The sequence below is a fragment of the Cupriavidus sp. MPR-AND1C genome, from assembly GCF_058809705.1.
Window position 1 is genome coordinate 36,210 of sequence record NZ_JBXASU010000006.1, and the last position, 55,016, is coordinate 91,225.

Genomic DNA, 55,016 nt, shown 5'->3' on the forward strand with positions numbered 1-55,016 from the left:
CCGCCCCCCCCCCCGCCAGGATGTCGTCCTTGTCCTTGAAGTAGCGGTAGGGCGTCATCGGGCTGCAGCCCAGTTCCTCGGCGAGCTGGCGCATGCTTACGCTGGCTACGCCGCCTTCGGCGAAGCGCCGCTCCGCTACCGCGCACAGGCGGGCCTTGAACGCGTCGATCTCTTCCTGGGTGAGGTTTTTTGCCATGTCTGTTGGGGTGGGGCGATCCGTGTGTGTGCCGATTGAAGCATGTCGCCTTCTGCTGCGATGCTGCTTTGGCAACAATAATTTACAGTGTATATTTACGATGTAAATAGTCAAGGAAAGAATGGAAGGCAACGCTGCCCGCGCGTCATTGTTCGCCGCATGGGACAATCCCCCACATTGACGCGCACGACTCGCGATGCGCGCCATGTGGCACGGGGATGGCGAATGAAGACGATCGAATGGAAGGACTGGGAGATTTTCTGCCGGGTGGTGGAGGGTGCCAGCTTCACCAAGGGGGCGGATCTGGCCGACGTGCCGAAGTCATCCGCCAGCGCGGCGGTGTCGCGGCTGGAAGTGCAGCTGGGCGTGCGCCTGTTCGAGCGCACCACGCGCCGCGTGCGGGTGACCGAGCGGGGCCAGCAACTCTACGACCGGGTCGCGCCCCTTTTTAACGAGCTGCGCGAAATCAGCGCCGAGGCAGTGTCGGTCAGCGAGCAAGTCAGTGGAACCCTGCGCATTTCCACACCCTATGAGGTTGGCTCCCTGCACATCTCGCCCATCCTTACACAGTTGCTGCGGCTGCATCCCGAGTTGCGCGTGCAGGTCGATGTGAGCTGGGAGCAGCCCGACCTGGTCGAGCAAGGCTACGACCTGGCCTTTGTGATGACGACCACCGGCCTGCACGACAGCTCCTTTGCCAGCAAGCGGGTGGTGCGCATCGAGCGCGGCTTTTTTGCCGCGCCATCGCTGATCCGCGCGCGGGGCTTGCCGCGCACGCCACAGGAGCTGGCCGGCTGGCCCCTGCTGGGCGACGCCGAGGACCGGCGCTGGGAGTTCCTGCGCGACGGTGTGGAGGTGGCCAACATGGCGGTGGAGCCGCGCATGCGCACGCAGAGCGCGGAGATCCGCCTGAAAGCCGCCACCGATGGCCTTGGCGTGGCCCGGCTCTCGCCACGCTACGCGCAGGATGAGCTGGATCAGGGGCGCCTTGTGCGGGTGCTGCCGGCGTATTCGTCGTCGCCGCTGAAGGTGTTTGTGCTGATGCCCGCGCGCAAGCTGATGCCGGCCAGCGTCAGGGCATTTCTCGATGTGCTGGAGCGCACCCTGGGCACCACGGATCGGCAGGGCGCGGTTGACGTCGGGATCACCGGCTGAGGCCGCGAGGCCGCGGTGAGGCCGGGGCCAGGGCCAGCTCCGCAGCCTCAATACGGCTGGTCGCCGGTCCTGATCTCCAGCCCCAGTGTCTCGGCCACGGTCGTCATTTCTTCATCATCCTCGCCGCGGGCGATCCAGCCTGCATAGGCATCGCCATCGGTGTTCCAGTTCCAGAGCGTGATGCCGGCCAGCCGCAACTGCTCATGAGCCAGTTCCATCAGCTCCGGCACGCTGGCCTTCTCCAGGAACTCCTCGTCCTGCGGATCCTCCACGCCCCAGTCCAGCTCGATATCGAGCCTGGCGCACAGCTCATCCATGCAACTGATGAAGGACGCGGCGTCTTTCCAGTCCACATAGAAGCCCGCTTCCCAGTCGATCACGTCCTTCAGGATCCAGAGCAGTTCCTGGCCTTCGACCGCATCCGCGTCGTCCGAGTTGGCGAGGGCTTCGTCGAACAGCATCCGGTGCTTCTCCACCATGGCTGCGTCGTCGAAGTTGATCAGCTCAATCAGGCGCCAGAGCGCCTCGCGCACCTCGTTGCTCAGTTCGTCGCTCATTGCATCAGCCCTCCATCGGTGCGGCGCCGGCTCGGCGCATTGAAAACGGAAATGGTGTCGTCCACGGATGAGCCTGTGCTCAGCCGGCAATGCGCAGGATCTCGCGTTGCCCGCGCGGCGTCACGCGCAGCGCGCGCGATGTGGTGGTGGGCTCGATCCAGCGGTTGGTCATCATGTTATCGAGCAGCGCCGCGCCAAGCGCGCCGCCGAGGTGCGGCTTGCGCTCGCTCCAGTCGGGGCAGGTGCAGGCAAACTGCCGCCGCTTGCGGCGCGCGAGATCCAGGTCCACGCCAAGCTGCACCATGCCCGCACTGCCGCTGTCGGTGAGGTCCACTGCCGTGCCGTGCACCACGATCCAGTTGGCATGCGACATACGTTCGAACAGGGAAACCGCAAGCTCGCCCGCCAGGTGGTCATAGCAGGTGCGCGCCTGGCGCAAGGCCGCCGGCGCGGTACGCGACGCGGGCACCGCGCGCACGCGCGGCGCCTGGCTGGCCAGCGACGCACTGGCGAGCGCCTCGATGGCTACGCCGATCTCCGGCGTGGCGAGCCGGTAGTATCGATTGCGCCCGCGCGTCTGCACGGCGAGCAGGCCGCCCTCACTCAGCCGGGCCAGATGACCGCTGGTGGACGATGCCGACAAGCCGGCAATGGCCGCAAGCTCGCCAGCCGGGCGGGCGCTGCCGTCCATCAGCGCCCACAACATGGCGGCGCGTCCCGGGTCGGCAAGCAGGCCGGCCATCTGGCTGATGCTGGGAGCGTATTCCATAGTTCATTCCGCAATGAAGCAACGAATGCAGTATAGACGCTCGGTGGAGGATTTGATGGGTAGTGCGAATTAAGTTCTTACAAGCGAATTAAGTTCTTACTAGCAAATTAAGTTCTTACTAATCGGTCTCTGGTGTTCCACGTTGTATGACAAGTCCTTCGCGTTGCCAGGCCGGTTAGGACTCGCCTCCGAGGCGCGCGTGCGTGTTACCCAGCTTGTGTTCGGTCCGTACTCGCCGTTCCCGGTAGCCTACCGCGTGACCGGCCCAGATGCGGAGACCTTGCGCCGTATCGCTGCCGATGTCCAACAAGTGATGGACGCAAGCCCCATGATGCGCACGGTCAACACCGATTGGGGGATGCGCGTACCGCATTGAACAAGCGGGTTCCATCGAGGAATCGGCCAAGGCAACGAAGGCCATGCTGCCGCTGTTCCCAATCATGCTGGCGCTCACCCTGCTGATTCTCATCTTCCAGGTGCGGTCCATCCCGGCGATGGTCATGGTGTTCCTGACGAGCCCGCTGGGCTTGATTGGCGTGGTGCCGACCTTGATCCTGTTTGGGCAGCCATTCGGCATCAACGCGTTGGTCGGTTTGATTGCGTTGTCGGGCATCCTGATGCGCAACACCTTGATCCTGATCGGGCAGATTCACCACAACAAAGAGGAAGGGCTGGACCCGTTCAAGGCCGTTGTGGAAGCTACTGTTCAGCGCGCACGCCCAGTGATTCTCACTGCGTTGGCCGCTATCCTGGCCTTCATTCCGCTGACCCATTCGGTGTTCTGGGGCGCGCTGGCTTACACGCTCATCGGCGGGACGTTCGCCGGGACGATTCTGACACTTGTGTTTTTGCCGGCCATGTACGCGATATGGTTCCGGATACTTCCGAGTTCCACGGCAGAAATCCACAAAGATCTGGAAGCGAGCGAGCGAGCGCGCTGCACGGCAACTTATGCCAGAGTAAGTCTTCATAAAGCTATTCGTACGTTAATTCGGACGGGCCCTCTTCAAAGGATTTGGTTAGTCTTCGAGACCTTGATGCGGTCGCCGCTACAGTCGGACCCCAGCCCCAGGCCGGGGTCGTCGAACTGGGTCACTCATGGTTCGAACGGCCAGACTGGCATCAAGGAGTCTTTGGACTCAGTTGCTCAATTTCGAAGCGAATGGAAGGCACCGTATGGTTCCACCGAATACTTGAGAACGCAGGGCAATGCGAACGCGATCGCAAACATCAGTGCGGGGGCCAGCTTCGCATCGTCCAAAAGACACTCACAGAGTGCCTACCGAGTAGCCGGCTGTTTTGCACCCTGCCTCAGCTGTCTCGCTGTTACAGCAAATTGTTGCCATTGGTCGACCGCCGTCCACCATCGTGCTCTGTTTCGAGGCTTCGCTCCAGCAGCGTCAAGTCATCTCGAAGCAACTGAAGAATCGCCGAAGGGCCTGGTGCACTCAGTTTCCGGTTGGCCGGTTGTTCGACGGAACTCAGCGCCATGTCTGCGATCTGTGCGGCCACATCCTGCATCGACGCCTGGCCTTCGGGGTTAAACCACCACGCCGTCCAGTTGCACATCCCGATGATCGAAAAAGCGGCAACCCGCGCGTCGACGACGCGGAACTTTCCCTGGTCAATGCCGTGCTCGATGGCCTGCCGAAACTGGTCGAGCACAGAGCGTCGGGATTGTTCTGCAATTTTCCGCTGCTCTGGAGGCAAGTTCTGTTCATTACGCTCGACAACCCGGAATTGCAGGGGGTGCGTCAGTATCAACATGGCGTGACGCAAGACCAAATGTCGAAGCACCCCAGAAGGCGTACGCATTTGCTCAGGAATGGCCTCTGTCGCAAGCTGGGCTGCGGCACGCGTCACCGTCGCAGTGAGCTCCTCCAGAATGGCTTCCTTGGACTTGAAGTAGTAGTAAAGCGCCGGCCGACTCAGTCCCAACGCATCTGCGATGTCATTGAATCCTGTGCCATCGAATCCGCGTTCAATGAACAGGCGCGTTGCTGCCTCAAGGATGGAGTCTCGTTGTGCATCGCTCTTGCTTTGTGACTTCGCCATGATTGTTTCGTTTTTGACGCCTGCGTCGAGAAGCTTTACACGATAAAGCATAGGGTGGGTGGTACGCCATTCGCCTAAGCCATATTTGCCCGAACTTCCCGTGAAAGATACTCATACGACTCTTTTTGATGCTTGTCAAAAAATTTACTCAAGCGTAGAAAAATGGACTATGCTGTAAAAAACGGAGTAGATGATGACAAGTTCCCAGACGCCCCGGCCTGAGGCCAATGCCGCTTCGGGGCCCATTGCAGGTTTCCTGAACACGGATTGGAATCCGCGTGATGTTCCGCCGGGCACAACGACTCGTAACGTCGTGCTGCGAACCGAGGATGGCGCGGCTACGGGGGGATCGCTCTATGCGATCGGCCAACCCGACACAGTCGTGTGCATCATGCATCCGCGGGAATTTATGGCCTGCCATTACCTGATCCCCGACATCGTTGAAGCGGGGTATGCAGCGTGGTCGCAGTCACCGCGCTCGGTCGGCAACGACCAGCGTCTCGAACATGAGTTCGCGCTCTACGATGTGGCGGCTAGCGCGCGGTTTCTGCGCGAGGCAGGCTTCCGGCGGATTGTGCTGCTGGGCAACTCGGGTGGTAGCGGCCTGTACGCACTCTATGTGCAGCAATCCAATGCCGCGCCAGAGTCCCGCATCGCGCGAACCCCCGGCGGTCGAGCGACAAAGCTCACTTCGGCATTGCTGCCAGCCGTAGACGGCGTGGTCTTTGTTGCGCCTCATCCTGGGCAGGGAGTACTCCTTCAAGGCTGCATCGACCCGGCCGTCACTGACGAGCTGGATCCGCTGTCGGTCGACCCGAAACTTGACGCCTTTGCCGCGGTCAACGGCTTCGCGCCAGCTCCTCAGTCGTCGACATATCAGTCTGAGTTTGTCACGCGGTACCGAGCTGGCCAGCTTGCACGCGTACAGCGGCTCGACGAAGTTGCCAAAGCAATGATCGCCGAACGCATGGATGCCCGTGACCAGGTGAAGCGGAACCCCGCGACGGTCAGTGACGCGGTGAAACGGCGCGCAGCCCACACGCAACTGTTCACGGTTTGGCGCACCGATGCGGATCTGCGCTGCTTCGACCTGTCGCTTGACCCGTCCGATCGCAAATATGGCTCGCTGTGGGGGGCTGACCCCTTTGTCTCGAACTACGGCTCTGTCGGCTTTGGTCGGGTCTGCTCGCCAGAGGCATGGCTCTCGACGTGGTCCGGTCAATCCTCCAATGCTGCACTGTCTCTGACCGCGCCGTCGATTTCCCAGCCGACATTGCTGATCGAATACACCGCGGACCAGGCGTGCTTCCCGACGGTGATTGCCAGCATCTTCGACAGCATTGGCACGACACAAAAGCAACATCAATGCGTACGCGGCGATCACCATGGTCGCGCGCTGGCAAAGGGGGAAGAGCCAGGCCGCTATGCCGCCGGGCGTCTCTTGCAGGAATGGCTGCGCGAGACCTTCCCGCAATAACGTATTCGACTTTGTTTGATCTGGAGACAGAATAATGCATGCAAGTACTTCCCCGTACGACGCGACGCAACTGCGTTTGCACGGTGTAGACCACACCGCGCGGCCAACATGGCGCCTGAAGGAAACCGTGACGTTCTATCGGGATGTAGTTGGCCTTCCGTTGATTCACACCATTTCGGCACGCGGCTGGGGTCCTGCCACCCACCCAGATTTCCTGCATTTCTTCTTTGATAGTGGAAATGGCAGCACCATTGCGTTCTTCTACTATCTGGGCGCGGAAGAACCCACTAGCCTCGAAGGTCGCGCTGCCCACGCCCCCTTTCCAGATGATCACGTCTTCGATGCTACGCACACGGCATGGCTCGTCGACACGCAGGAAGAGCTGCTGGCGTGGAAAGCTCGGCTGGAGGAGCGCGGCGTGGTTGTGTCGGCAGAAACAGCCCACGAAGTCATCGAGTCGATCTACTTCCGCGATCCCAACGGATACTTTATCGAGATCACACGCAAGCTGCGTGCCCTTGAGCCGCTGGACGCCCGTGATGCAAACGCGACGTTGACCGCCGCAATCGAACTCGAGGATGAAGCACGTGCCGCGCAATCGCGCGTGACCTCAATCGATGACATTTGGGTGAGAAAAGCCGAGATTCTCAGCCGCAGCCTGGAGATTGCACAGGAGGCGTGTCAAGCATGAGAAAGTCCATCCTGCGCATCTTTGTACTCAACGTCCCGGAGTTTGCGTCGCTGACGGAAGCTGCTCGCGGCATGCCTGAATGTCAGCTCAGCACGGCGGGTGACTATACGGTGATCTCTGCCAGTGAGCCGATCGAATTCGGACGACGCGCGCTGGGCCTGAAGCCCGCCGTATGGTACGGGCTCTTTACTGGTGGCCTTGACGGCATGATTGAAGAGTTTGGTCGGGACACAGTTCGCGTCGCACCACGTCGTCAAGCAGCGTGACGGCAGGGGTGATTATGAAACTCAGGAATTTCCCCATCGAAGGCGTTGCGTATTGCAGCGACGCTGACGCGCAGAAGTATCTTGCGAGCGGCGCGTGGATTGATAACACGCTGGGCAATGCGTTGCGCGAGTCGGCGTCGCGTACCCCCGACCGCATGGCGTTTATCAGTGATGAGCGGTCGATCACGTTCAAGGAGCTCGAAGAGCAAAGCGAGCGGCTCGGTGCGGCATTGCATCTGTTGGGTCTGAATCCCGGGGATCGGGCGATCTTTCAGATGGGTACAACGATCGAGACCGTCATTGCATTGATGGGCAGCTACAAGGCAGGCGTTGTTCCGGTTTGCGCCGTCCCACAGTATCGGGAAGTTGAGATTGGTCATCTGTCGAACCAATCCGAGCCGCGTGCCTACTTTGTTCAGACCGATTTCAGTGCTTTCGACTTGCGTGAGTTTGCGCGGACGATGGCGCAACGTCATCCATCCCTGCAGCACCTGATCGTGGCCCGCGGGGAACCTGGTTCGGAGAGCCGCGGGCTCCAGGAAGCAGGCATGGACGCCTTAATTGCATCGGTGTCCTATGAGTATGCCCGTAAGGTTTTGGCCAACGTCTGCATTGGAAGCGGAGATGTTCTCAGCTTCCAGCTCTCAGGCGGAACAACTGGTGTGCCCAAGATCATTCCGCGATTCCACGGCGAGTATCTTGGACATGCTGTTGCCTGTATGCGCCTGCTTGGCCAAACCGAGAACAGTCGGGTCATCTGGTCGCTTCCGCTTCTGCACAATGCTGGCCAACTGTACGTGCTGGTGCCGGTTATCGCTGGCGGTATGTCGGCGGTGCTTATGCCGCGGGTTGACATCCCCAGGATGCTCGATCTGATTGAACAGCATCGTGTGAGTCATGGCATGTCCATTGGACCCGTTGCGCCGCAGATGATTGCCTATGCGGAAGTTCGCAAGCACGATCTATCGTCGCTCGAGCTGTTCGGCACGATGACACGATCCGATGCCCTAGAGGACCATCTTGGCGTTCCGTGTTTCAACTTGTATGGCACGACAGAAGGTCTATTGCTGGGGGCGGGGGCCAAGTTTTCCGCTGCCGTACGACACCACACCCAGGGCTTCTCTGGCTGTCCGGACGACGAGATTCGTGTGCTGATTCCGGGAACGGATGACGCGCAAACGCCTGGCACGCCGGGTGAACTGTGTTTCCGGGGACCATCGACGCTGCGAGGCTACTACAAGGCACCTGAAGCGACTGCGCAGACAGTCAATGAAGATGGCTTTGTGCGATCAGGGGATCTGGTCTCCGAACACTTCATCGAAGGCGTGCGCTGTTTTGCCTTCGAAGGTCGGCTTCGCGACAACGTCAACCGCGGCGGCGAGAAGATCGGCTCCGAGGAAGTCGAAGCCTTCGTGAGTCGGCACCCCGCAGTGGCCGATGCCAAGCTCGTTCCAATGCCCGACCCGGTGTACGGCGAGAAGGGATGTATCTACCTCATCCTGCGTGCGGATCAGGCAGCACCCACCGTTCCCGAACTTGCCAAGTTTCTGGTCGAGCAAGGTCTGGCGAAATTCAAATGCCCGGAGCGCATCGAGATCGTTGGCGAGTTTCCGGTGACACGTGTGGGCAAAGTCGACAAGAGTGCGCTCAGGACGATGGTCGCCCGCAAGCTTGAACAGGAAGTCCAGCCTGGGGAAAGGACGTCGGCATGACAAGCACCGAATTCGTACTGGACGGTGTTCCTTTCAAGGTGCGTCGTCGCATCAAATGGGGGGAATGCGACCCGGCTGGGGTGGTCTATACCCCGAGCTTTTCCGAGTACGCGATTTCTGCAGCCGAACTTTTCTATGAATACCTGTTCGACGGTCGCCCACAACGGACGAAAGATGAGCTGGGATTCGGAACACCTACGCGCGCACTTGAGTTCGACTTTCGTCGCTCGTTGTGGCCCGACGAATCGATCGACATTGAGGTATCCGTTGAATCGATCAGCTCTCGGACCTACACGCTTGTGATCACGGCGTGCATGAGCGAAGGCGGACAGACGGCGTTCGTCGCTCGGTTGACCCCTATCTGCGTGCTCCGTGGAACACGTGATGCAATCGCGCTCCCTGCGGCACTGCGGCTGGCATTGCAGGACTACCAGCAAATGTGCCAGAGCACGCCCTCCACTGAACAATACTTCAAGGTTTAAGTATGAGTCACCGTACCTACCGCATCGGGCAAATCGTGCCCAGTTCCAACACCACGATGGAAACGGAGATTCCCGCCATGCTTCGCGCGCGGGAAGAGATCCTCCCAGAACGATTCACGTTTCACTCCAGCCGGATGCGCATGCATCGTGTGGTTAAGGAGGAGCTCGAAGCGATGAATCGCGAAGGCCTGCGATGTGCCGCCGAACTGGCGGATGCCCGTGTGGATGTGATGAGCACCGCCTGCCTGGTGGCAATCATGGCGATGGGCCCGGGCTATCACCGTCAGGTCGAGCAGGATCTGCTGCGGATCGCCCGCGAGAACCACTGCGATGCGCCTGTCATGACCTCTGCCGGCGCGTTGGTGGCAGGCCTGAAGGCCATCGGCGCGCGTCGCATTGCCCTGATGGCACCGTACATGAAGCCGTTGACGGACGCTGTCATCAGCTATATCGAACACGAGGGCATCGAGGTCCTTGACGCCATTTCTTTCGAAATTCCGGACAACCTGGAAGTCGGCCGTCGTGATCCGTTGGCGTTGCTCGATGACGTGAAACGCTTGAACACTGCAAATGCTGACGCGGTTGTTCTTTCGGCATGCGTACAGATGCCTTCCCTACCTGCCATTCAGGCTGCGCAGGACATGATCGGTTTGCCGGTGACTTCGACCGCTGTTTGTACCGTCCAACAGATGCTAACCCATCTGGGTCTGCCGACGCTGGTTCCGAATGCCGGTGCGCTGTTGTCGCCCGATGTGGCACTGTCGGCGCGTTTTGCCTGATCTTGTATTGCAGAGGAATACCATGAAAGTCGTTGTTATCGGAGGCGGGCCCGCCGGTCTCTTCTTCTCCTTGCTGCTTAAGCAACGTCATCCCGAAGACCATATCGTTGTGCATGAGCGCAATCAAGCCGGTGCCACTTATGGCTGGGGTGTTGTGTTTTCTGACATTGCACTTTCCTTCCTGAAGGATGCGGACCCTGCGTTCTTCGAGAAATTCACGGCGCATCACCACCGCTGCGACCATATGGAGGTCGTGCACAAGGGCGTGTCGGTTCAACTTCGCAACAATCACTTTTCTCGCACGTCGCGCATTGACTTGCTGCGCGTTCTGCAGGACGCCTGTGCCGAAGCTGGCGTCGAGATCGTCTATGGCAGCAATGTCACGGATCCCGAGGCGTTCCCGGATGCCGATGTTGTGGTTGCATCAGATGGCATCAACAGCGAGGTGAGGACGCGTCTCGCGGAGCACTTCAAGCCGAGTTTTGAAGTCCGGCGCAACAAGTTCGCGTGGTACGGTACGCATCACCTGTTCCGCCCGGTATCGCTGATCTTCCGGGAGACAGAGTATGGCGTTTTCATTGCCCACGCCTATCAATATAGCGAGTCGCTGTCGACATTCCTCGTCGAAGTGGATCCCGATACATGGCAGCGAGCGGGTCTGGATAAGGCGACGGAGGACGAGAGTCGCGCGTTCTGCGAGCGGGTGTTTGCCGACGACCTGGGTGGCCAGTCCTTGCTGGGAAATCGATCGAACTGGTTCCAGGCGAGTGTCGTACGCAACGAGCACTGGTCGTACGGCAACGTGGTGCTGCTAGGTGATGCGCTTCGCAGCGTGCATTTTTCACTTGGGTCCGGCACACGCATGGCCATGCAAGACGCGATAGCTCTTTGCGATGCGGTTTGCGAGCACCGCGACGACGTGCCCGCGGCACTTCAGGCGTTTGAGGAAAGCCGACGCGACGCCTCCACGAAATTCCAGGATGCTGCACGCAGGAGTCTTGATTGGTACGAGTCGGTGGACCAGAAGATGGATATGGATCCTGTGGCTTTTGCTTACGACTATATGCGACGTACGGACAGGGTTTCACACGAAGATCTGCGTCAACGAGATCCGGAATTCATCGCGCAGGTGGAGGCAGGTGGATTTGAGATGCCTCTCGCGAGTTCGGAAGCTGCGTAACGATCCAAACGATTGGTCTGCACAAGCCGCAGCATGGCGGCTGTGCATTGATAAAAAGTAGGAGACAACATGAGCGCCCCTCACAGCCCCCGCGATGCGGCGGGCTCTGGTTTGTCACGCACATCCATCAATGTCCGAGAGTTCATTGATGCGTCCCCCCTTTCTCGCCTGCAGATCCGCATCATCATCCTGTGCTTCGCGATCGTTGCGTTAGACGGATTTGACATTGCGATCATTGGATTTCTGGCGCCCCATATTCGCAATGAATGGTCGCTATCCATGGTCACGTTGGGCCCACTGTTCTCTTCTGGGCTCCTTGGGCTGATGACTGGTGCGTTTGCCTGCGGGCCACTAGCGGATCGTATCGGGCGACGGAAGGTGCTAATTCTCTCGGTCGCGTGGTTTGGCGCAGCGTGTATGGCCTCGGCCGTGGCGCCGGGCATTGGCACTCTGATCGCGCTTCGGTTCCTCACGGGACTCGGATTGGGCGGGGCGATGCCGAACGCTATTACGTTGACGGCCGAATTCAGCCCAGCTCATCGGCGAGGCACGCTACTGACCCTGATGTTCTGCGGCTTTTCACTAGGTTCCGCAATTGGTGGCATTGTCACGGCGCATCTGATTGACCAGATCGGCTGGCGAGGCGTGCTGGCCTTAGGCGGCGTTCTACCGCTGACGCTGGTACCGGTTCTTGTCCTGGCGCTGCCGGAGTCGGTGCGCTATCTCGCGATGCGCGACGGGATGCAGTCGCGTATCACAGCGATCATGAAGCGTATTAATCGGCGCGGCGTCGAAGAGGGGCATCACTATGTCGCCGACGAGCCGGACGGGCCGGGTTCTCCTGTGGCGCAATTGTTCCAACCGCGCTACCGGGACGGTACGTTGTGGCTCTGGCTATCGTTCTTTTGCAGCTTGCTCCTGCTTTACCTGATGATCAACTGGCTGCCTATTCTGGTGCAGCGCAGCGGCCTCTCCCTCAAGGTGGCATCCATGCTGGCGGGTCTGCTCCAAGGTGGGGGCGTTGTGGGCGCGATTGCACTGGGAGTGCTGCTCGATCGGTTCAATCCCTATGTGGTCGTGGCAATTGCATTCACTTTGGGTGGTGTAGCAGTTTCCTGTCTGGCCTCGGTGACCACGCCGGTCGCGATGGCCATTGCCATCTTCGGCACGGGATTCTGCGTTAGCGGCTCGCAGGTATGCGCTAACGTCCTGGCCTCCGCGTTCTACCCGACTTCCAGTCGCGCGACGGGAGTTGCCTGGGCACTCGGCATCGGACGTGTTGGCGCGATTACTGGATCGCTGGGTGGCGCTTTCATGCTGTCGGCAGGTTGGAGCAACAGTGCGCTTTACCTTCTGCTGGCGATCCCGGCGGTTGTGGCAGCAATTGGCATCTTCCAGACGGGGCGCAGACAGCACGCCAACAAGGTGACAGAAAAGAACGCTCCGGAAGAAGGAACTGCAATGGGCATCCCGACCGCAGAGAGCCGATAGACAACATTTGAAGTTCCCAATCGAACTGAGGGAAACGCCCGCGTCTGTAAGTTCATCACTGCTGGCACCCCTCGTGTACCCATTGTCGAAAATTTACATGGAGTTGCTATGAAAACTTCTATCGCGCTGCGTCCAAAAAAGGACAGTCAGCCAGGATATGAGACCACTCCGGAGGAGTGGCGGGTTCGGGTGGACCTCGCTGCTGCATACCGTCTGGCACGCCTCGAGGGCTGGGATGACCTCATTTACACCCATATTACGGTGCGTGTGCCTGGTAAAGATGAGCACTTCCTGATCAATCCGTTTGGGCTCGCGTTTGAGGAGATTACTGCCTCCAGCTTGGTGAAGGTCGATCTGGATGGCGCCATTGTTGGCGAGGCAACCGCGGATGTGAATGGGGGAGGGTTCACCATTCACAGCGCCGTTCACGCTGCACGGCATGATCTCAATTGCGTGATGCATTTGCATACGAATGCTGGCATTTCCGTATCCATGCTCGAATGCGGATTGCTGCCATTGTCGCAGCATGCGATGTTGTTCCACGATCGCCTTGGCTATCACGAGTATGAAGGACCGGCGCTCAGTCTGGCTGAACGCGAGCGCTTGATTGGCGATCTTGGCAGACACAGCGCCATGATTCTCCATAACCATGGGCTCCTGACAGCAGGGCAGACAATCGCCGAAGCATTCGTCCGTATGTCCTATCTGCAACGAGCTTGCGTCACGCAGCTTGATGCCATGGCCACTCAGGTCAAACTTAAGCAGCCAAGCGCAGCGCTGGCTGAAGTGACAGCCCGCATTCACTCAGAAGACGTTGTACCGCTTGGTCTTCGCGAGTGGCCGGCGATGCTCCGTCGTTTGAACCGCGAACTGCCTGGCTATGACGAGTGATCGACATTTAGTTGTCGTCCGGGACCCGATCCTGGGGTGCATACCCGAGGACGTGGCACAGCTACTGGTGCTTCGTGGACACGCTCCGCTGGTGGTCAGCCCGGAGGAGTTTTCCCTCGCCCCGGATGAACTGCTGTCGGCGGCCGAGGTGGTTGTCTGCGGGGTATCGGTGCGCTTTGACGGGAACCTGATGGATCGGATGCCCAAGCTTAAGGCCATTGTGTCTGCCGTCATCGGGACAGATGCCATTGCCCTGGAGGAAGCAAAGGCCCGGGGGATCGAGGTTGCGCATAGCCCTGCGATGGAGACGTCGGAAAGCATGGCCGAGGCAACCGTGCTTCTGATCCTGGCCTGCTCCTTTGACTTGCGCTCGCGCATGCGGGAGTTCGAGGCCGGATGGGCGAGACCGGAGAGGCCCACCGGTCGCACGTTAACGGGGAAGACCGTCGGTCTTATCGGATTTGGTCGAACTGCCCGTGGCGTTGCACGACGCCTCACGTCGTGGGGTGTCGCCATCCTGGCATTCGACCGCGGGAGGCAATACGACGAGGGTAGCGTGAAGTGTGTCTCACTCGAAGCACTGCTTCGCGCTAGCAACGTTGTCAGCATCCATCTGCCGCTTACGCCGGAAACAGAGATGTTTTTGGATCGGGAGCATCTCTCCATGCTTCCCGCTGGCGCAATCGTCGTAAACACCGCGCGAGGCAAGTTGATCGATGAGATAGCACTGGCAGAGGCGGTGAAATCCGGGCGCATCAAGGCCGTGGGACTGGATGTGTTTGCCTGCGAGCCGCCACCCGAAAACACCGTCAGCGAGTTGGGTGTGGCATCGGTTTTCACGCCTCATGCGCTGGGGCACACCCAAGAGTCGTTCTATGCGCTATCGAGGATGGCGGCCGAGAACGCCGACTGTGCTTGCAAAGGACTGCGAATACCGTATCTGGCTATTTAGGGGAACTACCAGACCGCAAGAGTTCTGGCCCGCATTCTCAAGGAGACATTCAAGTGCTTTTCATCAAGCGAGTATCACTCGTGCTGGTGTCGCTCACCCTCGCCATCCCGGCGTGCGTCCTTGCACAGAAGACTGACTATCCCACGAAGCCGCTGACTTGGATTGTTGGGTATCCACCCGGGGGAGGTATCGACTTTCTAGCACGCACCGTCGGAAGAAAGATGGCCGATCGGCTTGGCCAGCCTGTGGTGGTGGAGAACCGTGCGGGGGCTGCGGGGATTGTTGGGGCCAGCGCCATCGCTCGAGCGACTCCCGACGGCTACACGTTTGGCAGTCTCGGTAACGGCGAGCTCATCTTCAATCAGATGCTCTACAAGAAGTTGATCTACAACCCGCAGAGTGACTTTGTTTCTGTGGGGCCGGTGGCGAAGATCCCATTTCTACTTGCTGTCAACTCGTCGCTCCCTGTGAAGTCGGTGAAGGAACTGGTGTCCTACGCGAAGAAGAACCAACTGCAGTATGCATCTGGGGGAATCGGACATCCCAACCATCTGATGATGGAGCTATTCAAGGAGAAGGGTAACTTCGAGATCGGCAACATTCCTTACAAGGGGATGGCCCCTGCTTTGCAGGACTTTTTATCAGGGCAAGTGCCTGTCATGTTCATTGACTTGGCCACGGCCATTGCTCAAGTAAATACAGGACGCTTCCGTATCCTCGCGGCCACCACGAAGGAGCGCCTCGAAGCGCTGCCGGATGTTCCTACGATGATCGAAGCCGGTGTACCGGACTTCGATATCTATGCTTGGCAAGCCTTGGCGGTACCGACTGGCACACCGCGCGCAACGGTGGATCGGCTCAACCGCGCGCTCCAGGCCTCGCTGCGAGCCCCGGAAGTGCAGGCGGCCTTCAAGAAAGCAGGTATGCAGCCCATGTCCGGGGATGGTGGCTTCCTGGACCGACTGATCACGAGCGATCGCAAGTACTGGGCGCCCGTCGTCAAATCGCTGCACATCCAGCTCGATTAGGGTTTTTGTCGTTGGTTTTGGCTTTACCTCGCGTGTCTTTATACGAGTATTTATTTTCGAAATATAAGAAGTCTTTTGGAGGAGACACAGATGTACGTGAAGAGAATATTTGCGATCTCAGCCGCCGTCTTGACGCTGGCAACTATACCCTCGATTTCCCATGCGCAGAGTAGTGTCACGCTCTACGGTGTGGTGGACTCGGGTGTCGCCTGGGTGAACGGTGTCGGTGCCAACCGCAACTCGGCAGCCTTCGTCCCAAACCTTACCGGCGCCGTGCCGTCGCGGTGGGGCATGCGGGGTAGCGAAGACCTCGGTGGTGGCAACAAGGCAATCTTCTGGCTGGAGTCGGGCTTTGGCACCGACACGGGTGTCGCGGGTCAGGGCGGGCGTATGTTCGGTCGCCAGGCGATGGTCGGGATGTCGGGGAAATGGGGGCAGATCGGTTTTGGACGTCAGTACACCATGCTCTTCTGGGCAATGGCGGAGCCGGACATGCTGGGACCGAATATTTTCGGTTCATCGTCATTCGATGCGGGTATTCCGAACGCGCGCTCGGATAACACGGTGTCGTACAAGGGAACCTTTGGCGGCTTGACCGTGGGAGGAACCTATAGCTTCGGTCGGGATGCAGTGAATGCCGGTCCAAGTCCGGCCGGCACCAACTGTGCCGGAGAGTCTCCTATCGACTCGCGTGCATGTCGGGAATGGTCTACGCTCCTGAAGTATGACGCGGCCACCTGGAGCGTGGGCGTAGCCTACGACTCGCAACGAGGAGGCCCCGGTGCATTTGGCGGACTTACCAATAGCTCTCTCACAGACAACCGTTTGTCGGTGAACGGATACTTCATGCTGGGACAGGCGAAAATCGGTGGCGGTTGGCTTCGGCGTGACAATGAAGGCATTCCTACACCGGTTAGCGACCTCTATTACTTCGGGGCGTCTTACCCGGTAACGCCGGCGTTCAACGTCGACGGGGAGGCCTTCTATCAGAAATACCATAACAGTTCGAATAAGGCATGGATGTTGGCTGCACGCGGTACGTACCTGTTTTCTAAGCGCACGTCCGTATATGGGACTGTGGGTTATATCGTGAACAGCGGGCAGTCGGCGCTGCCGGTGAATATCGGCCAGCAGGGGTATAACCCTGCACCCGGCAGCAATCAGTTTGGTGCAATGGTGGGGTTGAAGCAGGTTTTCTGATTTTTGGGCTGAAGATAATCTGCATTTTAAACAGGGTGCTCGGTTGGTGGTGGCCGAGCATCCTAATATATTGAAGGGCACAGTACGGATTGCAGGAGGCCTCCGTGGATCTCGCATATCTCCAGTATTTTCTGCGGGTCGCTGAACTTGGCAGCATCAACCGAGCTGCAGCCGATCTCGGTTTGTCGCAACCGGCACTTTCTCGCAACATCGCTGCGCTTGAGCATCAGATAGGCAGCTCCTTATTTACCCGGCGGCGGGATGGCGTAACGCTCACTGAAGCGGGTCGGCTGTTGGCGGACCGCTCCCGCCCCTTATTGGGGCAGTTCGCCCTTATCAAGGAAGAAGTGGGGCAAAAGGCGGCGGGTCACCTCACTATCGGTTTGCCCCAGGCCTGGAAGAACGTATTCACCATCTCTTTCATCAAGCAGTTCGTCAAACAGTATCCCGGCGTGGCCCTGAAGGTGCATGACGGTGTCAGCAATACCCTTCGTGAATATCTTGTTTCCGGCACTTTTGACTTGTGTGTCATGCCGTTTGAACCCCTTGGGCTGGAGGGGTGCGCTCAGACCGCGCTTGTGCGCGAACCGATGATCGCAATCGGAGATGCAGCCGCGGGGTTCCAGTCTTCGGAGGAACTGTCGTTGACTGCATTGGGGGACACTGCGCTGATCATGCCAGGACGTGCGAATGTTCTACGCCAGCACGCCGAACAGGCGTTCCTGCGGAAAGGCATGCGGATGCGGATGCTGTTCGAGCCATTCACCCAGGACCTATGTATTGAATGTGCCAGAGGCGGCCTTGGGGTTGCGATCACGCCCGCGTCGTCCGTGCAGGGCTATGCCAATCCGGAGAGCATAAGTTGGGCTCCCCTTAAGGGACTGTACGCCACCTGGTCTCTGTACGAAAACGAAGCGCGGGCCCATTCCGAAGCGGTCCGTGCCGCCCGGCACTTGATTACGGCGATGTTCAGCGATGAAAAAACCCTGTGGTTCGGTGCCGAGCTCGTCGGCAGGACTGCTGCGGCGGCTTCCACGCCGGATGAGGTTAGCCAGTTGCGGTCCCGCCATGAAATCTCGCTTTCGTAAAAGTGCGATGTTCACATTATGCTGCGACGCGGCATTATCCAATGGCGGTATCTCCTCACTTTTCGAGTGATTTAGGAGTAAAACCTATGGTTAATGGCAATAGGGTTAATCCTTATTGGCATTGGTTAATTTGATGTTGCGATGTATATCGTTATCCGATTTGCGGATAACGGTCATGTTGATGTGGCAGTATTCCGGTGGATGTTCGTCCGCTATCATTATCTCGTGATTTGAATGAATTAACCGGCAGTCAAAATCGCGTCGGAATAATCGTCAATATCGCTGCACATAAATCCCTGCGTTCGCATAGATATCCCCGTTCTTGCGATGGATTTCCAGAAAAGCCGTAGCCCTGTAGGAGTATAAAATGCTCACTTTTGAGTCCAAAATGTCGTCCGCCGCCATTGTGCCGGCATTTATCAAGCAGCTTCAGTACTGCAAGCTCAAGCCGACCGAGACGGTACTGTTTCTGACCGATGATTCCAGCCCGCGCGAGATCGTGGAAGCTGGGCTGGCAGCTTGCTGCACGCTGGGCAGCGCGAGCTACGAGGTGCACGTACCGAGCGGACCGGACGTGCGCTATGTGGGTGCCAACCCCTATGAAGCGCCGGGTCTCCTTGAAGCCTTTCAGCGCGTCGATCTCGTAGTGTCCTTCGTTGTTGGTTTCTTCTCGGGCTGGGAGTGTGCAGTCCGTGAATCGGGCGGCCGGATCCTGAATATCCTCGATGTGCCTTGGATGCTGTTAAAGCTGCAGGGCGATGAGCGATTCCGACGCGTCGCGCTCGCCGCGCAAAAACAGGTCCAGGCCACGAAGACGATTCGTGTGACCAGCTCGGCGGGGACCGATTTTTCCTATGACCTGGACCACAACGCGCCGCATCTGTGCCACTACGGCGCGGCAGACGAGCCGGGGCACATGGATGAATGGGGTCAATGCATGATGGGCGCCTTCCCGCTTGACGGTTCTGCCAATGGCACGGTCGTCATTCAACCGGGGGACGTGTGGGCGCTTCCGTATATGCGCATTGTCCAAAGCGAAATCAAGGTGCAAGTCCGTGAGGGTTACGTTCGTGAAGTAACTGGCGGGCTGGACGCGCATCTGTTCCGAGCTTGGCTGGAGGAATGCAAGACCTCGGACGGCGACCTTGACCCCTACGCGATCTCGCACCTCGGTTGGGGCATGAATCCGAATGCTTCGTACCATGATGTGGTGAACTTTGAACACAAGATGGATCATCTGGTTGCCGCGGTTCGTGGATTGCCGGGTAGCTATCTGTTCTCCACAGGTCCTTCCTACAAGCGTAAGACGAAGGGTCACATCGACATGCCGATGATGGGGTGCACTGTGGCGCTTGACGGTCGCGTCGTGATTCAGGACGGCAAGATCATTGATCCCGAGATGATTGTGTAACAGGAGGACTGGGGCGGCCGTGCAGGCTACCCCTTTTTTGTTCTTTATCTGATCAAGCAGGGCGCGCACTGTTGGCGATCCGAAGATTTCACAATTCCGAGACAAATCCCCATGAAGACAGATTTCATTCAGAAGATGCGCAGGGTTGCTGCGTTGATGGTCATGGTCATCGTTGGCCATGCCCATGCACAGACATCATTTCCAACGAAGCCGGTTCGGATTGTGTTGCCCTATTCGGTCGGCAGCGGCGTTGATTCGGTGCTACGTCAGGTCAGCGAGAAATTGTCAAAAGAATGGGGACAACCGGTACTTATCGACAACAAGCCTGGAGCCAACGGGTGGGTTGCGCTGAGTGAAGTGAAACGTGCGACTCCCGACGGCCATACGCTCGTCACGGTGGATGCGACTCATATGACGTTGCAGCCGAATCTGTACAAGAAGATGCCGTTCGATCCAGAGAAGGACTTCGAGCCGGTAGCGCCTCTCTATAAAGTGAATTTCTTCATTGTTGTCGGAGCCGACTCGCCATGGCGGAACGTCAACGATCTGATCGCGGCCGCCAAGGCGAAGAATGGAAAGATGACCTACGGAACATGGGGCATCGGCAGTGTCGGTCATGTTGGTACGGCAATGCTCGAGTCCGCGACGGGCACGAAGATGACGCATGTCCCCTTTAAAGAACTCGGCCAACTCTATACAGCGGTTGCGACCGGTGAAGTGGATTGGGCGTTCGGCGTTGCTGCAACGGTCGCGCCGCTGTACAAGGCCAAGAAGGTCAAGCTCCTAGCCTTCGCCGGACAGCAACGACTTCCTGGGTACACGGATGTACCGACCGTCACTGAGGCAGGTGGACCGGCCGGCTTCGAACTGAGTACTTGGGTTGCGCTTTACGCGCCGAAGGGAACACCCAAGGCAGTGATTGACCGTATTCAAGCGGGGGCAGCGAAGACCATGGCGGACCCCCAGGTTCGCGAGCGTCTGGTGGGTAGCGGGTTCGGATTTGGATTCGAGCCGTGGATTGGCGGCCCCGGTGATATCACCAAGGCTGTCGAGGCAGATACGCGCAGGTATGCCGAGATTGTCAAACGATCGGGGATCTCATTGGACTAGCGCCAGCACCAAACGACCTGAACACGCTACAAGATAACTAACCATTTTCTAGTTGGGTGCTCTTGCTGCCTTGCCTAGATTGCAGTTCGGCCACTGCGATCGTCGGCAAGGTTTTTTTCGCTCTGGCCTGCCCTGGCAGAGTTCGTACTTTTGTTCGCAACGATCGCGGTGTCTTGTGTTCGGCCCGCTTGCGAGCTGCGGATGCCCTGAGCAATCCCCGTAATTGACAACGCCCGCTCAGGGGGGCGGGCGTCAGCAGCATTGGCTAGCTCGGCGCGTAAGGCGCCTGAAATCCTGTCAGCCTAGGTCGGGACTTGACACCCATGGCGTTGAAAAAAGCGCCCGATGAACTCGAGCAGGCGAGGTCCAACCGCATCGACTTCGCTATTGAGCAGCAGAACAGGACTAAAGTGATTGCTACCATCCACAACAAGAAATTGAGGCAGCGGCTTGCCCGCATTCGAGCGTCCGGCCATGACTGCAATGGCATCGCGTTGTAGGGATGAAAAATCATTCTCTCCGACCATCAGAAAGAGGGGAATATCTGACTCCGAGAGTCGAGTGAGACTGGATTGAGTTTCGAACTTCGAAGCGTCCTTGCCAAAGTACGCTGCGCTTGGGGTATCAACTGTATTGTTGTAAAAGCCGGAGGCGAGAATGCAACAGAGAAGCTCTGCTGGTGCAGGCTGCAGTGTAACGGCAGAGGCTACATGGACTGCGCCAGCAGAATGCCCCATCAGAACGATTCGAGGGGTATAGCCAAGAGCACGCTGTGCATGGGCAGTAACGGCAGAAACAGCAAGCTGGACATCCTCGCCACCCGCAGGCCATGGATGATCTGGCGCCAGTCGATAGTTCATGGTTGCCGCATGCATTCCATGTTGGGTCGCCCATATACCGATGTTGTCGTAGAAAGGCGTGTTTGGCTCTCGCTTGTTTCCGCGCACGAAGCCACCGCCATGTACAAATAGCAGCAGGATGTCGGTGATCGGTGCGAGTCGATCCGCAGGCTGAAACCAATCAAAGGTGTGGCGTTCGTGCGGACCGTATACTATGTCGCGTTCTACCGTGGCAGCTTGGCTGTTCGAGTACTGGAAGCCTGTGAGCGCTTCGACTGTTTCCTCAAAGTTCATCGGCCGGCCGATAGTAAGAGCTGCACGCACTTTCGCATTCTGCAACGCAAATTCAGGGGGCGGCGCAGAGCCGGGCGACGATTGGAACGATGTGGGCATGGAGAGGGGGCCGCTAGATGAGAGTAAAGGAAGACCGAAACGGTTGCATCCTTGCAGAATATTCGCCATCGACTGAGACGTCAAGAATTTGACGAAGTAGTAAAGGCGCGTGGTAGCGCAAGCCGATAGGCGGGATTATGCGGAGCCAACGTCGCCGTCGAGTTATCGCCCTAATCCCTCATCTTTCCCCAGGAACTCAATGAAGCGTTGCGTCTTCGCTGGCATTAATCAGGTCTCCGTGATCACATAGACGGGTATCGGGGTGCCGCGCCATGCGGTCATGATGCGCCGCGGTTTCTTGCTGGTCACATCATCGCGACGCCTTCTTAAGGCATCAGGATGAAGCCCATGTTGACGCTTGGATAGAGGCCGGCAATTTGGCGATCAGTGGCGTCAGGTAGGTCGCCGCAAAATCCATCCGCAGCGAGGCGTGGAACCCGCCGGGTTGGACCAACATTTCGCCGAGCCACGCGGGCGTCATCCACGATGGCGTTTGCGACGCTCGAAGTAGATTTGGCCTGCCTCGGTCTGTTCGATCGGCTTCAAGGCCGAGGTGGTGCGCGCATGGGAATGCCGAAATAGGCTTCGAGGTGCGCGCGCGGAAAGTAAAGTGATTTATGGTGCTCCTCGCGAAACGGCGGGGCGGGCCTTGACCTGTCTTCATGCAGGGATCCGAGCGAAACGGCGCTGCCAGCGCACGTTCATTGCGCTTTGCGCTTCAACTTGCCAGCCAGCCGCATGCCGTCACGAAAGCTCATGCCCAGCAGGGTCAGCTGCACGGCGCCCATTGCCAGTTCGATGGCCTGGACGACGTAGAACGATGTGTCGAACTCGCCGGCCTGCGCTTTGGCGCTCAGGAAGAGCGCGCAGGGCAACATGATCAGCAGGCCGTTGGCGGCGATCAGGGGCATGCGTTTCTTCTTGCCGTCCACGATGCGGCCTCGCCTGTGCCGGGACAGGGCAAAGCCGGACGCGCCGGTGGCGGCCATGGCCGTAATCAGCAGCACCAGCCCGTACACCACGCACTGTTTTACCAGCGCCACGGCAGCGTGGTCGAGGAACGCCTCGGAGATGAGCGTCGACATCCAGAAGGTGGCGACGGTGAGCATCGCCATGCTGCCGGCGATGCCATGCACAATCGGTTTCATGGATTTTCTCCTTCCGCTCTCAAAGATTGACAACCAGTTTCCATTAATGGAAACTGGTTGTCAATATGAGGGTCAGCGGAAGACTGTAAGGAAGTGCGGTGCCACCAGCATGCCAGGCGCCAGCTGCTGTGGCCCCACCTGATCGGGCTTTCCCAGGCGCGGGTGCGCTATGCACCAGTGTCCACCTCCGCGTCGACCTCGGCATGCATCGCGGCAAGCCCCTCGATCACCCTGGTGGCGGCCTCGAGGTCGGCCGCGCTGAATGCGGTGGCAAGCTTTGCCGCGTGCTCCCGCCACTGCTGGTCCGCCGTGCGGTAGGTGCGTTGGCCGCGTTCGGTGAGCACATAGAGTGACGAGCGCTTGTGCATGGGGTTGGGGCGCGCTTCGATGAAACCCTCGTCGGCAAGCAGATTGAGTTGCTTCAGGGCGCCTTGCCGGGTCACGCCCATATTGGCCGCGATCTGTGGCGCGGTAAGTGATTTGCCGGCAAGCGCAAGCGCGCCGAGCATTTGCCAGCGCGCGCTCGTCAATCCCAGCGGCGCCACGAAGCTGTCGCCCCAGGCCAGGAGCCGGCCGTTCAACTGAAACACCGACAGGACGATGCTGGTCAATTGTTCGCTCTTCTGAATTCGCATGAAGGTCCTCGTAATTGACAACCAGTTTACGATGATGGCGTGAATTGTCAAACGCCCGTACGCTTGGCGTGGTTGCATGGCGGGCATGGCTGGCATGACATCCCCCGCCTTTGCGGCCCGGGTCCGCATTCCACATTTCACATCGTCATGAAACGTCGTGCGGCGGGCGCCGGCATACTGCTTGTGTGCTCTCGATTCCCCTCCCCATGCCCTTGCCGACCGCCATGCCGATGCCGTCCGACCCGCTTTGCGCCGTGACGCACCCCGATCCGGCACCGTACTACCGCATCCTTGCCGCGCAGCGTCCGTTCTATCGCGACGAAGCGCTCGGGCTATGGGTTGCCTCTGGCGCCGCCGAGGTGCAAGCCGTGCTGGCCCATCCCGCTTGCCGCGTGCGGCCGCCCGCGCAAGCCGTGCCGCCCGCGCTGGCGGGTAGCCCGGCGGGCACGCTGTTCGGCGGGCTGATCCGCATGAACGATGGGGACTGGCATGCGCCACTCAAGGGCGTGCTGCGCAAACGCATGGCGTGCCTGGCGCTTGCCGGCATGGGGGCGCGGGTGTTGGCGCTGGCACAGGATCTGCCATTCGACGCCGTCCGGCCCGGTGCCGCCGTGAACCACTGGATGTTCACCTTGCCGGTGCTGGCGGTGGCCGATGCGCTTGGATTGCCGGTGACCGGTAAGCCATGCGTGGCGAGCCAGGTGGTAGCCTTCGCGCGGGCCATGTCGCCGCTGGCGACAGCGCAGGAGATTGCCGCGGGGAGCGAGGCCGCCACATGGCTGCAGGCCTGGATGCGCGCGAGCCTGTCGTCCGCGACGCCGCTGGATGCGCTGGTGCACGAAGCGCTTGCGGCCGGCGTGGCGCGGGAGATCATCGCAACCAATGCGATCGGCCTGCTGATCCAGGCGTGCGAGGCCACCGCCGGCCTGGTCGGCAACATGCTGCTGTGCCTGGGCCGGGATACGTCCCATGGGCGAGAGCGGCCCGCGTTGGACTGCGTGGCCGCACGCGTGCTGCGGGAGGATCCGCCGGTGCAGAACACCCGGCGCTTCCTGGGCGCCGATGTCCGCCTGTGCGGTGCGCAACTGCAGGCGGGCGATACGGTGCTGGTCGTGCTGGCGGCCGCCTCGCTCGGACAGAGCGAGGCGGCGACGCCCGTGCCCTGGACCTTCGGGCGCGGCCACCACGCATGCCCTGGCGACGCGCTGGCGTCCACGGTGGCGCAGGCCGTGGTGGCCGCGCTGCTGGCGCGTGGCGCGGATCCGGCGTCGCTGGCGCACGCATTCCGCTATCGGCCCTCGGTCAACGCGCGCATTCCGTATTTTCTGTGAAGCGATTCAAGTCAAAGTCAAGTCAAGTCAAGTAAGTCAACAGGACCCCGCCATGATCGCAGTCATCTTTGAAGTCGAGCCGGCCGAGGGCCGCAAGGACACGTACATGCAGATCGCCGCGCAACTGCGGCCCACGCTGGAGGCCATCGACGGCTTTATCTCGGTGGAGCGCTTCCAGAGCCTGACCAATCCGGGCAAGCTGCTGTCGCTGTCTTTCTTCCGCGACGAGGCCGCGGTCATGGCGTGGCGCAATGCCGAGGCGCACCGGCTGGCGCAGTCGGCCGGGCGGGGCGGTGTGTTCGCGGGCTATCGGCTGCGCGTGGCGCATGTGCTGCGCGACTACGGCCTGAATGAACGCGACCAGGCGCCGGCGGACAGCCGCGCCGTGCACGCGCCCATTGCGGCGAGCGCGTCGTCGGCACGGTGAGGGCGGCATGGAGTCGACCTTCCTGAATGGGCAGACCACGCTGATCGGCTTTACCTTCTTGCTCGCCGGCCTGGTCAAAGGCGTGGTGGGGCTCGGGCTGCCTACCGTGGCGGTAGGGCTGCTGGGCCTGGCGATGCCGCCCGCGCAGGCCGCCGCGCTGCTGGTCGCGCCTTCCATGGTAACCAACGTCGTTCAACTCTACACCGGGCCGCGGCTTGGCGAGCTGGCGCGGCGGATGTGGCCCTTGCTGGCCGCGATCTGCGTGGGCACCTGGCTGGCCGCCGCGCTGCTGCCGCCCAGCCTGATGGTGCATGCCACCGCATGGCTGGGCGCGGCGCTGGTGCTGTACGCGGTGCTGGGGCTGATGGCGTTCCACCCCAAGGTGCCGCCGGCAGCCGAGGGCTGGCTGGCGCCGCTGATCGGTGTGGTCACCGGCGCGATCACGGCGGTCACGGGTGTGTTCGTGATTCCGGCGGTGCCGTATATCCAGGGGCTGGGCCTGGACCGCGAGACGCTGGTGCAGGCGCTTGGCTTGTCGTTCACGGTGTCCACCATCGCGCTCGCGGTGAGCCTGGTGATGCATGGCGCGCTGTTGCACACGCCGGTGCTGGGGGCGTCGCTGCTGGCGCTGGTGCCGGCGCTGGCGGGCATGTTCATCGGGCAGTGGCTGCGCCATCGCATCAGCGCGGCGCGTTTTCGCAAGCTGTTTTTTTGTGGGCTGCTGCTGCTAGGGGCCGAGCTGGCGCTACGCGGGTTTTTCTGATCGGAATGGCGGCGAAGGCGCATTCTTTCGGGGTTGCGCGGGGCATACTGGCTGCTGCGCTGCGGCGAAACACTGCGCATCCAGGCCGGGTGCGCACCGCAGGCCGCGCATTCCCGCAACCCCCGCGCTGGAGATGCCGCCAATGGCATATCGCCGATGACACGACGCAATCGCAGCGGCACCAAGCTCTGGAATACCCTGAGCAAGATCGCCACCCGCAATGTCCAGCGTGCGCAGCGCACGGTTGCGAAGTCCGCGATCCGCTCGGCGCTCAAGCAGGGCGAGGCGATGAGCAAGGCGGCGCAGCGCGTGCTGACCGGCGTTGCCTCGCCGGTGCCAACGCCGGTCAGCCGCGGCGGCGGACGCTGGGAGGAGGGCAGCTGGGGGCTGGGGCCGCTAGTGCAGCGCCGTTACCGGCTGTTTATCCCACCGGGCGTGAGCGCGTCGCGCCCCGCGCCCTTGCTGGTGTTGCTGCACGGCTGTGGCCAGGACGCGGCCAGCTTTGCGGCTTGCACCCGCGCGGCTACGCTGGCGCGCAGCGCGGGCTGCGTGGTGCTGATGCCGGAGCAATCGTCGCAAGCCAACGCCCAGCGTTGCTGGAACTGGTTCCGCGCCGCGCCGCGCGTGGTGGCCGAGGCCAGCCTGTTGATGTCGATCGTCGAGCATGTCTGCCAGCACCAGCCGGTTCGCCGCGAACGCGTCTTCGCGCTTGGCTTGTCGGCGGGCGGGGCCATGGCGGTGATACTGGGGCTGCGCTACCCGGACCGTTTTGTCGCGGTCGGCTCGCATTCCGGGGCGGTGCCGCTGAGCGCGTCCAACGCCGCGCAGGCGGCACGCGTGATGCACGGCAAGGGCCAGCCCGACGTGGACGCGGCGCGCTTTCAACTAGCGGGGCGCCGCCCGCCGCCGTTGTTGCTGCTGCACGGCGATGCCGATCATGTGGTGCACTTCGATAACGCGCTGGCCAGCGCCGCGCTCTGGCAGCAACTGCTGCCGCAACCACCCATGCAGGCCAAGCCGCGCCGGGTCCAGCGCGGGCAGCGCCGTGCCTACAGCATCTTTGCCTGGTCGAGCGAGGGGGAGCCCTGCATCCGGCTGGTGCGCATCGAAGGGCTCGGGCACGCGTGGAGCGGCGGCCCGTCCAGCCAGGCCTTTGCCGATCCGTCCGGCCCGGATGCATTGCGGATCGCGTGGCAGTTCTTCATGCAGTGCCTGGCGGCGCGCCAGCGTGCCGCGCCAAGGCGGGTGCCCAAGGTGGCCGCCTGACGCCGTGCCTGGCTAGCGCGATTGCGGCGCTTCTATGACCACGTCGCTCTCGGGATACGCCACGCACGGCAGGATGAATCCCTCGTCGCGCTCGTCGTAGCTCACGCCCGGCCACTCGATGCGGTAGCCGATCCGCCCGGCGGCCAGCCGGCACAGGCAGGTGCGGCAGGTGCCGTTGCGGCAGGAACTTGGGAATTTCAGGCCGGCCTGCAACGCGGCTTCGAGCAGCGTCTGCGTGGGCGGGGCGGGAAAAGTGCTGCCCTGCGGCTCCAGGCGGGCGACAAACGCTACCGGGGCCGCCGGGGCCAACTGGGCGGCGGTGATGTCGCGGCTCATGACTGCGCTTGCTCCTCGTCCGCTTCGGGAAAGCGCGCGCGGCCATGGGTGGCGTCGCGCAGCGCGGCCCGGGCCGGCGCCAGCAGGCTGGCCGGCAGCCGGATGGTCAGCCGGGCAGCCGCGCCGTGTTCGGCATGCGCCAGCAGGTGGCTCTCCTGCTCGATCCAGCGGCGCACGCGGGCTTCGTCGGCGTAGTCCACCTCCACAACCAGCTCCGCATAGGCGATGCGCTCGATGCGCTGTGCATCCTTGAGCGCCACGGCAATCGCGTCCGTATAGGCTCGCACCAGCCCGCCCGCCCCTAGCTTGACGCCGCCGTAATAGCGCACCACGGCCGCCAGCACGCCTTCCAGCTCATGGTGGCGCAGCACTTCCAGCATGGGCCGGCCGGCGGTGCCGGATGGCTCGCCGTCGTCAGACATGCCTGACTGGCCCCCCGCGAGCAGCGCCCAGCAGACATGGGTGGCGGTGGCGTGGTCGGCGCGCAGGCGCGCCACTTCGGCCATGGCCGCGGCACGGTCGGGCACGGGCAATGCAAAGCCGATGAAGCGGCTCTTGCGGATTTCCAGGTCTGACTGGACGGGAGAAGCGAGGGTGTAGGTCGGCACGGGTCGGGCCGCGTCACGGCGCGCGATGCGCGGCGCCGGCGGGCGGAAAGCTAAAAGGAATCGGGGCACCGGATTGGGGCCTGCGCCAGTGTACCGCAGCCGCCCCCGCCGCCCGGATTGCGCGAGAGGGCTCCTGGATGTCTGCAAGTTCAGTCAGTTTAAACAAGCTGTAACAAATCATTCATAGCATACGCATCGGCCTGAACGCTGCGCGGTTGTCCCCACGAGCGCGCTGCAGGGCAGCGCGCATGGCGCGCCGCCCAATCCTTCACATAACGAAACGGGAAAGAAGAATGCTCGACAAACCGGACGCATCCCGCCGCAAGGCGCTTAAATTCCTGGCTGGCGCCCCCATGCTGCCGCTGGGCCTTGGCGCTACCGCCTTTCTGGTCGGTTGCGGCGGCGATGGCGACGCCGTAGCCGCAACGGCTCCGGCGCCGACGCCCGTCACGCCTGCCGGCGCTACGTTTACGACCGCCGAATTCACCGGCATGGCCGCGCCCACGCTGGCCAACCCGGCCGCGATGGCGACCACCACGGTGGGTTCCAGCCTGAAGGTATCGTTCAGCGACGGCAGCAGCCAGACCTACAAGCTGGCCTACCAGCCCTTCTTCATCACCGGCGACATGGTCCCGGACGGCAAGGGTGGCAGCATCCTCGCCGGTGGCTACTTCGACATCAACAACCAGCCGATCATCGACAAATCGGTGGCCGGCAAGGAACGCCAGTTCTACTCCGACTCGCCCGACGGCACCTCGCTGCTCAAGATCGACGGCGCCAAGGTGGCCGGCGTGAAGGGCAATACGGTCTTCGCCGTGGTCCAGTTCGAGTACACCACGCGTGACCAGGCCGGCGCCAGCGCCTACGGCCGCCTGCCGTCGCCGATCGGCGTGCTGACGCTGGACCAGGACCCCGCCACCGGCAAGCTGACCCTGGTCAAGTACCACAACGTCGATACTTCGTCGGTCAATGGCCTGTGGATTACCTGCGGCGCCAGCCTGTCGCCGTGGAACACCCACCTGTCGAGCGAGGAGTACGAGCCGGACGCCTTCACGGCCAGCACCAACGCGCAGTTCCTGGCGTTCAGCAAGAACCTGCTCGGCACCGCCAGCGTCGTGGCCAACCCGTACTTCTATGGCCACATGCCTGAGGTCACGGTCAATGCCGACGGCACCGCAAGCATCAAGAAGCACTTCTGCATGGGCCGCATCTCGCACGAACTGGTGCATGTGATGCCGGACAACCGCACGGTGCTGATGGGCGACGATGCCACCAACAGCGGCTTGTTCATGTTCGTGGCCGACAAGGAAAAGGACCTCTCCGCCGGCACGCTGTACGTGGCCAAGGTGGGCGCGGGCTTCTCCATCGACCCGGCCGCCCCCGGCGCCGACCTGACGTGGGTCAACCTGGGACACGCCACCAGCGCCGAAGTCGAGGCCATGGCCAAGTCCAACCTGCCCACCGACATCATGGACGTGCGCACGACCGATCCCTCGGACCCCACCTTCACCAAGATCTTCGTTGGCGGCACCGCCAACTGGATCAAGGTCTACCCGGGCAAGGAGAAGGCCGCGGCCTTTCTGGAAACCCATCGCTACGCCTACCTCAAGGGCGGCAGCATGGGCTTTACCAAGATGGAAGGCACCACCGTCAATATCAAGGACAAGGTGGCCTACTCCGCGCTGCAGAACATGATCGACTCGATGGTCCTCAACAACGCCAAGGGCTGGAACGCGCAGAGCAACATCACGATCCCCACGGCGCTCAACGCAGGCGGCGTGATGCAGCACAACCTTGCCGGCGGCCAGAAGGACCTGGGCGGTGCCGCCATCAACAGCGAATGGGTACCGGTGCACACCAAGGCACTGATCGTGGGCAAGGACATCAGCGCGGATGCACTCGGCAACACCGCCGATCCGGACCAGATCGCCAACCCGGACAACCTCAAGTTCTCGGAAAAGCTGCGCACCTTGTTCATCGGCGAGGACAGCGGCCAGCACGTCAACAACTTCCTGTGGGCCTACAACGTAGACACCAAGAAGCTGTCGCGCGTGCTCTCGACCCCGGCCGGCGCGGAATCCACCGGCCTGCATGCGGTGGACGAGATCAACGGCTGGACCTACATCATGAACAACTTCCAGCACGCCGGCGACTGGAGCGGCCTGCACGCCAAGGTCCAGGCCACGCTGGATCCGCTGGTGCGCGCCAACTACAAGGACCGCTTTGGCGCCGCCGTCGGCTACCTGACGGCCGATACCACGAGCGTCAAGACCACTAAGGCGTAAGCGCGGGACAGCTGTTACCCCGGCGCTTTGTTGGACCCCCGATGACCTTGTCATCGGGGGCCTTTTTTTACGCTCGCGCGCGCGTTCGCCAGGCAGACCGGCAAGCGCATCGGCATCACCCCTGGCCTATACCGGGAACGTTTCGGGCCGCAGGCGTGCGGACCCGCCGAGGCAACATGGACGCGGGACCGGTCATGCCTGCTACGCTTGCGGTAATGCGCGGCCGCCGGGCCAACGCGCCACCGCGGCCCAGACCCAGACCCGTACCCCAACAGGAGCAACAAGATGCCGAACCAAGACGGCCAACACGACGCGCGCCGCATGGCGCCAGCCACAGACCGCAACCGCGACGCCATCCTGGCCGTGCTGCGGCGGGTCTTGCCGCAGAGCGGCCTGGTGCTGGAAATCGCCAGTGGCACCGGCCAGCACGCCGCCTATTTTTCTGCCGCGCTGGCGGGGCTGACCTGGCAGCCGAGCGACCCGGACGCTGCGGCGCGCGAGTCGATCGCGGGCTGGGCCGAGCATGCCGGGCTGGCTAATGTGCTCGCGCCGCTGGTGCTGGACGTGCGCCAGCAGCCCTGGGGCATCGAGGCGGCGCAGGCGGTGGTCTGCATCAACATGATCCACATCGCGCCATGGTCTGCGGCCGAGGCGCTGTTCGCCGGGGCCGGGCGTTTGCTGCCAGCCGGCGGCGTGCTTTACCTATATGGCCCGTATCGGCGCAATGGCGAACATACCGCGCCGAGCAATGCCGCCTTCGATGCGCAGTTGCGCAGCGCGAACGCCGAATGGGGCGTGCGCAATATGGAAGACGTGGCGGCGCTGGGCGAGGCCGAGGGCTTTCGCATGGACGAGCCAATCCCGATGCCGGCCAATAATTTCAGCCTGGTATTCCGAAAATAGGAACTTCATCGCCGAATGCAGGCGGATTGGGCCGCGTGCAATGCGTGGCCGAAATTCGACAAAGCGCGATTGAGGACTGGCGCGCAGTGGGGCCAAGTCTTCGCCGCAATGTCTTTGCGCATGCCACCTTAAGCGTTGGCTTAAGACGCGGCGAATGTCCCGGCGGGCAATGCGTGCGATGTGGGAAATGCGGGAAATGACAGGCGGAGCCAGGCGGCGCTAATCGGGAAATGCCGATCGGCCAGGGCGTCTTGAATAACCGGGGATTTGCTCTGGAGATGTCCGGCTGGCCCTGCAGGGCGCCAGCCAGTCAGCACAAAAGTGGTGCGCGGCGGGGACCGGAGCACGGCGCGGATTACCGCGCGCATGTCCGGGCCACCTGCCGCGCTGGCCCGTGCGCGATTTACTTCGCGGCGACAGGCGCTTCTGCCTCGACCTTGACGGCCACGGCCTTCTTCGGCGCTGCCGGCTTGCGGGCAGCCTTCACGACGGCCTTCTTCGGTGCTGCTGCCTTCGGAGCAGCTGCCTTCGGTGCTGCAGCCTTGGGAGCTGCTGCCTTCTTGGCGGCGGCCGGCTTTGCAGCCTTCTTTGCCACGGCAGCCTTCACCACCGGCTTCTTCGCAGCCGGCTTGGCCTTGGCCTTTTGTGCAGCCAGCTTTTCCTTGGCGGCTTGCCTCTCAGCCAGCACGGCCTGCTTGGCGGCTTCAGCTGCGACCTTGATTTCGCGCTTAGCAGTTTCGATCGCCTTCTTTGCATCAGCGCGCAGCTTCAGCAGGCCCTTCTTTGCAGCGGCCAGTTCGCGAGCCAGCACGCTGGCCTTCTTCGCGGGAACTGCTGCCTTCTTGGCGGCTGCCGGCTTGGTCTTTGCTGCTGCGCTGGTTGCGACTTTCTTTGCTACGGCCATTTTTATTTACCCGTTAGTTGTGGAGCGCGGAGTATAACCGGTCGCGCGACATTACTCGCGCGGCGTGAATTCACTGCGCGGATTTCTGGTATGAATGCGTGCGCGGATACAACATGTCTTGCACGGCGACGGCATCGGCATTGGATGCGAATAGCGGGTACGTATTGCGTTTAACGCGTATTGACCTGGACTTTGATGCCGTCGGCCAGCACGGTAATGGCGCCCGGCTCGACGTCTTTGCCGGCAACGTGCAATTCTTCCGGCTTGAACGTGTAGAGCGGGTAATCGCGCAGCAGTTGCTGCGCCACGACGGCGCCGATGGCGTTCAGTTGCTCGCCATATTGCGCCGGCATGCCGGCGACCTGGACGCGTTCGACGGAAGGATTGTCGAGCAGCACGGCGCGTTTGGCCGGGTCGTACCTGAGCCCGCTGCTCAGCGAAAGCGTGCCGTTGATCGGTGGCGCGGGCAGCAAGGTATTGCTGACCTGTGCATCCATCCGGGTGGTCACGCGGTTGTTGGCTTCGTCGAGCAGCAGGCGCGGTTGCGTCAGCTGGACGTCGAGCACCTGGGCGTAGCGCAGCCTTGCCGGGAAACGTTTGTCGACGGCGTCCTGCAGTTCCTGGCGGGAGAATGTGTAGTCGCCGGTCCAGACGTTATAGCCGGCCCAGGCGCTGGCGGCGACCAGCATGGCAAGCGCGGCGGCGGCGGGGGCGGCTTTGCGCGTTGTCAGGGATTTGCGGGGCCGGGTGCGGCATTGCGTCGTCGGCATGCTGTGGTGCCTCCAGGTTGGCGTCTTGCGCGTTATCCCTTCTGACCGCGCCTGCGCCGGCTTTGTTCAATTGTCCACTTGTCGGCCAATTGCCCAGTCTGGCCGCGGGCCATGCGCACGATCAATAGTGCGGCGGGAGTTCGTGCTGGGGGCCGTTTTCGCCGCCGCCCGTGCCGCTGGAGCGCATCTGCTGGTAAAGCGCCTGAAGCTGTTCCTGCAGCAGGTCGATCTGCCGCTGCTGGCGCGCCACGGCGAGATTGAGCGTGTCGAGCAGGTCGTCCTGGAAGGCGACCTTGATTTCTAGTTCGGTCAGGCGGGATTCCATTTTGTGTTCTCCATTGGGCCGCGCATTGTAAGGCAGGTGCGGCGCGGCCTTTACTGCATTGTCAGCCTGGCCAGCCGGCCCAGCGTGGCGAGCGCGGCGTCGGTCCGGTCGTCGAAGTCGTGGCCGCAGTTGATGCGCAAGCAATGCCGGAAGCCGCCATGCGCGGAAAAAATCGGGCCGGGTGCGATGCTGATGCCATGCGAGAGCGCGTACCGGTGCAGCGCAAGGCTGTCGGTGCCGGCCGGCATCTCGATCCACAGGAAGTAACCGCCAGCCGGCCGCGTGGCCCGCGTGCCCGGCGGGAAGTGCCGCGCGATGGCCTGCGCGAAGGTGTCCTGGCGCTGCATCAGCGCCTGGCGCAACTGCCGCAGATGCCGGTCGTAGCCGCCTTTCTCCAGGTAGTGAAGGATAGCGGCTTGCGTTGGCGCCGCCACTGTCAGCGTGCTGGTGAGCTTGGCGCGCGCCACTTCGCGCGCGAAGCGTCCGGGCGCGGCCCAGCCGATCCGGTAGCCCGGCGCCAGGCATTTGGAGAAGGAGCCGCAGTGCATCACCAGCCCCTGCGTGTCGAACGCCTTGGCCGGGGTGGGGCGCTTGTTGCCGAAGTACAGCTCGCCGTAGACGTCGTCCTCGATCAGCGGCACTTCGAAGCGCGCCAGCAACCGCACCAGTTCGCGCTTCTTGTCGTCGGGCATCAGGCTGCCCAGCGGGTTCTGGAAATTGGTCATCAGCCAGCACGCGCTCGGGCGGTGGCGTTCCAGCGCGCGGGCGAGGGCGTCGAGCTCGATGCCTTCGCGCGGATGCGTGGGCACCTCGATGGCGCGCAGGCCGTGGCGCTCCAGCGCCTGCAGCGCGCCGTAGAAGGTGGGCGACTCGATGATGACCGCGTCGCCCGGGCGCGTGACGGCCGCCAGGCACAGGTTCAGCGCCTCCAGCGCGCCGTTGGTGATGACGATCTCGTCCGTGTGCACGGTAAGCCCATCGATCAGGTAGCGCAGGGCAATCTGGCGGCGCAGGCCGGCGTTGCCCGGCGTCATGTCGTCCACCGAGCTCCAGGGGTCCAGTTGCTGGACGACAGCCGCCATGGACTTGGCGAGGCGCGGCAGCGGAAACAGCAGCGGACTGGGAAACGCGGAGCCGAGTGGCACCAGCTCGCGCTGCTTGGCCGACGCCAGCACGTCGAAGACCAGTTCGCTGACATTCAGCGTGGTGGATTCGTCCGCCGGTTGCGACGCGGCCTCGGGCTCGGGCGGCAACACGCGGCGGGTGCTGGCCACGAAATACCCGGAGCGCTGGCGCGCGATGATCAGCCCGCGCGCTTCCAGCAGGTAGTAAGCCTGGAACACCGTGGAGGGGCTGAGCCCGCGGCTGGCGCTGGCCTGGCGCACGGAGGGCAGGCGGTCGCCGGGCCGCAACGTGCCGGCCTGGATCGAGTGCGCGATATCGTCGGCCAGTGTTTCGTAGAGCGTGCCGGGCGTGGCTTCCCCGTCATTTCGCTGGGGGGTGTCTGGCTTGCTGGGCGGCATTGGAGATCCACTGTTTGGCGTATGACTGATTTCCGGAAACTGTATCGTATCGGCGCGATGCGCGACACGGTGCATGGGGATATTCCGATGTGGCAGATTTGCTGCGGCAACATGTCGCGCCGGAATCCCGCTGCTCCGGTTGTATCGATCCGATCTGATCCTGTTCGGGCCGGCCTTGTCTCCTTAGCATTCAGCGCTGTCCGTAAGCCACGGCCGCCACGGCGCCGTCCTGGGAAGTGCAAGGAAATCCATGGATCCCACGAGTCTGTTGTTAGCTACCTTCCTGCTGTCGGTTGGTGGCCTGTTTGCTTTCATCTGGTCGTTGCGCAAGGGCCTGTTCGATCTCGAAGCCGCCGGTGCGCGCACCATCTTTGCGCCCGGCGAAGTCGGCCAGCCCGAGGAGCCGTCGAGCGATGCGGCGCAGCGCCAGGCGCTCTGGGTGGGCGCGGCGTCCAGCCGGGAGGCGCCGGCAGCCACCGCCGCCGCGCGCGCCGATCTCGAGGCAGAGCTGGCGGCGCGGCATGAGGCTGATCGCTCCAGCGCCCTGCCGGCCCTGCTGATGCTGAGTTGTGCCGTGGTCTGGCTGGTGGTGGCGTCCGCCGCCGGCCTGCTTGGTTCGCTCAAGCTGCATATGCCCGACCTGCTGACCGGGCAGGCGTGGCTTTCCTTCGGCCGCTTGCGCACGCTGCACCTGAACGCGGTCGCGTACGGCTGGGCGCCGATGGGGCTGCTCGGGCTGACGCTGTGGATGCTGCCCCGCCTGCTGCGCACGCCGCTGCTGGGCGGGCGCTTTGCCATGATTGGCGCGCTGGTCTGGAATGCGGGGCTGGTGGCGGGACTCGGCAGCATCGCCGTGGGCATCAATGCCGGCCTGGAGTGGCTGGAGATCCCGTGGCAGGTGGGCCTGCTGTTTGCGCTGGGCGGGATGATGATCGGCCTGCCGCTGGCGTTCATGCTGCAAAAGCGCCGTGTGCATCATCTGTACGTGTCGGTCTGGTACATCGGCGCGGCCTTGTTCTGGTTCCCGGTGCTGTACGTGGTGGCCAAGATCCCGGGCGTGCATTTCGGCGTGGAGCAGGCCACCATGAACTGGTGGTTCGGGCACAACGTGCTGGGCCTGTTCTATACGCCGCTGTCGCTCGCCTCGGTCTATTACTTCCTGCCCAAGGTGATCGGGCGGCCGGTGCGCTCGTATAACCTGTCGCTGCTGGGCTTCTGGACGCTGGCGTTCTTCTACGGCCAGGTCGGCGCGCACCACCTGATCGGCGGCCCGATTCCGCCGTGGCTGATCACGCTGTCGATCGTGCAGAGCGTGATGATGATCATCCCGGTGACCGCGTTCTCGGTGAACCAGCACCTGACGCTCAAGGGCAATTTCGGCGCGCTGCGCCACTCGGCCACGCTGCGCTTCATCGTGTTCGGCGCCATCATGTACACGCTGGCATCGGTGCAGGGCTCGTTCGAGGCGCTGCGCTCGCTCAACGCGGTGACGCACTTCACGCACTTCACGGTGGCGCACGCGCACCTGGGCATGTACGGCTTCGTGTCGATGGTGATCTTCGGCGGCATCTACTTCGCGCTGCCGCGCATTGTCGACGCGCCGTGGCCCCGGCCCGCGTTGATCTCGCTGCATTTCTGGCTGGTGGTGGCGGGCTTCTCCACGTACCTCATCACGCTGAGCATCGGCGGCGTGCTGCAGGGCCTGGCGCTGCTGGACCCGGCGCGTCCCTTCATGGAATCGGTGACGGTCACGCTGCCTTGGCTGCAGGGGCGCTCGCTGGGCGGCGCGTTGATGACGCTCGGCCATCTGGTCTTTGCCTTTCACTTTGCCTTGATGGTCTTGCGTCCTGCGGCGCTGGCGCAGACCGATCGCATGGTTTCCCAAGCGGCTGCCTGAACATGGAAAACGAACTCAAACTTGTGGGCGGGGCCATGGTCACGCTCTCGCTCGCCACCTCGGCCATGATCGTGGTGCCCTTCCTGCAGCTCAAGGATGTGCCGGCGCCGGCGGCGCTGGCGCCCTACACCAGCGAGCAGTTGCGAGGGCGCGAGGTGTATCTCGCCAACGGCTGCATCGCCTGCCATACGCAGCAGCCCAGTTCCACCGGCGCGGGCCGCGCCGACGGCGCGCGCGGCTGGGGCCGCCCGTCCGTGGCGGCGGACTACCACTATGACAGCCCGCCCTTGCTTGGCACCATGCGCACCGGCCCCGACCTGTTCAACATCGGCGTGCGCCAGCCGAGCGCCGACTGGCACCTGGGCCATCTCTACCAGCCGCGCGCCTACGTGGCGGACAGCATCATGCCGGGCTATCCGTTCCTGTTCGAGCTCAAGCCCGAAGGCGCCGTCGGCAAAAGCGACAAGGTGGTCGCGCTGCCCGGCGGCACGGTGCCGCCGGGCAAGGTGGTGGTGGCCACGCCCCAGGCGCTGGACCTGGTCGCCTACCTGATTGGCCTGCGCCACACCTACCCGGTGGTGGAGCAGGCCGCAGCGGCGGGCGCAAGCAGCCAGCCGCCGCAGCGTGCCACGCTGGCATCCGCCTCGACCTCGCCATCCAGCCCGTTCGGTGCGGCCGCGTCTTCTCAATCCACCTCTTCTCAATCCACCTCCAGCCCGCCGGCGCCACGCGCGCCCGGCGCGCAAGCCAGCCACGATGAAGCCCTCGCAAGCCCATAAGACAGAGAACGCCGATCCCGTCGAGCAGCACAACCCGGTGCCCAAGATCGTGCTGGCGCTGGTGTGCGGCCTGCTGGTCTGGGCCATCAGCTACATCCTGATCGAGCGCGCCGACGGCAGCGCCGCGCTGGGCGACCGGCGCGACCTGGCCGCGCTGGCAGCGCCGGCGGGGCAGGGCCGTGTAGCCGACGGCAAGCTATTGTTCGCCGCCAATTGCCAGGCTTGCCACCAGGCCAGCGGGCAAGGCATTCCCGGCGTGTTCCCGCCGCTGGCGGGCTCGCCCTGGGTCAACGACGATCCGGACCGTCTCGCACAGATCCTGCTGCACGGCATGACCGGCCCGCTGGAGGTGCTCGGCACCACCTACAACGGCGCCATGCCGGCCTTTGGCGAGCAGTTTTCCGACCAGGAGATCGCGGCGCTGGCCACGCATATCCGCAGCCAGTGGGGCAATGGCGCCGCGCCGGTCGAGGCCGCGCGGATCGCGGCGGCGCGCGCGGCTTCCGTCGCACAAAAGGCGCCCTGGCACGGCGGCGAAGCGCTGCAGGCATTCATGACCACGGGAGGCGCCCCCAAGCCATGACGCGTGCGTGGAGCAAGACGCTGGCGATGGTTGCGCTCGTGCTGGTGCTGGCCGGCGCGGCGGTGTTCGCCACAACGCGGGGCTTGCGCACGGTCAGCGCCGATGGCGCCCGGCGCCTGGACCTGGCGCGCGCCCCGCGCGAGCTGCCGGCGCTGGCATTGGTCGACCAGGCGGGCCGGCAGCTCGCTTTTGGCGGCCCCATGCCGCAGGGCGAGGGCGTTGGCAAGCGCGACAGGCCCGTCACGCTGGTGACGTTCGTCTATACCCGATGCCTGGCAATCTGCCGCACCAGCGCGTCGGGGCAGGCCTGGCTGCAGCAGCAATTGCGCGAGCGCGGCCTGCAGGACCGCGTGCGCCTGCTGACGTTGTCTTTCGACCCGGCACGCGATACGCCCGCCGCGCTGCGGGCCTATGCGCGCACGCTGCGCGCCGATCCCGCCATCTGGACCTTCGCCACGGTGGCCGAGCCCGCGCGCTTGCGCGGCCTGCTCGACGCCTTCGGCATCGTCGTGCTGCCCGATGGGCTGGGCGGCTACTCGCACAACGCCGCGCTGTTCCTGGTCGACGCACGTGGCCGGCTGGCTGCCGCCTATGACGTGGAGCGGCCGGACTTGGCGCTGGCCGACGTGCTGCGCAGCCGGCTGTGAAGGTGCGGCTTGCACCCGGTTGGCAAGCCTGCCTGCCCGGCTTGATGCTGGCCGTGGCCGCGTTGTTGCGCCCATGGCTGGAGGCGACCATGGCCAGGCATATGGGCCTGGAACTGCCGCTGCTGGCACTTGCCGGCTGGTGGGCGGCGCGCTGTGCCGGGCTGCGGCTGGCGGCCTGGCTGGCGCCATGGAACGCGGCGGGGCTGCCGGGCCTGCTGGCGGCGTGGTGCATCGTCAGCTACTGGATGCTGCCGGTGGCGCTGGACGCAGCCACGCTGGCGGGCCCCATGGGCATGGCCAAGGTGGCGAGCATGGTGCTGGCGGGGCTGCTGGCGCGCGCCTCGTGGCAGGCCGCCGGCCCCGTGGTGCAGGGCTTCTTTGTCATCAACGGCGCCTGGATGATGCTGAGCGCCGGGTTGCTGTACCAGGAGGCGGAGTCGCAACTGTGCAGCACCTACCTGGCCGATGAGCAGCTGGCGGCAGGCCGGGTGCTGGTGCTGTGGGGGCTGGCCTTGCTGGCGATGTGGCTGTTTGCCGTTGCCAGCCGGCTGGCGGTGGATCGCGAGCCGCTCACCTAGGCCCGCAAGACCGCCCGCAGACCGGACAGCATTGCCACGTGAAATGACGTGGTGTAACGTTACGCAGTCCTGCGGGACCCGGATGCTTGTTTGTTTCTCCGCCCCGGCCTCTTACGGATTCCCATGCATCAAGTTGCGCACAACGCCTTTGCCACCATCGCGACCCGTCCGGGCGCGGCGCGGCCGTGCGCCGCCTTTGTACCGCTCGCACCGCCCGTCACTCCTGCGCCGCGCACGCGGGCCGGCCTTGCGCCGCCGCCCCCGGCCGTGCTGGGCTGATCGTCAGCCCGTCTTTTTTCGGCTTCTTCCTTCTTCGGCTGGTTCCCGCCTGATGCCAGGGCGCTTTTGCGTCCGCGCGGCGCCAGTGTGCCGGGGCGCGCCGGCGTTTTCGGATTACCGTGACAGGTGAAACCCATGGATTTGAACAAAAATGCACTGAGCGCGCATGGCTCGACCGCGCTCTTCGTGCTGCTATGGAGCAGCGGCGCCATCTTTGCGCGCCTCGGGCTTGAATACGCTTCTGCCTTTGCCTTGCTGGCCGCGCGCTTTGCGCTGGCGCTGGCCGTGCTGCTGGTGCTCGCGGCCTGGCGGCGGCGCTGGTTGCCGCGGCCCGGCACGCGCTTGCAGGTGGTCTGCTCCGGGTTGCTGCTGACCGGCGCGTATTCGATCTTCTACCTGCTGGCGCTGGCGCGCGGCATGACGCCGGGCGTGCTGGCCACGCTGCTGGGCGTGCAGCCGATCCTGACCTTGCTACTGGTGGAGCGGCGCTTCTCGGCGCGCCGCCTGGCAGGCCTTGCGGTGGCGTTGGGCGGGCTGGTGCTGGTGGTCTTCCAGGGGATAGCGCTGGCGCGCATCTCGCTGCTGGGCATGGGCTTTGCGCTCGGCGCGCTGGCGTGCATGACGATCGGCGCCATCCTGCAAAAACGCATCCGGCAAGCACCGCTTGACGTGATGCCGTTGCAATACGGCGCGGGCCTGGCGCTGTGCCTGCTGTTCGTGCCGTTCCAGCCGATGGCGGTGGTGCCTTCGGCGGGCTTCGCGCTGTCGCTCGGTTGGCTCGCGCTGGTGATTTCGGTGGGCGCCACGTTGCTGCTCTACCGGCTGATCCAGGCGGGCAACCTGGTCAACGTCACCAGCCTGTTCTACCTGGTGCCGGCCGTGACCGCGCTGATGGATTACCTGTTCCTGGGCAATCGCCTTGCCGCGCTGAGCCTGGCAGGCATGGTGGCGATCGTGCTTGGGCTGGTGCTGGTGTTCAGCCAGAAAGCAGGTAGCCCCGGGTAGCCCGGCAGCCTGAAAGCCAGGCCGGCCCCGGCGTGCAACGCGCCGAAGCGGCGCGCGGCGGCCGGGGCCGGCTTGCATCGGCGTGCAGCGTATCAGGCGTGTGCCAGCAGTTTTTCCGTGCGCCGCACCGGCAGGGCGAGCGTTGGCACGGCCTGCAGCAAGGGCGTGGCAGCGGTGCCCACCTCGAAACGGGCGGGCGCTTCCTTGGCCAGGCGGCGCAGCCGCTCCAGCCGGGCTTCCACGCGCGCGTCGGGCTGCGTGTCGAGGTACAGGGTAGACGGGCACGCCACGCCGAGCCTATCCAGCGCCTCTTTGAAGTTGGCCGGTGTCAGGCCCTCGGCCGGATTCACGCTGACCACGTGCGGCAGCAGGTGCGCGTATTGCGGGTCTTGCATCGACGCCGTGTCGCAGGTCAGGATGGCAAAGGCCTGCGGTGCCGGGCGGTGCGCAAAATAGGCCGCGATGCGGGCTGCGTGGCCGCCGGGGATGTCGGGGGTCATGCCTTCCACCTGCAGGTCGAGCTGCTGCAGGATGGCGGCGGGAACGCCGCGGCGCCATGCCTCGGATACCACCACGCGCGCACCGGCCAGGCCGAACAGGCGCCGCACGAATCCGAGCGCGACGGGATCGAAGAAGCGGACGTCGCGCAAGGTGCCGGTATCGGGGATTCCGCCCAGCCGAGCCTCGGAGCGGCTCGAATAGAGGACACCGGGGACGTCAAGCATGATGAGGCGTTCGGACATGATTTCCTATTGGGTTGCAGCGCCGGTTGGCACGTTTGAAGATTACGACGCATCCGGGAAAATCTGGAGAGGCGGGAAGTGCCTAAGTTGCAACATATCTGTAACTTGAGATGCGACTTCGTAAAAATCAGCGATTCGCCCGGGCTAGTTGTTTCGGCGCGAAACAATTAGCCCGGGCGATTCCGGTTTTCATGAAACCAGCAAGCGGCGCCAGCGCGGCGCTACAGCATGCCGGTGACCGCCGCCAGCCGCTCGACGCTCCAGCCCTTGCCCAGCAGGATCATGCGCGTATGCAGGTCATCATGCACTTCGCGGCTGACTTCCTGCCCGAGATAGGTCAGCGTCTTGTAGCGCAGGTCCACATAACCCAGCACATGGTCCTTGGACAGCGAGTGCCACAAGGCATTGGCGCCGGCGGACTGCCGCGCGCCCGTCATCAGGCACAGGCCGGCGTCCAGCCCCCAGCGGTAGATCGCGGTGGCCAGCCCGCGGCGCTGGTAGGCCGTCTCGTACTTGGAGTGCGGCGCGCGCAGGTAGCGGTCGGCGCGCCGCCCCACCTCGATCAGGCGGTTGAAGACCGTGTAGCCCGCCAGGCGCTTGCGCGCCACGTCCTCCACATAGACGTAGTACTCGCCATCCGCCTCGCGGTAGCGGATCACCAGCTCCGGCGAGTCGGTGGCGATCGCCGGGATGCCGTGGAGGCGGTCGCCCGGCCGGTGCAGGCGGCCGTAGATGGAACCGAACTCCTGGTCGAGCTCGGCGGGGCGGTGGCTGACATCGATGCGCAGCTCTAGCCTGCGCGCAAGCCACGGAAGCGCCATGGCCGGCGCCATGATGGACATGTCGTTCTTTCTCCCGGAAGCAGCGGCGGTTAGACCGGCATGTGCTGGAAGCCCCGTGCCAGGGCGAACACTACGACCATGAAGAAGGCCAGGACCAGCAAGACTTTGTAGAACATTGCTTATCTCCCAAGTGAAAGGTGAGAACGTGAGAACGGTGAAGGAACAAGGGCAAGGTGTGCGGTGGCATATCAGCACATGGCAGGTTCCTCCCACCACCCGCTCACCAGGCCTTCGGGCTTGCGCACCGCCAGCACCTTCGCGCTCGCCGGCCACGCATCGACCCTGACATCCAGGCCGGCGTACACGCCATAGCCAACGCCCGCGCGGATCTCGTCGCCCGCCTGCAAGCCTTCGCCCGCCTTGATGGCGCATTCGGCAACGATGGCCTCGAGCGCCTTGATGCCCCAGCCGGCCTCCAGATGCATGCCGCCGCGAATGGAGGCGCCACACTCGATGCCGTGGCCGGCGCGCACGGTGTGGCGCGCATCGATGACACCGCCGGCGCGGATGCTCTTGCCGCAGTGAATGGCCGCTTGCCCGATCAGGTCCTGCCCGGCCACCGCGCTGCCGGCGAGCGCGATCTTGCCGCCGCACAGCACATCCCAGCCGGCCTTGAGGTTGGCGCCGCCGGTGATCGCGTCCTGCACGTCGATGCCCCATGTGGCCTTGATATCGCCGCCCGCTTCGAGCACGCCGCCGCTATGGATGCCGCCGGCCGCCGCGAGGCTGTCACCGGCCACGATGGCCCGGCCCGCGCGTATGCCGCCGCCGGCCTGGATGCGGCCCCCGGCGCGCAGCATGGTCCCGACGTCGATGCTGCCGCGCACCACCAGCGAGCCGGCAAAGACCACGGCATCGGCGTCGATGCTGTCCACGGCGAGTACGGCGTCGGTGGGCCCGAACTGCGTCAGCAGCCAGCAGGCGTCGTCAACGCGGCCGTCATCGACGAGGGCGTCGAGCAGGTGCTGGTAGTCGCTGCCGCCCTGGCGGTTGCGCACGAACCAGCGGTAGCCATCGGCGCAGGGGCGCTTGGCTTTGACAAAATTCTTGGTGAGCTCCATGGCGATGAAGGCGTGCGAAGTGAATGCCGCGAGCGTGCCGCGGCAGGAAAAAGGCGTGCAGGGCCATGACGGTGCAACGGCTAAGCCGAGGCACCGTGCTCAATCAGAGATTGATGAGAAAGTAGACGACGGCGACGGTGCCGATCGCACAGAGGGTCTTGTGATAGATCGAAGACGAAGACATGGTTTTTCCCCCAGGTTGCACATTGGACAAGGGGCGCGATGCGCGCCCTCAGGCAAAGTGCCGTGCGGGGAAAATCAGGACCTGGCTGGTGTGTCCTGGTTTCCCCGCACGGCCTGGAAAAGCACGGCGGCGAAACCATAGGTGTTGACCGCGGCCGGTGTGGCGCGCAGCGAGCGCACGCTGCCCTTGGCCGCGCACGCACGCGTTGCCACCGCATGCATGGCATGGCGGCGGACTGCGTTGCGGTGCGAGGCGAGGCGAGGAGCATGAGGTCTCGAATGAAGGGTGGAAAATCCTGGCAAGCGTGCCGCCGTTTTTTCAGGCAGCACGGACTCTTATGCCATATCGGGTAGGGCTTGTCCAGCCAGCCCCACTCGCTGGCGGACGCGAGGGGGGGCATCCTGGCCGGGCATCTCGGCTAGGATCGTGCGTCTTCACGGGAGGGGGCGCCACATGCTCGAAGCCATCGGCCTGGGCAAATCGTATGGCACGCGGGCGGTGGTGAAGGACGTTGCCTTCACCGTCGCTGGCGGCGAGATCACGGGCCTGCTGGGGCCCAACGGGGCCGGCAAGAGCACCACGGTAGCGATGCTGTGCGGCCTGGTCGCCCCCGATGCCGGGCGCTGTGCTGCGCGAGCGCACGGCCCAGGCACTTGCGCTGGTGGGTTTGTCCAAGCGCGCGCGGGACAAGCCTGCGCATTTCAGCGGCGGCATGAAGCGCCGCCTGAACATTGCCTGCGCGCTGGTCCACGATCCCGACATCCTGATCTTCGACGAGCCCACCACCGGGGTCGACCCGCAAAGCCGCAATGCCATCTTCGACAGCCTGGAAGCGCTGCGCGAGCGCGGCAAGGCGCTGCTCTACACCACGCACTAAATGGAAGAGGCCGAGCGCCTGTGCGATCGCATTGTGATCATGGACCACGGGCAGTTGGTGGCCAGCGATACGCTGGCCGGGCGCTGCGACAGGATCCCGCATTGCAGTTGCGCGAGCTGCCAGCCCAGGCCGCCGACGATGCGGTGCGGCAAGGCAAGGTGCAGGTGGCCGTGACCTTGCCAGGCGGCTTCGGCGAAGCGGCGCCGCGCGCTGCGCTGCTGGGCAGCCGCATCGTCAGCGGCGCGCTCACGGCCACGATCCTGATGGCGCTGATCTTCGGTGCCGCCATTGCGTTCTTTGGTGTGCGCATCGACGGCAGCGTGGCCGGCTTTGCCGGTGTGTTGCTGGCCTTTGCCGCGCTGTTCGCGCTGCTGGCGATCTGGCGTTTCGATTGGGAGGAGCCAGCAGGCAGCGCGTAAGTGTCCGGCCGCGCGCCAACTCCTGGAACCTAGAATGAAGGTGTCCTGTCCCCACGGGAGATCCCATGCATCTCGAAGGTTCCTGCCATTGCGGCGCGGTCAGCTTCAGCCTGGAGTGCGACTCGCCTTATCCGTTCATGCATTGCTACTGCTCGATCTGCCGAAAGACGGCGGGCGGCGGTGGCTATGCCATCAACCTCGGCGGTGACGCCGCCACGCTGAAGGTTCGCGGCAAAAAGCATGTCGGCATCTACCACGCGGTGATGCGCGAGCCGGGCAAGCGCGCGCGCCGCTCGCCGGCCAAGCGGCATTTCTGCCTGAAATGCGGCAGCGCGTTATGGCTCTGGGATCCGCGCTGGCCGGAGCTGGTGCATCCGCAGGCGTCCGCCATCGATACGCCGCTGCCCAAGCCGCCAGAGGTGGTGGAGGCCGCGCTGGATTTTGCCGCGCCCTGGGTCGATGTGCCCAAGGGGCGGGGCCATGTGCACTGCGGCACCTGGCCCTCCGAGTCGCTTGCCGAGTGGCACAGGCGCCGCGGCCTGCAAGGCTAGTGCGCCAGCATGATCCCCGCGGTGGCGATCAGGCACAAGGCAAAGGCGGCGCGCAGCCGCCGCTCCGGCATGCGGTGGGCGAGCGCCACGCCCCACGAGATGGTCAGCATGCCGCCGAGCGACAGCGGGATGCCGCTGGCCCAGTCGACATGGCCGGCATGGGCATAGGTGGCCAGCGCCACCACCGCGCCGGGCGTGACCAGCGCCAGCGCCAGGCCTTGCGCCGCCGCCTGCCGGAACCCGAACAGCCCAACCAGGGCCGGCGCCGCCACCACGCCGCCGCCCACGCTGAAAAAGCCCGAGAACGCGCCGCCGACCACGCCCAGCGCCGGAATCCAGCGCGGTGACAGGCGTGCTTGCTGCGCCGTGGCGGCGCGTCCTGGCAGCAGCCGCCAGAGGAAATAGAGCGCCAGGCCGATCATGAAGCAGGCAAAGATGCGGCGCAGCAACACGGCGTCGATGGCGGTGGCCAGACGTGCCGAGGCATAAGTCGCCAGCACCGCTGACAGCCCGAGCACGACTGCCGTGCGCAGCGCGATGCCGGCGCGGCGGCGGTATTGCCAGAAGCCGATCAGCACATTGGGCGCAATCATCACCAGCGCGGTGCCCTGCGCCAGTTGCTGGTCCATGCCATAAAGCAGGCCCAGCGCGGGAATGGCAATCAGCCCGCCGCCGATGCCGAACAGCCCGCCCACGGCGCCCAGCGCGCTGCCCAGGCCAAAGATCAACAGGGCGGACAGCAAGGACGGCAGCAGGGAATGGTCAAGCATGGAATACAGGAGGCGGCGCTAACGGCAACAGCATGGCAACAGCGTGCACTGCGGGGTGAGTGATAACGCCCCGGGCCGACGTTCCGGTGGGGGCCAAAAGGCACAAAGCGCGTAATGATACGCGGCTTTGGCGACCCGCCTGCTGGCTACTTTCCTTTGTCATGAAAGCGGCGTATTTGTCAGGGTTTTCCCTCGAAAAGGGGGTGTTCGAGGGTTTTTCCCCAAATTTGTTGGCCGCGTGAAAGGCGTTTGTAATGCAGTTCGGTTGGAATGCGCTCGGGAGATCGTTCGCCGCTGCCGGATACCGGCAAGAACACGTCGGGTTCCACGGAGATGCGTGAATATTCGCTAACTCGGTGCACCGAACGGCGGGCATGGTCGTTTACCGCACACTTAAGTCGAACCGAGCCAGATTGATCGTGTCTTTTTCCATTCCTCGTTTCCTGCTGCTAAGCCTTCTCGGCGCCGTTGCGGGCGCTGCCGTGGCCGGCTCTAATGTGCCGCAAAGCGCACCCTTGCCGATGGACGGCCCCTGCGTGGCGCCGCCGTCCAAGGCGACCCTGACCCTCGCCCAGGTGCGGGTCGATGCCGTGCGCTGCAACCGCGACATCATCGCGGCGCGGCGCAATGTGGAGGCTGGCCAGGCCGATATCCAGATTGCGTCGCAGCGGCCCAACCCTGTGCTCAGCCTGGGCGTGGCCAATATCAACCCGCATGCCGGCTTCAACTCGGGCGGCCCGCGCAGCAAGACGGTGGACTCCACACTGCGTGTGGACCAGGTGATCGAGACCGCCAACAAGGCAGGCTTGCGGGTGGATACCGCGCAAGCCTCCAGCCGCGCCGCTGGCGAAGTGCTGCAGGCGGTGATCACCCAGCAGGCGAGCCTGGTGGACCAGGCGTTCTATCAAGCATTGGTGAGCCAGGAACGGGTTGCCGTGCTCAACGAGACGCTGGCACTCTACGGCCGCACCCAGCAAGCCAACGAGGCTCGCCTGAAGGCTGGCGATGTGTCGCGCGCCGATGTGGCCAAGCTGCAGCTCGATGTGCTGCGCGCACAAGCCGACCTGCGCAGCGCCATGGCCGACCATGCCAGCGACAAGGCCGCGCTGGCGCAGGCCATCGGCGTGCCCGGCACGCTGGCCGACAATCGCCTGACGCCCGACTGGCCCGCCCTGGATGTGCCGGTGCCCCAGCCCGACGCCGACACCGTGCAGCGCCGCGCGGACGTGGCGGCGGCGGAAGCCCGCCTGGCTGCAGCCGCCAGCGCGCGCGACCTGGCCCGCGCGGGGCGCGTGCCCGATGTCACCGTGGGCGCGCAGGCGGAGCACTACCCTGTCTCGGCCGCCAACCAGACCGGCAGCGGCAACAGCTTCGGCGTGTTCGTGTCGATCCCGCTCTACGTGCGCCACAGTTTTGGCGGAGAAGCCCGCCGCGCCGAGGTGGATTACTACGCCGCGCTGGATGATCGCAACCGCGTGCTGCTCGAGGCGCAGAACGAGCTGGAGCGCTCGCGCAACCAGCTTGAAGCCACGCGCCTGTCGCTCAAGCAGATGGTCGAAGGCGTGGTGCCGACCGCCGAGAGTGTTGCCGGCAGCGCCGAGTTTGCCTACGCCAAGGGCGCCAGCAGCGTGCTGGACCTGCTCGATGCGCGCCGGGCCTTGCGCCAGACGCGCCTGGACGCTGTCAACGCGCAAGGCGATTTCGCCAAATCCCTGTCGGCTTACCGCGCCGCCCTGCAGTCCTCACCCAATTCCCAGGCTCGCCCCGATGTACCGCGTCCTTAATTCCGTGTCTGCTCCGATGTCCGTCCCGATGACTGCTAAGCCTGCTTCAATGTCCCCCGTACGTGCCGCGGCCCGCCATGGCGTCGCCGCCCGGCTGGTCGCGTTTTCGCTGGTCGCGCTGGCGCTCGCCGCCTGCGGCAAGAAGGAAGCCCCGCCCCCCAGCGACGAACCCAAGGTCAGCGGCAACACCGTTGAATTTCCGGCCACGGTCAGGACGCTGCCCGGCATCGTGGGCGAGGCCGTCAAGAGCGGCGGCGAGCGCATGCTGAGCCTGCCAGGCCGCCTGGTCTGGAATGAAGACCGCACCGTGCGCGTGTCGACGCCGTTTGCCGGGCGCGTGACCGAGGTGCTGGTGCAGCCGGGGACCAACGTCAAGGCGGGGCAGGCGCTGGCCATGCTGACCTCGACCGATTTCGGCGTGGCCCAGGCCGACGCCCGCAAGGCCGCGGCCGACGCCGCCTATGCCGGCAAGGCGCTGGCACGCCAGCGCGAGCTGTACGGTGCTGGCGTCGTGGCGCAAAAGGACCTGGAGCAGACCCAGGCCGACGCTGCCCGGGCCAATGCCGACCTGCAGCGCACCCAGGCTGCCTTGCGCCAGTACGGCGCCGGCGCGCAGGGCGAGGGCGCGAGCAACCGCTTTGCCTTGCGCACGCCGATCGACGGCCTGGTGGTGGAGCGCAATATCAATAACGGCATGGAGCTGCGCCCCGACCAGCCGCCCACCGCACCGCTGTTCCTGGTGACCGATCCCGGCGAACTGTGGGCGCAGGTCGACGCGGCCGAGGCCGACATCGCCCTGTTCAAGCCTGGTGTGACCGTCCAACTGGTGTCGGCCGCTTATCCCGGCGAGACCTTCGCCGGCAAGGTGGTCAAGGTGGCCGATTACGTGGATCCTGCGGCGCGCAGCGTCAAGGTGCGTTTGTCCGTGCCTAACCCGGACCGTCGCCTGAAGGCCGAGATGTTCGTCACCGCCAAGCTGCAGGCCGCCTCCTTCCAGGGGATCGCGGTGCCGTCCAAGGCCGTGTTCCTGGCCGAGAACCACCACTTTGTGTTCGTGCGCACGGCGCAGAACCGCTTCGAGCGCAAGCAGATCAAGCTGGGCGTGTCGCTGCCCGGCATGGCCGAGGCAGTGGAAGGGCTCAAGGATGGCGACGTGGTGGTGACCGACGGCAACCTGTACCTGCAGGACATCCTGCGAGACGCCACCGCGGTCAACGCGGCGCGCGCGAGCGAAGCCAGCAGCGCCAGCGCGAAGCAGTGAGGAAGACCGCCACATGATTTCGCGTATCGTCCATTTCGCCCTGCACCAGAAGCTGTTCGTCTGGCTCGGCCTTGCCATCTTCATCGGGGGGGGCCTTGCGGCCTTCAAGAACCTGCCGATCGAAGCCTTCCCGGATGTCTCCGACATCCAGGTCAACGTCATTACGCTATACCCGGGCCGCGCCGCCGAGGAAGTCGAGCGCCAGGTCACGATCCCGATCGAGACCGCGCTGGCCGGCACGCCGAACTCCGTGCGGGTGTTCTCGCACACCCAGTTCGGCCTGTCCTTCCTGATGGTCACCTTCAATGACAAGGCCACCGACGTGGTGGCCCGCCAGCAGGTGATCGAGCGCCTGCGCGGGGTGGACCTGCCCGACGGCGTGCAGCCGGAGCTGGCGCCGCTGTCCACCGCCATCGGCGAGATCTTCCGCTTTCGCCTGACTGGCAAGGGCTACAGCGCACAGGAACTGCGCACGCTGCAGGACTGGGTGGTGGAGAAGAACCTGCGCCAGGTCCCGGGCGTGGCCGACCTTGTCACCATTGGCGGCACCATCAAGCAGTACGAGGTGAACCCCAACCTGGCGAAGATGCGCGACGCCAAGATCTCGCTCGCGCAACTCTTTACCGCCCTGCAGCGCGCCAACTCCAACGCCGGCGGCGGCGCCGTGGCCAACGGGCGCCAGCAGTTCCTGCTGCGCTCGCTGGGCAGCTTCCGCACCTCGGCCGATATCGCCGATGTGGTGGTGTCGGAAGTCAATGGCACGCCGATCCTGGTTAAGGACATTGCCGAGATCAGGACCGGTTCCGCGCCGCCCCAGGGCCTGATGGGCCAGGACGACGAGGACGATATCGTCTCGGGCATCGTGGTGATGCGCAAGGGCGAGAACCCCTCGCTGGTGCTCGAAGCGCTCAAGAAGAAGATCGACCTGCTGGACAACTCGATCCTGCCCAAGGGCGTGAAGATCGTGCCCTACTACGACCGCTCTACGCTGATCGACAAGACCTTGCACACGGTGTTCGGCAACCTGGTCGAGGGCGCGCTGCTGGTGATGGCCGTGCTGTACCTGTTCCTGGCCAATGTGCGTGCCGCGGCCATCGTGGCGATGGTGATTCCGCTGGCGCTGCTGTCCACGTTCATCGGCCTGACCTGGGTGGGCATTCCCGCCAACCTGCTGTCGCTGGGCGCGATGGACTTCGGCATCATCGTGGACGGCGCTGTGATCGTGGTGGAGAACATCTTCAAGCGGCTGGGCGAGCTGAAGGAAGCCCAGATCAAGGACAGCCGCGCGCGCATGCACGCCATCCTGCAGGCCACCACCGAAGTGGGCCGCCCGACCGTGTTCTCGATGATCATCATCATCGCCGCGCACATCCCGATCTTTACGCTGCAGCGCCACGAGGGCAAGATCTTCGCGCCCATGGCCTACACCGTGACGGGTGCGCTGGTCGGCTCGCTGATCATCTCGCTGACGCTGGTGCCGCTGCTGTGCCACCTGTTGCTGACCAAGAACATCGCGCATGAGGACAACTTCATGGTGCGCCATAGCAAGCGCCTCTACGAGCCGATGCTGGCCTGGGCGCTCGACCACAAGCGCACCGTGGTGGGCATCTCCGTTGGCCTGCTGGTGGCAACGGTTGGCGTGGGCAAGTTCCTCGGCAGCGAGTTCCTGCCGGAGCTGGACGAAGGCTCGATGTGGGTCAGCTTCGACCTGCCGGCGTCGGTGTCCATCGACGAAGCGCGCGACCAGGCCCGCCGCCTGCGTGGCGTGATTCGCAAGACGCCCGAGGTCAATACCACCATCTCAAAGGTGGGCCGCCCGGACGACGGCACCGATCCCAAGCTGATCAACACCGTCGAGATCCTGGTCGACCTGAAGAACGACAAGCAGTGGCGCGCGGGCTACGACAAGCGCAAGATCATCAACGAGATCAACGCCAACCTGCGCCAGCTGCCCGGCATCGAGCCTAATTTCTCGCAGCCGGTGCGCGACAACATTCTTGAGAGCATCTCCCAGATCAAGGGCCAGATCGTGATCAAGGTGCAGAGCGACAGCTTGCAGCAGAACAAGCGCGTGGCCGACCAGATCCTGGCCAACGTGCAATCGGTCCAGGGCGTGATGCGCGCCTTTATCGACCGCGACGGCGAGCTGCCGCAGTATGTGCTGGACTTCGACCGCGCCCAGGCTGCCCGCTACGGCATCAACGTGGGAGACGTGCAGGACCTGATGGAGACCGCGCTGGCCGGCAAGGCAGCCACCGAGCTGTGGGAAGGCGAGAAGCACTTCAGCGTGGCGGTGCGCCTCAAGCCTAACGAGCGCCAGCTGCCAAACCTGCCGAATATCTTCCTGCAGACGGCGGACGGCGCGCAGGTGCCGCTGTCGCAACTGGTGCACTTCCGCGCGGCTTCCGGCGCGATGAACATCAGCCGCGAGAACGGCCAGCGCACCACGTCCATCGGCATCTTCATCCATGACCGCGACATGGGCAGCGTGGTGAAGGACATGCAGGAACTGGTCGCCAAGAACGTCAAGGCCGACGACGTCAAGATCAGCTGGTCGGGCGAGTTCGAGAACCAGGAACGCGCCATGGCGCGGCTGTCGATCGTGGTGCCGCTGTCGGTGCTGGTGATCTTCCTGCTGCTGTTCAATGCCTTCAAGTCGTTCAAGAGCGCGACCCTGATCATCTCAAACATTCCGTTCGCGCTGATCGGCGGCGTGTTCGCGCTGTTCATCACCGGCATTCCGCTGTCGGTGTCGGCTGCGATCGGCTTTATCGCGCTGTTCGGCCAGGCCGTGCTCAACGGCGTGGTGATGGTGACCTACTTCAACCAGCTGCGCGACGAAGGCATGCCGGTGCGCCAGGCCGTGCTGACCGGCTCGATGGACCGCCTGCGCACGGTGCTGATGACCGCGCTGCTGGCCATGCTGGGCCTGTTCCCGATGGCCATCTCGCGCGCCATCGGCTCGGAGACGCAGCGCCCGCTGGCCATCGTCATCATCGGCGGCCTGATCACCGCCACCATGCTCACGCTGATCGTGCTGCCCACGCTGTATGAGTGGATGGTCGGCCGCAACTGGCCGGACGAAGAGAACGGCAATGGCAACGGCAATGAGAACCGCTTGTCGGATTCGCTGCCGGCCTGATCTTCCGGTTGTTGCCTGCCTCGAAAGCCCGTCACCTTGGTGGCGGGCTTTTTTATTTCCCTGACCCGCCCCCCGGTCCCTTCGTCACAGGTTGCGCAGCGCGCGGCTGCAAATGCGGCGGGTGGCGGCGGCCGGCTCATGCAGTTGCCAGCGCTGGCACAGGGCGCGTACCCAGTCGGGACTGTCCTTGGCCGCATCGTTGAGCCAGTTGGCCACCGAGTCCTGTACATAGGGCGAGGGGTCGGCCTTCAGCGCGTCCAGCAGCGGCAGGGCCTGCGCGGGATGCTTCTTCAGCGCGGCGATATGCGCGCACCATACTCCACGCGGGCGAAGTGCTTCGGTGGCAAAGCGGCGCAGCCGCTCGGATGGCGACGCCGTCCAGGCGGCAAGCAGCGCGATGCCGGTGTCGAGGTCCGCCGCGAGATGCGGCCGCACTGCCATCCAGGCCCATTCGCGCACGCCGAAATGCGGGTCGTCGGCCAGCGCCCGGATGGCCGCGAGGCGCTGGCTCAGGTCCAGGTCCGGCCGTATGCCGGCCATGAAGCAGGCCCAGCCGCGCACGGTGTCCGATGGATGCGCCTGACAACGTGCGATGCCCGCGGCGCCAAGCTGCTCCATGAGGATGGCGCCGATGCTGGCCATGCGCTTGAGGATGCCGAGCTGGCTGGCGGCTTCGGCTTGCTGCATGGCGGCTGGCGGGAGTTTGGGAAACACGGCGCGCAGCAGCGTGACCTGGTTCAACGCCAGGCATTCGGTGAGCGTGGCGCTTTGCAGTTCGCCGCGCTCCAGCGCGGCCAGGATGTCGGCGGGAATGTCCGCCGCCCGGCTCGCGCCTTTGCGTGTTGCCGGCTGGGCTGCCGACTGGGTCATGCCAGATCCTCCGGCACGCCATGGCGCTTGGCCATGCCCGCGGAAACCTTGCTTAGCAGGCTGTCGAGCAAGGCACGCTCCTGTGCGGATAAGTCACGGAACAGGCTGGCGATCCAGCGGCCATGCTCGTCGAACACCTTCTTGGCAACCTGCTTGCCCTTGCGGGTGAGCCGGATGGTCAGGGCACGCCGGTCCGTGGTGTCGGCATGGCGTTCGATCAGCGCCTCGCGCTCCAGCCCGTCCAGCAGGCCGGTGATGGTGGCGCGCGTGACGCCGGCCTGCTCGGCGAGCGTATTGGGCGCCAGCCCGTCCCTGGCCGCGTTCAGCAGGAACAACAGCACGAAACGGCCTTCGGACAGGCCATGCGGCGCCAGCAGCGCAGCGCAGTCGCGGTCGATCGCGGACGCCAGCGACAGTGCCCGGAAACACAGCTGGATGCTGTCCAGGCCGGGCAACTGGCGTCGTTCGGCTTCGTTGAGCAGGGCGAGGTACTTCTGTTCGAGTGCTTGCATAGTGGCGCCATATTATATGGCGCCTAATTAGTTGGCAAGCACGCCGCCGGCTGCCTTCAGGGCAAGCCGGTCGACCAGCAACACGATGACGGCACCGATCGCCGTCGCGGCCACGCGGTCCATCAGCATGCTGGCGTCGGCCGGCCCGCTGGCGCTCATGATCATCACCATCAGCGGGGTCATGACTGCCGAGTAGGCCAGGTAGTTGCGCAGGCGCAGCAGTGGCCGGATGCCGGCCAGCCATCCCGCGTTGAATGCCACCAGCCAGTACGGGGGCTGATGGCCCAGCAGCAAGCTGGCGCCAAGCACGCCGAGGAGGGTGCCGGCCACGCGCTGCGTAGCCTTGACGGCAAAGCCTTCTGGCTGCCGCTGCAACAGGATCGCCACGGTCAGCGTGATCCATTCGAAGTGATGGTTCGGTAACATCCCGCGCAGGATGCCGGCGCAGCCCAGGCCGAGCACCAGCCGCAGCGTGTACTGCCACCCGGCCCACTGCGACAGCGTGCGCCGCCATCGCCGCAGGCGTTGCGCCGTGGTGGGTAATGGCAACGGCAATGGCAAGCGCGTGTCCGCTTGCGGCAGCGCTGTGGCCCGCGGCGCGAGGAGCAGGCACAGCAGACAGGTCCAGAGCGCGCCGGCCAGCGCGAGCAGGAGAAAGCCTGCCCGATGGGGCACAGCGCTTGCCGCGCTTGTGGCAATGATCAGGAACAGGACGAAGCGCGTGGCCGCTATCGCGAGCGGCCGGCTGTAGCCGCCGAGGCAGGCCGCAGCACCGGCCAGCAAGAGGACGATGGCATCGGTCAGGATGCCGTGGCCCGCCAGGGCTGCCGCGATGCCCGCGGCAGCCGCAACCGGTGCAAGCAGGGCTGCCAGTGGCCTGATGCGGGCTTCGTCGCGTGCGTCGATGCCCGAACCGGCAACCGCACCGGCGCCGATCGCCAGGCTGCCAAGCGCGGCGGCCTGGCCGAGCGCGATCTGCCCCGTGGCGCCGGCAAGCAGCAGCGGCATGCCCATGCCCAGGGCTGCCGCGAGCATCTCGCGAGGATGCACCTGCGCGCCGGCAGGCCAGTGGATGGCTTTGGCAAGATGGGTCTTTGCGCTCAATGTCCTCTCCCGTGATTGCGGGACTCCGCCGCCAGAAAATCGCGCGGCGCCTGTCCCAGCGCGCGCCGGAACATGGTGGAGAAGGCGCCGGCATTGGCATAGCCGGTTTCGGCCGCTACATGCGCGAGCGGCTTGCCGCGGCTCATCAGGTCGACGGCGTGCGCCAGCCGCAATTGCTGGCG

Annotated in this window: 54 protein-coding genes and 3 pseudogenes (1 of these 57 only partly in view); 36 read left to right on the top strand and 21 right to left on the bottom strand. The window is 63.9% G+C overall.

The annotated features are described in order from the left end of the window. A partial coding sequence (locus AC1RWI_RS05600) for a TetR/AcrR family transcriptional regulator (protein WP_492865069.1) occupies positions 1-196 on the bottom strand: 196 nt, incomplete at its 3' end. Positions 197-421: 225 nt separating this feature from the next. On the opposite strand from AC1RWI_RS05600, the gene AC1RWI_RS05605 reads away from it, so the two are divergent. Continuing rightward, positions 422-1,351: a LysR family transcriptional regulator gene (locus tag AC1RWI_RS05605; RefSeq protein WP_043357342.1), complete on the top strand. Its 930-nt coding sequence runs from the start codon at positions 422-424 to the stop codon at positions 1,349-1,351. Between the two features lie 47 nt (positions 1,352-1,398). Here AC1RWI_RS05605 and AC1RWI_RS05610 read toward each other — a convergent pair whose 3' ends face one another. Next, entirely contained in the window at positions 1,399-1,908 is a 510-nt protein-coding gene (locus AC1RWI_RS05610) for a DUF6630 family protein (RefSeq protein WP_492865071.1), read from the bottom strand. A 79-nt stretch (positions 1,909-1,987) separates the two neighbouring features. After that, on the bottom strand, positions 1,988-2,677 hold the full coding sequence (locus AC1RWI_RS05615) for an ArsR/SmtB family transcription factor (protein ID WP_492865073.1): 690 nt from the start codon (positions 2,675-2,677) through the stop codon (positions 1,988-1,990). Between the two features lie 178 nt (positions 2,678-2,855). Between AC1RWI_RS05615 and AC1RWI_RS05620 the strand changes: the two are divergent. Then, positions 2,856-3,591, top strand: a pseudogene (locus tag AC1RWI_RS05620) (efflux RND transporter permease subunit); the annotation flags it as partial. 412 nt (positions 3,592-4,003) lie between these two features. On the opposite strand, the gene AC1RWI_RS05625 reads toward AC1RWI_RS05620, so the two are convergent. Continuing rightward, complete coding sequence (locus tag AC1RWI_RS05625) at positions 4,004-4,732, bottom strand: TetR/AcrR family transcriptional regulator (RefSeq protein ID WP_492865075.1); 729 nt, start codon at positions 4,730-4,732, stop codon at positions 4,004-4,006. A gap of 190 nt (positions 4,733-4,922) precedes the next feature. On the opposite strand from AC1RWI_RS05625, the gene AC1RWI_RS05630 reads away from it, so the two are divergent. The 15 genes from AC1RWI_RS05630 (at position 4,923) to AC1RWI_RS05700 (ending at position 20,490) form a co-directional block, all read left to right on the top strand. Further along, a complete protein-coding gene (locus AC1RWI_RS05630; protein ID WP_492865077.1) occupies positions 4,923-6,209 on the top strand; it encodes an alpha/beta fold hydrolase in 1,287 nt (428 codons plus the stop codon). Positions 6,210-6,243: 34 nt separating this feature from the next. Further along, a complete protein-coding gene (locus AC1RWI_RS05635; protein ID WP_492865079.1) occupies positions 6,244-6,900 on the top strand; it encodes a VOC family protein in 657 nt (218 codons plus the stop codon). Beyond that, positions 6,897-7,166: a hypothetical protein gene (locus AC1RWI_RS05640; RefSeq protein ID WP_492865081.1), complete on the top strand. Its 270-nt coding sequence runs from the start codon at positions 6,897-6,899 to the stop codon at positions 7,164-7,166. The genes AC1RWI_RS05635 and AC1RWI_RS05640 overlap by 4 nt, the downstream gene beginning before the upstream one ends. Before the next feature lie 14 nt (positions 7,167-7,180). After that, the gene (locus AC1RWI_RS05645) at positions 7,181-8,878 is read left to right on the top strand and encodes an AMP-binding protein (protein WP_492865083.1); all 1,698 of its coding nucleotides are present in this window, start codon (positions 7,181-7,183) and stop codon (positions 8,876-8,878) included. Further along, positions 8,875-9,360 (top strand): acyl-CoA thioesterase, encoded by a 486-nt coding sequence (locus AC1RWI_RS05650; protein ID WP_492865085.1) that lies wholly within the window; start codon positions 8,875-8,877, stop codon positions 9,358-9,360. The genes AC1RWI_RS05645 and AC1RWI_RS05650 overlap by 4 nt, the downstream gene beginning before the upstream one ends. A 2-nt stretch (positions 9,361-9,362) precedes the next feature. Continuing rightward, entirely contained in the window at positions 9,363-10,139 is a 777-nt protein-coding gene (locus AC1RWI_RS05655; protein WP_492865087.1) for a maleate cis-trans isomerase family protein, read from the top strand. Positions 10,140-10,161: 22 nt separating this feature from the next. Next, positions 10,162-11,319 (top strand): FAD-dependent monooxygenase, encoded by a 1,158-nt coding sequence (locus tag AC1RWI_RS05660; RefSeq protein ID WP_492865089.1) that lies wholly within the window; start codon positions 10,162-10,164, stop codon positions 11,317-11,319. 69 nt (positions 11,320-11,388) lie between these two features. Then, positions 11,389-12,810: an MFS transporter gene (locus tag AC1RWI_RS05665; RefSeq protein ID WP_492865091.1), complete on the top strand. Its 1,422-nt coding sequence runs from the start codon at positions 11,389-11,391 to the stop codon at positions 12,808-12,810. A 108-nt stretch (positions 12,811-12,918) separates the two neighbouring features. Beyond that, positions 12,919-13,701 (top strand): class II aldolase/adducin family protein, encoded by a 783-nt coding sequence (locus AC1RWI_RS05670; protein ID WP_492865093.1) that lies wholly within the window; start codon positions 12,919-12,921, stop codon positions 13,699-13,701. 52 nt (positions 13,702-13,753) lie between these two features. Then, positions 13,754-14,653, top strand: coding sequence for an NAD(P)-dependent oxidoreductase (locus AC1RWI_RS05675; protein ID WP_492865095.1), 900 nt, complete (start codon positions 13,754-13,756; stop codon positions 14,651-14,653). Positions 14,654-14,706: 53 nt separating this feature from the next. Beyond that, entirely contained in the window at positions 14,707-15,681 is a 975-nt protein-coding gene (locus AC1RWI_RS05680) for a Bug family tripartite tricarboxylate transporter substrate binding protein (protein WP_492865097.1), read from the top strand. Between the two features lie 90 nt (positions 15,682-15,771). After that, entirely contained in the window at positions 15,772-16,881 is a 1,110-nt protein-coding gene (locus AC1RWI_RS05685) for a porin (RefSeq protein WP_492865099.1), read from the top strand. 104 nt (positions 16,882-16,985) lie between these two features. Next, positions 16,986-17,969: a LysR family transcriptional regulator gene (locus AC1RWI_RS05690; protein ID WP_492865101.1), complete on the top strand. Its 984-nt coding sequence runs from the start codon at positions 16,986-16,988 to the stop codon at positions 17,967-17,969. A gap of 367 nt (positions 17,970-18,336) precedes the next feature. Further along, on the top strand, positions 18,337-19,380 hold the full coding sequence (locus tag AC1RWI_RS05695; protein WP_492865103.1) for a 2,5-dihydroxypyridine 5,6-dioxygenase NicX family protein: 1,044 nt from the start codon (positions 18,337-18,339) through the stop codon (positions 19,378-19,380). A 111-nt stretch (positions 19,381-19,491) separates the two neighbouring features. Further along, a complete protein-coding gene (locus AC1RWI_RS05700) occupies positions 19,492-20,490 on the top strand; it encodes a Bug family tripartite tricarboxylate transporter substrate binding protein (RefSeq protein ID WP_492865105.1) in 999 nt (332 codons plus the stop codon). A gap of 302 nt (positions 20,491-20,792) precedes the next feature. Here AC1RWI_RS05700 and AC1RWI_RS05705 read toward each other — a convergent pair whose 3' ends face one another. From AC1RWI_RS05705 to AC1RWI_RS05715, 3 genes are all read right to left on the bottom strand, one after another. After that, the gene (locus AC1RWI_RS05705) at positions 20,793-21,722 is read right to left on the bottom strand and encodes an alpha/beta hydrolase (RefSeq protein WP_492865107.1); all 930 of its coding nucleotides are present in this window, start codon (positions 21,720-21,722) and stop codon (positions 20,793-20,795) included. A 701-nt stretch (positions 21,723-22,423) separates the two neighbouring features. Next, positions 22,424-22,870, bottom strand: a complete 447-nt coding sequence (locus AC1RWI_RS05710) for a hypothetical protein (RefSeq protein ID WP_492865109.1) — start codon at positions 22,868-22,870, stop codon at positions 22,424-22,426. 167 nt (positions 22,871-23,037) lie between these two features. Continuing rightward, positions 23,038-23,601, bottom strand: coding sequence for a MarR family winged helix-turn-helix transcriptional regulator (locus AC1RWI_RS05715; RefSeq protein WP_492865111.1), 564 nt, complete (start codon positions 23,599-23,601; stop codon positions 23,038-23,040). Positions 23,602-23,711: 110 nt separating this feature from the next. Here AC1RWI_RS05715 and AC1RWI_RS05720 point away from each other — a divergent pair, with 110 nt between their 5' ends. The 4 genes from AC1RWI_RS05720 to AC1RWI_RS05735 all read left to right on the top strand — a co-directional run bounded on the left by AC1RWI_RS05720 (position 23,712) and on the right by AC1RWI_RS05735 (position 27,292). Continuing rightward, positions 23,712-24,836: a cytochrome P450 gene (locus AC1RWI_RS05720; protein ID WP_492865113.1), complete on the top strand. Its 1,125-nt coding sequence runs from the start codon at positions 23,712-23,714 to the stop codon at positions 24,834-24,836. A gap of 52 nt (positions 24,837-24,888) precedes the next feature. Next, entirely contained in the window at positions 24,889-25,263 is a 375-nt protein-coding gene (locus AC1RWI_RS05725) for an antibiotic biosynthesis monooxygenase family protein (RefSeq protein WP_492865115.1), read from the top strand. A gap of 7 nt (positions 25,264-25,270) precedes the next feature. After that, positions 25,271-26,026, top strand: a complete 756-nt coding sequence (locus AC1RWI_RS05730) for a sulfite exporter TauE/SafE family protein (RefSeq protein ID WP_492865117.1) — start codon at positions 25,271-25,273, stop codon at positions 26,024-26,026. 156 nt (positions 26,027-26,182) lie between these two features. Then, the gene (locus tag AC1RWI_RS05735) at positions 26,183-27,292 is read left to right on the top strand and encodes an extracellular catalytic domain type 1 short-chain-length polyhydroxyalkanoate depolymerase (protein WP_492865119.1); all 1,110 of its coding nucleotides are present in this window, start codon (positions 26,183-26,185) and stop codon (positions 27,290-27,292) included. A 12-nt stretch (positions 27,293-27,304) separates the two neighbouring features. Here AC1RWI_RS05735 and AC1RWI_RS05740 read toward each other — a convergent pair whose 3' ends face one another. Together AC1RWI_RS05740 and AC1RWI_RS05745 are read right to left on the bottom strand one after the other, a co-directional pair. Then, positions 27,305-27,628, bottom strand: coding sequence for a 2Fe-2S iron-sulfur cluster-binding protein (locus AC1RWI_RS05740; RefSeq protein WP_052495211.1), 324 nt, complete (start codon positions 27,626-27,628; stop codon positions 27,305-27,307). Next, entirely contained in the window at positions 27,625-28,236 is a 612-nt protein-coding gene (locus tag AC1RWI_RS05745) for an IMPACT family protein (protein WP_492865121.1), read from the bottom strand. Before AC1RWI_RS05745 ends, AC1RWI_RS05740 begins: the two co-directional genes overlap by 4 nt. A 293-nt stretch (positions 28,237-28,529) precedes the next feature. On the opposite strand from AC1RWI_RS05745, the gene AC1RWI_RS05750 reads away from it, so the two are divergent. Both AC1RWI_RS05750 and AC1RWI_RS05755 read left to right on the top strand, forming a co-directional pair. Next, entirely contained in the window at positions 28,530-30,521 is a 1,992-nt protein-coding gene (locus AC1RWI_RS05750) for a PhoX family protein (RefSeq protein WP_043357305.1), read from the top strand. Between the two features lie 285 nt (positions 30,522-30,806). Further along, a complete protein-coding gene (locus AC1RWI_RS05755) occupies positions 30,807-31,424 on the top strand; it encodes a DUF938 domain-containing protein (RefSeq protein ID WP_043357303.1) in 618 nt (205 codons plus the stop codon). A gap of 403 nt (positions 31,425-31,827) precedes the next feature. Here AC1RWI_RS05755 and AC1RWI_RS05760 read toward each other — a convergent pair whose 3' ends face one another. The 4 genes from AC1RWI_RS05760 to AC1RWI_RS05775 all read right to left on the bottom strand — a co-directional run bounded on the left by AC1RWI_RS05760 (position 31,828) and on the right by AC1RWI_RS05775 (position 34,946). Then, complete coding sequence (locus tag AC1RWI_RS05760; RefSeq protein ID WP_492382528.1) at positions 31,828-32,235, bottom strand: fumarate hydratase; 408 nt, start codon at positions 32,233-32,235, stop codon at positions 31,828-31,830. Between the two features lie 263 nt (positions 32,236-32,498). After that, positions 32,499-33,017, bottom strand: coding sequence for a DUF1439 domain-containing protein (locus AC1RWI_RS05765; protein WP_236702256.1), 519 nt, complete (start codon positions 33,015-33,017; stop codon positions 32,499-32,501). Between the two features lie 202 nt (positions 33,018-33,219). Continuing rightward, a complete protein-coding gene (locus AC1RWI_RS05770) occupies positions 33,220-33,423 on the bottom strand; it encodes a SlyX family protein (protein WP_043357297.1) in 204 nt (67 codons plus the stop codon). A gap of 50 nt (positions 33,424-33,473) precedes the next feature. Further along, positions 33,474-34,946, bottom strand: coding sequence for an aminotransferase-like domain-containing protein (locus tag AC1RWI_RS05775; RefSeq protein ID WP_492865124.1), 1,473 nt, complete (start codon positions 34,944-34,946; stop codon positions 33,474-33,476). Between the two features lie 250 nt (positions 34,947-35,196). Here AC1RWI_RS05775 and AC1RWI_RS05780 point away from each other — a divergent pair, with 250 nt between their 5' ends. The 6 genes and pseudogenes from AC1RWI_RS05780 to AC1RWI_RS05805 all read left to right on the top strand — a co-directional run bounded on the left by AC1RWI_RS05780 (position 35,197) and on the right by AC1RWI_RS05805 (position 40,714). Continuing rightward, entirely contained in the window at positions 35,197-36,843 is a 1,647-nt protein-coding gene (locus AC1RWI_RS05780) for a cbb3-type cytochrome c oxidase subunit I (RefSeq protein ID WP_492865126.1), read from the top strand. 2 nt (positions 36,844-36,845) lie between these two features. Beyond that, a pseudogene (locus tag AC1RWI_RS05785) lies at positions 36,846-37,457 on the top strand (cbb3-type cytochrome c oxidase subunit II); the annotation flags it as partial. A 142-nt stretch (positions 37,458-37,599) separates the two neighbouring features. Beyond that, entirely contained in the window at positions 37,600-38,205 is a 606-nt protein-coding gene (locus AC1RWI_RS05790) for a c-type cytochrome (RefSeq protein WP_492865128.1), read from the top strand. Then, positions 38,202-38,852, top strand: a complete 651-nt coding sequence (locus AC1RWI_RS05795; protein ID WP_236702136.1) for an SCO family protein — start codon at positions 38,202-38,204, stop codon at positions 38,850-38,852. The genes AC1RWI_RS05790 and AC1RWI_RS05795 overlap by 4 nt, the downstream gene beginning before the upstream one ends. A 2-nt stretch (positions 38,853-38,854) precedes the next feature. Beyond that, entirely contained in the window at positions 38,855-39,430 is a 576-nt protein-coding gene (locus AC1RWI_RS05800; RefSeq protein ID WP_043358579.1) for a hypothetical protein, read from the top strand. A gap of 414 nt (positions 39,431-39,844) precedes the next feature. Then, positions 39,845-40,714, top strand: coding sequence for a DMT family transporter (locus AC1RWI_RS05805; RefSeq protein ID WP_492865131.1), 870 nt, complete (start codon positions 39,845-39,847; stop codon positions 40,712-40,714). 92 nt (positions 40,715-40,806) lie between these two features. Here the strand turns inward: AC1RWI_RS05805 and AC1RWI_RS05810 are convergent, their stop codons facing one another. From AC1RWI_RS05810 to AC1RWI_RS05820, 3 genes are all read right to left on the bottom strand, one after another. After that, on the bottom strand, positions 40,807-41,457 hold the full coding sequence (locus tag AC1RWI_RS05810) for an HAD domain-containing protein (protein WP_492865133.1): 651 nt from the start codon (positions 41,455-41,457) through the stop codon (positions 40,807-40,809). 221 nt (positions 41,458-41,678) lie between these two features. Further along, positions 41,679-42,299: an N-acetyltransferase gene (locus AC1RWI_RS05815; protein WP_492865135.1), complete on the bottom strand. Its 621-nt coding sequence runs from the start codon at positions 42,297-42,299 to the stop codon at positions 41,679-41,681. Between the two features lie 188 nt (positions 42,300-42,487). After that, on the bottom strand, positions 42,488-43,360 hold the full coding sequence (locus AC1RWI_RS05820) for a hypothetical protein (protein WP_492865137.1): 873 nt from the start codon (positions 43,358-43,360) through the stop codon (positions 42,488-42,490). A gap of 637 nt (positions 43,361-43,997) precedes the next feature. Here AC1RWI_RS05820 and AC1RWI_RS05825 point away from each other — a divergent pair. The 4 genes and pseudogenes from AC1RWI_RS05825 to AC1RWI_RS05840 form a co-directional block, all read left to right on the top strand. Continuing rightward, positions 43,998-44,114, top strand: a pseudogene (locus tag AC1RWI_RS05825) (LPS export ABC transporter ATP-binding protein); the annotation flags it as partial. 43 nt (positions 44,115-44,157) lie between these two features. Beyond that, positions 44,158-44,421 (top strand): ATP-binding cassette domain-containing protein, encoded by a 264-nt coding sequence (locus AC1RWI_RS05830; RefSeq protein ID WP_492865139.1) that lies wholly within the window; start codon positions 44,158-44,160, stop codon positions 44,419-44,421. A gap of 101 nt (positions 44,422-44,522) precedes the next feature. After that, entirely contained in the window at positions 44,523-44,840 is a 318-nt protein-coding gene (locus AC1RWI_RS05835; RefSeq protein ID WP_492865251.1) for a hypothetical protein, read from the top strand. A gap of 65 nt (positions 44,841-44,905) precedes the next feature. Continuing rightward, positions 44,906-45,391 carry a GFA family protein gene (locus tag AC1RWI_RS05840; RefSeq protein ID WP_043357282.1) on the top strand — a complete coding sequence of 162 codons (486 nt, stop codon included), beginning with the start codon at positions 44,906-44,908 and terminating at the stop codon, positions 45,389-45,391. On the opposite strand, the gene AC1RWI_RS05845 is transcribed toward AC1RWI_RS05840, so the two are convergent. Next, positions 45,388-46,161: a sulfite exporter TauE/SafE family protein gene (locus AC1RWI_RS05845; protein WP_043357280.1), complete on the bottom strand. Its 774-nt coding sequence runs from the start codon at positions 46,159-46,161 to the stop codon at positions 45,388-45,390. The two genes, AC1RWI_RS05840 and AC1RWI_RS05845, sit on opposite strands and share 4 nt — an antisense overlap. 521 nt (positions 46,162-46,682) lie before the next feature. On the opposite strand from AC1RWI_RS05845, the gene AC1RWI_RS05850 reads away from it, so the two are divergent. From AC1RWI_RS05850 to AC1RWI_RS05860, 3 genes are read left to right on the top strand one after another with little or no spacing between them, the layout of a single operon-like run. Then, a complete protein-coding gene (locus AC1RWI_RS05850; protein WP_052495206.1) occupies positions 46,683-47,945 on the top strand; it encodes a TolC family protein in 1,263 nt (420 codons plus the stop codon). A gap of 49 nt (positions 47,946-47,994) precedes the next feature. Next, a complete protein-coding gene (locus AC1RWI_RS05855; protein ID WP_043357278.1) occupies positions 47,995-49,206 on the top strand; it encodes an efflux RND transporter periplasmic adaptor subunit in 1,212 nt (403 codons plus the stop codon). Positions 49,207-49,219: 13 nt separating this feature from the next. Then, positions 49,220-52,348 (top strand): efflux RND transporter permease subunit, encoded by a 3,129-nt coding sequence (locus tag AC1RWI_RS05860; protein ID WP_043357276.1) that lies wholly within the window; start codon positions 49,220-49,222, stop codon positions 52,346-52,348. An 84-nt stretch (positions 52,349-52,432) separates the two neighbouring features. Here AC1RWI_RS05860 and AC1RWI_RS05865 read toward each other — a convergent pair whose 3' ends face one another. The 4 genes in view from AC1RWI_RS05865 to AC1RWI_RS05880 are tightly spaced (at most 27 nt apart) and all read right to left on the bottom strand, a layout consistent with a single transcriptional unit that may run on beyond the window. Beyond that, a complete protein-coding gene (locus tag AC1RWI_RS05865; RefSeq protein WP_492865143.1) occupies positions 52,433-53,218 on the bottom strand; it encodes a DNA alkylation repair protein in 786 nt (261 codons plus the stop codon). Continuing rightward, a complete protein-coding gene (locus tag AC1RWI_RS05870) occupies positions 53,215-53,730 on the bottom strand; it encodes a MarR family winged helix-turn-helix transcriptional regulator (protein WP_492865145.1) in 516 nt (171 codons plus the stop codon). Before AC1RWI_RS05870 ends, AC1RWI_RS05865 begins: the two co-directional genes overlap by 4 nt. 27 nt (positions 53,731-53,757) lie before the next feature. Next, positions 53,758-54,834: an FUSC family protein gene (locus tag AC1RWI_RS05875; RefSeq protein ID WP_492865147.1), complete on the bottom strand. Its 1,077-nt coding sequence runs from the start codon at positions 54,832-54,834 to the stop codon at positions 53,758-53,760. Then, a protein-coding gene (locus AC1RWI_RS05880) for an AraC family transcriptional regulator (RefSeq protein WP_043357270.1) crosses the window boundary here: on the bottom strand, positions 54,831-55,016 show its end. The gene runs 615 nt beyond the window's last position; 186 of the gene's 801 nt are visible here — the last part of the coding sequence; its start codon lies off the right edge, out of view; its stop codon occupies positions 54,831-54,833. Before AC1RWI_RS05880 ends, AC1RWI_RS05875 begins: the two co-directional genes overlap by 4 nt.

What these genes read in the sequence shown, in the direction of transcription:
- AC1RWI_RS05605 (WP_043357342.1), top strand. Translation starts at nt 422, where the DNA reads ATGAAGACGATCGAATGGAAGGACTGGGAGATTTTCTGCCGGGTGGTG.
- AC1RWI_RS05610 (WP_492865071.1), bottom strand. Translation starts at nt 1,908, where the DNA reads ATGAGCGACGAACTGAGCAACGAGGTGCGCGAGGCGCTCTGGCGCCTG.
- AC1RWI_RS05615 (WP_492865073.1), bottom strand. Translation starts at nt 2,677, where the DNA reads ATGGAATACGCTCCCAGCATCAGCCAGATGGCCGGCCTGCTTGCCGAC.
- AC1RWI_RS05625 (WP_492865075.1), bottom strand. Translation starts at nt 4,732, where the DNA reads ATGGCGAAGTCACAAAGCAAGAGCGATGCACAACGAGACTCCATCCTT.
- AC1RWI_RS05630 (WP_492865077.1), top strand. Translation starts at nt 4,923, where the DNA reads ATGATGACAAGTTCCCAGACGCCCCGGCCTGAGGCCAATGCCGCTTCG.
- AC1RWI_RS05635 (WP_492865079.1), top strand. Translation starts at nt 6,244, where the DNA reads ATGCATGCAAGTACTTCCCCGTACGACGCGACGCAACTGCGTTTGCAC.
- AC1RWI_RS05640 (WP_492865081.1), top strand. Translation starts at nt 6,897, where the DNA reads ATGAGAAAGTCCATCCTGCGCATCTTTGTACTCAACGTCCCGGAGTTT.
- AC1RWI_RS05645 (WP_492865083.1), top strand. Translation starts at nt 7,181, where the DNA reads ATGAAACTCAGGAATTTCCCCATCGAAGGCGTTGCGTATTGCAGCGAC.
- AC1RWI_RS05650 (WP_492865085.1), top strand. Translation starts at nt 8,875, where the DNA reads ATGACAAGCACCGAATTCGTACTGGACGGTGTTCCTTTCAAGGTGCGT.
- AC1RWI_RS05655 (WP_492865087.1), top strand. Translation starts at nt 9,363, where the DNA reads ATGAGTCACCGTACCTACCGCATCGGGCAAATCGTGCCCAGTTCCAAC.
- AC1RWI_RS05660 (WP_492865089.1), top strand. Translation starts at nt 10,162, where the DNA reads ATGAAAGTCGTTGTTATCGGAGGCGGGCCCGCCGGTCTCTTCTTCTCC.
- AC1RWI_RS05665 (WP_492865091.1), top strand. Translation starts at nt 11,389, where the DNA reads ATGAGCGCCCCTCACAGCCCCCGCGATGCGGCGGGCTCTGGTTTGTCA.
- AC1RWI_RS05670 (WP_492865093.1), top strand. Translation starts at nt 12,919, where the DNA reads ATGAAAACTTCTATCGCGCTGCGTCCAAAAAAGGACAGTCAGCCAGGA.
- AC1RWI_RS05685 (WP_492865099.1), top strand. Translation starts at nt 15,772, where the DNA reads ATGTACGTGAAGAGAATATTTGCGATCTCAGCCGCCGTCTTGACGCTG.
- AC1RWI_RS05695 (WP_492865103.1), top strand. Translation starts at nt 18,337, where the DNA reads ATGCTCACTTTTGAGTCCAAAATGTCGTCCGCCGCCATTGTGCCGGCA.
- AC1RWI_RS05700 (WP_492865105.1), top strand. Translation starts at nt 19,492, where the DNA reads ATGAAGACAGATTTCATTCAGAAGATGCGCAGGGTTGCTGCGTTGATG.
- AC1RWI_RS05705 (WP_492865107.1), bottom strand. Translation starts at nt 21,722, where the DNA reads ATGCCCACATCGTTCCAATCGTCGCCCGGCTCTGCGCCGCCCCCTGAA.
- AC1RWI_RS05710 (WP_492865109.1), bottom strand. Translation starts at nt 22,870, where the DNA reads ATGAAACCGATTGTGCATGGCATCGCCGGCAGCATGGCGATGCTCACC.
- AC1RWI_RS05715 (WP_492865111.1), bottom strand. Translation starts at nt 23,601, where the DNA reads ATGCCAGCCATGCCCGCCATGCAACCACGCCAAGCGTACGGGCGTTTG.
- AC1RWI_RS05720 (WP_492865113.1), top strand. Translation starts at nt 23,712, where the DNA reads ATGCCCTTGCCGACCGCCATGCCGATGCCGTCCGACCCGCTTTGCGCC.
- AC1RWI_RS05725 (WP_492865115.1), top strand. Translation starts at nt 24,889, where the DNA reads ATGATCGCAGTCATCTTTGAAGTCGAGCCGGCCGAGGGCCGCAAGGAC.
- AC1RWI_RS05730 (WP_492865117.1), top strand. Translation starts at nt 25,271, where the DNA reads ATGGAGTCGACCTTCCTGAATGGGCAGACCACGCTGATCGGCTTTACC.
- AC1RWI_RS05735 (WP_492865119.1), top strand. Translation starts at nt 26,183, where the DNA reads ATGACACGACGCAATCGCAGCGGCACCAAGCTCTGGAATACCCTGAGC.
- AC1RWI_RS05740 (WP_052495211.1), bottom strand. Translation starts at nt 27,628, where the DNA reads ATGAGCCGCGACATCACCGCCGCCCAGTTGGCCCCGGCGGCCCCGGTA.
- AC1RWI_RS05750 (WP_043357305.1), top strand. Translation starts at nt 28,530, where the DNA reads ATGCTCGACAAACCGGACGCATCCCGCCGCAAGGCGCTTAAATTCCTG.
- AC1RWI_RS05755 (WP_043357303.1), top strand. Translation starts at nt 30,807, where the DNA reads ATGCCGAACCAAGACGGCCAACACGACGCGCGCCGCATGGCGCCAGCC.
- AC1RWI_RS05765 (WP_236702256.1), bottom strand. Translation starts at nt 33,017, where the DNA reads ATGCTGGTCGCCGCCAGCGCCTGGGCCGGCTATAACGTCTGGACCGGC.
- AC1RWI_RS05770 (WP_043357297.1), bottom strand. Translation starts at nt 33,423, where the DNA reads ATGGAATCCCGCCTGACCGAACTAGAAATCAAGGTCGCCTTCCAGGAC.
- AC1RWI_RS05775 (WP_492865124.1), bottom strand. Translation starts at nt 34,946, where the DNA reads ATGCCGCCCAGCAAGCCAGACACCCCCCAGCGAAATGACGGGGAAGCC.
- AC1RWI_RS05780 (WP_492865126.1), top strand. Translation starts at nt 35,197, where the DNA reads ATGGATCCCACGAGTCTGTTGTTAGCTACCTTCCTGCTGTCGGTTGGT.
- AC1RWI_RS05790 (WP_492865128.1), top strand. Translation starts at nt 37,600, where the DNA reads ATGAAGCCCTCGCAAGCCCATAAGACAGAGAACGCCGATCCCGTCGAG.
- AC1RWI_RS05795 (WP_236702136.1), top strand. Translation starts at nt 38,202, where the DNA reads ATGACGCGTGCGTGGAGCAAGACGCTGGCGATGGTTGCGCTCGTGCTG.
- AC1RWI_RS05805 (WP_492865131.1), top strand. Translation starts at nt 39,845, where the DNA reads ATGGATTTGAACAAAAATGCACTGAGCGCGCATGGCTCGACCGCGCTC.
- AC1RWI_RS05810 (WP_492865133.1), bottom strand. Translation starts at nt 41,457, where the DNA reads ATGTCCGAACGCCTCATCATGCTTGACGTCCCCGGTGTCCTCTATTCG.
- AC1RWI_RS05815 (WP_492865135.1), bottom strand. Translation starts at nt 42,299, where the DNA reads ATGTCCATCATGGCGCCGGCCATGGCGCTTCCGTGGCTTGCGCGCAGG.
- AC1RWI_RS05820 (WP_492865137.1), bottom strand. Translation starts at nt 43,360, where the DNA reads ATGGAGCTCACCAAGAATTTTGTCAAAGCCAAGCGCCCCTGCGCCGAT.
- AC1RWI_RS05830 (WP_492865139.1), top strand. Translation starts at nt 44,158, where the DNA reads ATGCCGGGCGCTGTGCTGCGCGAGCGCACGGCCCAGGCACTTGCGCTG.
- AC1RWI_RS05840 (WP_043357282.1), top strand. Translation starts at nt 44,906, where the DNA reads ATGCATCTCGAAGGTTCCTGCCATTGCGGCGCGGTCAGCTTCAGCCTG.
- AC1RWI_RS05845 (WP_043357280.1), bottom strand. Translation starts at nt 46,161, where the DNA reads ATGCTTGACCATTCCCTGCTGCCGTCCTTGCTGTCCGCCCTGTTGATC.
- AC1RWI_RS05850 (WP_052495206.1), top strand. Translation starts at nt 46,683, where the DNA reads ATGGACGGCCCCTGCGTGGCGCCGCCGTCCAAGGCGACCCTGACCCTC.
- AC1RWI_RS05855 (WP_043357278.1), top strand. Translation starts at nt 47,995, where the DNA reads ATGTCCCCCGTACGTGCCGCGGCCCGCCATGGCGTCGCCGCCCGGCTG.
- AC1RWI_RS05860 (WP_043357276.1), top strand. Translation starts at nt 49,220, where the DNA reads ATGATTTCGCGTATCGTCCATTTCGCCCTGCACCAGAAGCTGTTCGTC.
- AC1RWI_RS05865 (WP_492865143.1), bottom strand. Translation starts at nt 53,218, where the DNA reads ATGACCCAGTCGGCAGCCCAGCCGGCAACACGCAAAGGCGCGAGCCGG.
- AC1RWI_RS05870 (WP_492865145.1), bottom strand. Translation starts at nt 53,730, where the DNA reads ATGCAAGCACTCGAACAGAAGTACCTCGCCCTGCTCAACGAAGCCGAA.